48 protein-coding genes and 2 pseudogenes (1 of these 50 running past the window's edge) are annotated in these 56453 nt (G+C 73.2%); 22 read left to right on the forward strand and 28 right to left on the reverse strand.

Annotated features, from left to right (window positions below):
* Positions 1-174: 174 nt before the first annotated feature.
* From ACFW6B_RS35210 to ACFW6B_RS35235, 6 genes are all read right to left on the reverse strand, one after another.
* The gene (locus ACFW6B_RS35210; RefSeq protein WP_386602759.1) at positions 175-1284 is read right to left on the reverse strand and encodes an LCP family protein; all 1110 of its coding nucleotides are present in this window, start codon (positions 1282-1284) and stop codon (positions 175-177) included.
* Between the two features lie 277 nt (positions 1285-1561).
* Positions 1562-3688 carry a 3-hydroxyacyl-CoA dehydrogenase NAD-binding domain-containing protein gene (locus ACFW6B_RS35215; protein ID WP_386602761.1) on the reverse strand — a complete coding sequence of 709 codons (2127 nt, stop codon included), beginning with the start codon at positions 3686-3688 and terminating at the stop codon, positions 1562-1564.
* Entirely contained in the window at positions 3685-4911 is a 1227-nt protein-coding gene (locus ACFW6B_RS35220) for a thiolase family protein (protein ID WP_386602763.1), read from the reverse strand. The genes ACFW6B_RS35215 and ACFW6B_RS35220 overlap by 4 nt, the downstream gene beginning before the upstream one ends.
* A 708-nt stretch (positions 4912-5619) precedes the next feature.
* Positions 5620-6897: an HRDC domain-containing protein gene (locus ACFW6B_RS35225; protein WP_386602765.1), complete on the reverse strand. Its 1278-nt coding sequence runs from the start codon at positions 6895-6897 to the stop codon at positions 5620-5622.
* A 204-nt stretch (positions 6898-7101) separates the two neighbouring features.
* A complete protein-coding gene (locus tag ACFW6B_RS35230; RefSeq protein ID WP_019073943.1) occupies positions 7102-7764 on the reverse strand; it encodes a response regulator transcription factor in 663 nt (220 codons plus the stop codon).
* A gap of 312 nt (positions 7765-8076) precedes the next feature.
* Entirely contained in the window at positions 8077-8754 is a 678-nt protein-coding gene (locus ACFW6B_RS35235) for a DUF3000 domain-containing protein (RefSeq protein WP_386602767.1), read from the reverse strand.
* Positions 8755-8939: 185 nt separating this feature from the next.
* Between ACFW6B_RS35235 and hemE the strand changes: the two genes are divergently transcribed.
* Complete coding sequence (gene hemE / locus ACFW6B_RS35240) at positions 8940-10007, forward strand: uroporphyrinogen decarboxylase (protein ID WP_386602769.1); 1068 nt, start codon at positions 8940-8942, stop codon at positions 10005-10007.
* A gap of 15 nt (positions 10008-10022) precedes the next feature.
* Here hemE and ACFW6B_RS35245 read toward each other — a convergent pair.
* Positions 10023-10748, reverse strand: a pseudogene (locus ACFW6B_RS35245) (rhomboid family intramembrane serine protease); the annotation flags it as partial.
* Between the two features lie 188 nt (positions 10749-10936).
* On the opposite strand from ACFW6B_RS35245, the gene ACFW6B_RS35250 reads away from it, so the two are divergent.
* On the forward strand, positions 10937-12565 hold the full coding sequence (locus tag ACFW6B_RS35250; protein ID WP_386602771.1) for an IS200/IS605 family accessory protein TnpB-related protein: 1629 nt from the start codon (positions 10937-10939) through the stop codon (positions 12563-12565).
* A gap of 4 nt (positions 12566-12569) precedes the next feature.
* Here the strand turns inward: ACFW6B_RS35250 and ACFW6B_RS35255 are convergent.
* Positions 12570-12665 (reverse strand): annotated as a pseudogene (locus ACFW6B_RS35255) (rhomboid family intramembrane serine protease); the annotation flags it as partial.
* 201 nt (positions 12666-12866) lie between these two features.
* Between ACFW6B_RS35255 and ACFW6B_RS35260 the strand changes: the two are divergent.
* Entirely contained in the window at positions 12867-13202 is a 336-nt protein-coding gene (locus ACFW6B_RS35260; RefSeq protein WP_386602773.1) for a hypothetical protein, read from the forward strand.
* 344 nt (positions 13203-13546) lie between these two features.
* Here the strand turns inward: ACFW6B_RS35260 and ACFW6B_RS35265 are convergent, their stop codons facing one another.
* The gene (locus ACFW6B_RS35265) at positions 13547-14965 is read right to left on the reverse strand and encodes an FAD-dependent oxidoreductase (protein ID WP_386602774.1); all 1419 of its coding nucleotides are present in this window, start codon (positions 14963-14965) and stop codon (positions 13547-13549) included.
* A 27-nt stretch (positions 14966-14992) separates the two neighbouring features.
* A complete protein-coding gene (locus ACFW6B_RS35270; protein ID WP_386602855.1) occupies positions 14993-16024 on the reverse strand; it encodes a DUF4349 domain-containing protein in 1032 nt (343 codons plus the stop codon).
* Positions 16025-16297: 273 nt separating this feature from the next.
* On the opposite strand from ACFW6B_RS35270, the gene hemG reads away from it, so the two are divergent.
* Both hemG and hemQ read left to right on the forward strand, forming a co-directional pair.
* Positions 16298-17782, forward strand: a complete 1485-nt coding sequence (gene hemG, locus ACFW6B_RS35275) for a protoporphyrinogen oxidase (RefSeq protein ID WP_386602776.1) — start codon at positions 16298-16300, stop codon at positions 17780-17782.
* A 4-nt stretch (positions 17783-17786) separates the two neighbouring features.
* Complete coding sequence (gene hemQ / locus ACFW6B_RS35280) at positions 17787-18518, forward strand: hydrogen peroxide-dependent heme synthase (protein ID WP_386602778.1); 732 nt, start codon at positions 17787-17789, stop codon at positions 18516-18518.
* 84 nt (positions 18519-18602) lie between these two features.
* Here hemQ and ACFW6B_RS35285 read toward each other — a convergent pair whose 3' ends face one another.
* The 3 genes from ACFW6B_RS35285 to ACFW6B_RS35295 all read right to left on the reverse strand — a co-directional run bounded on the left by ACFW6B_RS35285 (position 18603) and on the right by ACFW6B_RS35295 (position 22634).
* A complete protein-coding gene (locus ACFW6B_RS35285) occupies positions 18603-20192 on the reverse strand; it encodes an alpha/beta hydrolase (RefSeq protein WP_386602780.1) in 1590 nt (529 codons plus the stop codon).
* A 163-nt stretch (positions 20193-20355) separates the two neighbouring features.
* Positions 20356-21147: a TIGR04222 domain-containing membrane protein gene (locus tag ACFW6B_RS35290; protein WP_386602782.1), complete on the reverse strand. Its 792-nt coding sequence runs from the start codon at positions 21145-21147 to the stop codon at positions 20356-20358.
* Positions 21148-21308: 161 nt separating this feature from the next.
* Complete coding sequence (locus tag ACFW6B_RS35295; RefSeq protein WP_386602784.1) at positions 21309-22634, reverse strand: DUF692 domain-containing protein; 1326 nt, start codon at positions 22632-22634, stop codon at positions 21309-21311.
* Positions 22635-22914: 280 nt separating this feature from the next.
* On the opposite strand from ACFW6B_RS35295, the gene ACFW6B_RS35300 reads away from it, so the two are divergent.
* Positions 22915-23748: an SAM-dependent methyltransferase gene (locus ACFW6B_RS35300; RefSeq protein ID WP_386602786.1), complete on the forward strand. Its 834-nt coding sequence runs from the start codon at positions 22915-22917 to the stop codon at positions 23746-23748.
* Between the two features lie 15 nt (positions 23749-23763).
* On the opposite strand, the gene ACFW6B_RS35305 is transcribed toward ACFW6B_RS35300, so the two are convergent.
* The gene (locus ACFW6B_RS35305; RefSeq protein WP_386602788.1) at positions 23764-24684 is read right to left on the reverse strand and encodes a helix-turn-helix domain-containing protein; all 921 of its coding nucleotides are present in this window, start codon (positions 24682-24684) and stop codon (positions 23764-23766) included.
* Positions 24685-24813: 129 nt separating this feature from the next.
* Entirely contained in the window at positions 24814-25044 is a 231-nt protein-coding gene (locus ACFW6B_RS35310; RefSeq protein WP_355767705.1) for a DUF397 domain-containing protein, read from the reverse strand.
* A gap of 289 nt (positions 25045-25333) precedes the next feature.
* On the opposite strand from ACFW6B_RS35310, the gene ACFW6B_RS35315 reads away from it, so the two are divergent.
* On the forward strand, positions 25334-25807 hold the full coding sequence (locus ACFW6B_RS35315) for a hypothetical protein (protein ID WP_386602791.1): 474 nt from the start codon (positions 25334-25336) through the stop codon (positions 25805-25807).
* 9 nt (positions 25808-25816) lie between these two features.
* Here the strand turns inward: ACFW6B_RS35315 and ACFW6B_RS35320 are convergent, their stop codons facing one another.
* From ACFW6B_RS35320 to ACFW6B_RS35335, 4 genes are all read right to left on the reverse strand, one after another.
* A complete protein-coding gene (locus ACFW6B_RS35320; RefSeq protein WP_386602792.1) occupies positions 25817-26569 on the reverse strand; it encodes a peptidyl-tRNA hydrolase in 753 nt (250 codons plus the stop codon).
* A 141-nt stretch (positions 26570-26710) separates the two neighbouring features.
* Entirely contained in the window at positions 26711-26950 is a 240-nt protein-coding gene (locus ACFW6B_RS35325) for a hypothetical protein (protein ID WP_386602795.1), read from the reverse strand.
* A gap of 147 nt (positions 26951-27097) precedes the next feature.
* Positions 27098-28207: an SPFH domain-containing protein gene (locus ACFW6B_RS35330; RefSeq protein WP_386602797.1), complete on the reverse strand. Its 1110-nt coding sequence runs from the start codon at positions 28205-28207 to the stop codon at positions 27098-27100.
* Between the two features lie 113 nt (positions 28208-28320).
* Positions 28321-29442: a hemin ABC transporter substrate-binding protein gene (locus ACFW6B_RS35335; RefSeq protein ID WP_386602799.1), complete on the reverse strand. Its 1122-nt coding sequence runs from the start codon at positions 29440-29442 to the stop codon at positions 28321-28323.
* 145 nt (positions 29443-29587) lie between these two features.
* Here ACFW6B_RS35335 and ACFW6B_RS35340 point away from each other — a divergent pair, with 145 nt between their 5' ends.
* The 4 genes from ACFW6B_RS35340 (at position 29588) to ACFW6B_RS35355 (ending at position 34752) form a co-directional block, all read left to right on the forward strand.
* A complete protein-coding gene (locus ACFW6B_RS35340; RefSeq protein WP_386602800.1) occupies positions 29588-30307 on the forward strand; it encodes a hypothetical protein in 720 nt (239 codons plus the stop codon).
* Positions 30308-30338: 31 nt separating this feature from the next.
* Positions 30339-31328, forward strand: coding sequence for a hypothetical protein (locus ACFW6B_RS35345; protein WP_386602801.1), 990 nt, complete (start codon positions 30339-30341; stop codon positions 31326-31328).
* 185 nt (positions 31329-31513) lie between these two features.
* Entirely contained in the window at positions 31514-32050 is a 537-nt protein-coding gene (locus ACFW6B_RS35350) for a hypothetical protein (protein WP_386602804.1), read from the forward strand.
* An 89-nt stretch (positions 32051-32139) separates the two neighbouring features.
* Positions 32140-34752, forward strand: a complete 2613-nt coding sequence (locus tag ACFW6B_RS35355) for an immunoglobulin I-set domain protein (RefSeq protein WP_386602806.1) — start codon at positions 32140-32142, stop codon at positions 34750-34752.
* Positions 34753-34860: 108 nt separating this feature from the next.
* On the opposite strand, the gene zapE is transcribed toward ACFW6B_RS35355, so the two are convergent.
* Entirely contained in the window at positions 34861-36006 is a 1146-nt protein-coding gene (gene zapE / locus ACFW6B_RS35360) for a cell division protein ZapE (RefSeq protein WP_386602808.1), read from the reverse strand.
* On the opposite strand from zapE, the gene ACFW6B_RS35365 reads away from it, so the two are divergent.
* From ACFW6B_RS35365 to msrB, 4 genes are all read left to right on the forward strand, one after another.
* A complete protein-coding gene (locus ACFW6B_RS35365) occupies positions 36005-36814 on the forward strand; it encodes a pyrimidine reductase family protein (RefSeq protein WP_386602810.1) in 810 nt (269 codons plus the stop codon). The two genes, zapE and ACFW6B_RS35365, sit on opposite strands and share 2 nt — an antisense overlap.
* 116 nt (positions 36815-36930) lie before the next feature.
* Positions 36931-37404, forward strand: coding sequence for an indole-3-glycerol phosphate synthase (locus ACFW6B_RS35370; protein WP_386602812.1), 474 nt, complete (start codon positions 36931-36933; stop codon positions 37402-37404).
* A gap of 152 nt (positions 37405-37556) precedes the next feature.
* The gene (murC, locus tag ACFW6B_RS35375) at positions 37557-38945 is read left to right on the forward strand and encodes a UDP-N-acetylmuramate--L-alanine ligase (protein ID WP_386602815.1); all 1389 of its coding nucleotides are present in this window, start codon (positions 37557-37559) and stop codon (positions 38943-38945) included.
* Positions 38946-38991: 46 nt separating this feature from the next.
* Positions 38992-39399: a peptide-methionine (R)-S-oxide reductase MsrB gene (msrB, locus tag ACFW6B_RS35380; RefSeq protein ID WP_386602817.1), complete on the forward strand. Its 408-nt coding sequence runs from the start codon at positions 38992-38994 to the stop codon at positions 39397-39399.
* A gap of 45 nt (positions 39400-39444) precedes the next feature.
* Here the strand turns inward: msrB and ACFW6B_RS35385 are convergent, their stop codons facing one another.
* From ACFW6B_RS35385 to ACFW6B_RS35410, 6 genes are all read right to left on the reverse strand, one after another.
* Entirely contained in the window at positions 39445-40476 is a 1032-nt protein-coding gene (locus ACFW6B_RS35385) for a YbhN family protein (protein ID WP_386602857.1), read from the reverse strand.
* Positions 40477-40892: 416 nt separating this feature from the next.
* Positions 40893-41762 (reverse strand): LysR family transcriptional regulator, encoded by an 870-nt coding sequence (locus ACFW6B_RS35390; RefSeq protein ID WP_386602818.1) that lies wholly within the window; start codon positions 41760-41762, stop codon positions 40893-40895.
* 162 nt (positions 41763-41924) lie between these two features.
* Positions 41925-42896, reverse strand: coding sequence for a helix-turn-helix domain-containing protein (locus ACFW6B_RS35395; protein WP_386602820.1), 972 nt, complete (start codon positions 42894-42896; stop codon positions 41925-41927).
* A 109-nt stretch (positions 42897-43005) separates the two neighbouring features.
* Positions 43006-44250, reverse strand: coding sequence for a cytochrome P450 (locus ACFW6B_RS35400; RefSeq protein ID WP_386602823.1), 1245 nt, complete (start codon positions 44248-44250; stop codon positions 43006-43008).
* Between the two features lie 128 nt (positions 44251-44378).
* The gene (locus ACFW6B_RS35405) at positions 44379-44855 is read right to left on the reverse strand and encodes a DUF6114 domain-containing protein (protein WP_386602825.1); all 477 of its coding nucleotides are present in this window, start codon (positions 44853-44855) and stop codon (positions 44379-44381) included.
* A complete protein-coding gene (locus ACFW6B_RS35410) occupies positions 44855-45526 on the reverse strand; it encodes a DUF6230 family protein (protein WP_386602827.1) in 672 nt (223 codons plus the stop codon). The genes ACFW6B_RS35405 and ACFW6B_RS35410 overlap by 1 nt, the downstream gene beginning before the upstream one ends.
* Positions 45527-46271: 745 nt before the next feature.
* Between ACFW6B_RS35410 and ACFW6B_RS35415 the strand changes: the two genes are divergently transcribed.
* Complete coding sequence (locus ACFW6B_RS35415) at positions 46272-46937, forward strand: Tat pathway signal sequence domain protein (protein WP_386602829.1); 666 nt, start codon at positions 46272-46274, stop codon at positions 46935-46937.
* Between the two features lie 18 nt (positions 46938-46955).
* Here the strand turns inward: ACFW6B_RS35415 and ACFW6B_RS35420 are convergent, their stop codons facing one another.
* Positions 46956-47915 (reverse strand): lytic polysaccharide monooxygenase, encoded by a 960-nt coding sequence (locus ACFW6B_RS35420; RefSeq protein WP_386602832.1) that lies wholly within the window; start codon positions 47913-47915, stop codon positions 46956-46958.
* Between the two features lie 404 nt (positions 47916-48319).
* Between ACFW6B_RS35420 and ACFW6B_RS35425 the strand changes: the two genes are divergently transcribed.
* A complete protein-coding gene (locus tag ACFW6B_RS35425; RefSeq protein ID WP_386602834.1) occupies positions 48320-49519 on the forward strand; it encodes a damage-control phosphatase ARMT1 family protein in 1200 nt (399 codons plus the stop codon).
* A 167-nt stretch (positions 49520-49686) separates the two neighbouring features.
* Positions 49687-51864, forward strand: coding sequence for a germacradienol/geosmin synthase Cyc2 (cyc2, locus tag ACFW6B_RS35430; RefSeq protein WP_386602837.1), 2178 nt, complete (start codon positions 49687-49689; stop codon positions 51862-51864).
* A gap of 62 nt (positions 51865-51926) precedes the next feature.
* Here cyc2 and ACFW6B_RS35435 read toward each other — a convergent pair whose 3' ends face one another.
* Positions 51927-53423: a hypothetical protein gene (locus ACFW6B_RS35435; RefSeq protein WP_386602839.1), complete on the reverse strand. Its 1497-nt coding sequence runs from the start codon at positions 53421-53423 to the stop codon at positions 51927-51929.
* 235 nt (positions 53424-53658) lie between these two features.
* On the opposite strand from ACFW6B_RS35435, the gene ACFW6B_RS35440 reads away from it, so the two are divergent.
* The 4 genes from ACFW6B_RS35440 to ACFW6B_RS35455 all read left to right on the forward strand — a co-directional run.
* On the forward strand, positions 53659-54423 hold the full coding sequence (locus ACFW6B_RS35440; protein ID WP_386602842.1) for a PDZ domain-containing protein: 765 nt from the start codon (positions 53659-53661) through the stop codon (positions 54421-54423).
* Positions 54424-54522: 99 nt separating this feature from the next.
* A complete protein-coding gene (locus tag ACFW6B_RS35445) occupies positions 54523-55143 on the forward strand; it encodes a LysE family translocator (protein WP_386602844.1) in 621 nt (206 codons plus the stop codon).
* 94 nt (positions 55144-55237) lie between these two features.
* Positions 55238-56362 carry an aminopeptidase P family protein gene (locus ACFW6B_RS35450; protein WP_386602846.1) on the forward strand — a complete coding sequence of 375 codons (1125 nt, stop codon included), beginning with the start codon at positions 55238-55240 and terminating at the stop codon, positions 56360-56362.
* A 63-nt stretch (positions 56363-56425) separates the two neighbouring features.
* Positions 56426-56453, forward strand: partial view of an aminoglycoside phosphotransferase family protein gene (locus ACFW6B_RS35455; RefSeq protein WP_386602848.1) — the beginning only. 935 nt of this gene lie beyond the right edge of the window; the window shows 28 of its 963 coding nt (coding positions 1-28); it begins with the start codon at positions 56426-56428; its stop codon lies beyond the right edge, outside the window.

Consider the following 56453-nt stretch of genomic DNA (forward strand, 5'->3'; position numbering starts at 1 on the left):
GCAACCCCCCGCCCCCCCGCCCTCTCGGTCGGGGGGCTCCCGGGGTTGGGGCGGGGGGGGGGGTTGCGCCCCGGGTGGGGGGGGGGGGGGCGCGCCGGCCCCCCGGGGGCGCCCCGGCCGGGCCCTCGACGCTGGAGGAAAGCCCCCGGGCACGGCCGCCCGGCGTCCGGCGGGTCAGGAACTCCCGCCGGTGGCGGGCGACTTCTTCGCCGACTCGGGGACCTCGGAGTCGGTGCGCAGCGCCTTCCACAGGGCCGAGGCCTGCGGTTCGGCCGCCACCACCCGGTTCGGGTCGGCCTTGTCGTACGCCACCGGGAGCATGATCGTCTCCATGGTGGCGGGGTCGACGCCGTTCATGCTCCGGCCGAACTCGGCCAGCGCCGTGAGCGAGGCGAGTTCGGAGTCGGTGGTGAGCGCCTGGGTCAGGCTGTCGGCGATCCCGTACGTCTTCGCGGGGCTGCCCAGCAGGTCCTGCTGCTTGATCTCGGAGAGCAGCGCGGTCATGAACTGCTGCTGCAGACCGATGCGTCCGAGGTCGCTGCCGTCACCGACACCGTGCCGGGTCCGTACGAACTGGAGGGACTGCGTGCCGTCCAGCCGGTGCGTTCCGGCGGTCAGGTCGAGGCCGCTGGAGTTGTCGCGGATGTCCTTGTCCACGGTGACGGTCACGCCGCCTATCGCGTCCACCAGGTCCTTGAAGCCGGCGAAGTCGATCTCCATGTAGTGGTCCATGCGGATTCCGGAGATCTGCTCCACGGTCTTCACCACGCAGGCCGAACCGACCTGGGAGTAGACGGAGTTGAACATGACCCGCTTCGCGGACGGGACCTTCGTGCCGTCGTCCTCGGTGCACTCGGGGCGGGTCACCAGGGTGTCGCGCGGGATGCTGACCGCGACGGCCTTCTGACGGCCCTCGGGTATGTGCATCACCAGCGCGGTGTCGGAACGCGCCCCGGAGACGTCGCCCGTCTTGAGCGCGGCGTTGGCTCCGGCGCGCGAGTCGGAGCCGAGGACCAGGATGTTCTGCCCGGAGGTGGGCAGCTTCGCCGGCCGGTCGTCCCCGATGGCCTTGTCGAGGTCGACACCCTTGATGTTGCCGTCGAGGCCGCTGTAGAGCCAGTAGCCGGTGCCTCCGGCCGCGAGGACGAGGACGGTCAGACCCAGCAGGATCTTCCTGCCGATCCGACGGCCGCCGGTGCGCTCGGGTCCGGCTCTCCGCCTCCCGCCACCGTCCCCGGGCGGAACGTCGGACGTGGTGGGCTGGGGCGTCGGGACATGGTTCATCCTGGTCCGGGTCCTAGCTGGTCGTGCCCTGGTACGGGCGATGTCGATGGCCTGAGGACTCGGGCGGGGGAGTGGCCGGTCCGTGCATTGCCGGGCTGACCTGCACTATAGACATGCGTTCGGGCGCGTGTGCGTCCCGGGTCGGCGACATCGGCCGGGCGTTGCCTGGCGGACCGTCACACGGCCCGGGTGATCCGGGGCCCGGCGCGCCGGCGCGCAACGGGAAGAGGGCCCCCGCCGGGTGGCGGAGGCCCTCTTCCCTTGAGCTACAAGGCCGTTACGCCGGAACCGACGCCACGCCCGCGTCCAGGAAACGCTTCCCGGTCACGCGCTCCGAGACGCCCTCGCGGTCCAGGTACGGCGTGATGCCGCCCAGGTGGAAGGGCCAGCCCGCGCCGGTGATCAGGCAGAGGTCGATGTCCTGGGCCTCGGCGACGACGCCCTCGTCGAGCATGAGCCCGATCTCCTGGGCGACCGCGTCGAGGACCCGGTCCCGCACCTGCTCCTCGGTCAGGACGACGTCGCCCTGCTGGAGGAGAGCGGCGACCTCGGGGTCCAGCTCCGGCTTGCCGGAGTCGTAGACGTAGAAGCCGCGCTTGCCCGCCTTGACGACGGCCGCGAGGTTCGGGGAGACCGTGAAGCGGTCCGGGAAGGCCCGGTTGAGGGTCTCCGAGACGTGCAGACCGATCGCGGGACCGACCAGCTCCAGGAGGACGAGGGGAGACATCGGCAGGCCGAGCGGCTCCACCGCCTTCTCGGCGACCTCGACCGGGGTGCCCTCGTCGATGACGTTCTGGATCTCGCCCATGAAGCGGGTCAGGATGCGGTTCACGACGAACGCCGGGGCGTCCTTGGTGAGGACCGCGGTCTTCTTCAGCTTCTTGGCGACGGCGAACGCCGTGGCCAGCGAGGCGTCGTCCGTCTTCTCGCCGCGCACGATCTCCAGGAGCGGGAGGATCGCGACCGGGTTGAAGAAGTGGAAGCCGACGACCCGCTCGGGGTTCTTCAGCTTCGACGCCATCTCCGACACGGAAAGGGACGAGGTGTTGGTCGCGAGGATCGCGTGCGCCGGGGCGACAGCCTCGACCTCCGCGAACACCTGCTGCTTGACACCGATCTCCTCGAACACGGCCTCGATGATGAAGTCCGCGTCGGAGAAGCCCTCCGCCTTGTCCAGGACACCGGAGACCAGGGCCTTGAGGCGGTTGGCCTTGTCCTGGTTGACGCGGCCCTTGAGCAGCAGCTTGTCGATCTCGGAGTGGACGTAGCCCACACCCTTGTCGACGCGCTCCTGGTCGATGTCCGTGAGGACGACCGGGACCTCGAGGCGGCGCAGGAAGAGCAGGGCGAGCTGGCTGGCCATCAGGCCCGCGCCCACGACGCCGACCTTGGTGACCGGGCGCGCGAGGGACTTGTCCGGCGCGCCCGCCGGACGCTTGCCGCGCTTCTGGACCAGGTTGAAGGCGTAGATGCCCGCGCGCAGTTCGCCGCCCATGATCAGGTCGGCGAGCGCCACGTCCTCGGCGTCGTAGCCCTTCTGCAGGTCGCCGTCCTTGGCCGCGGCGATGATGTCCAGCGCGCGGTAGGCGGCCGGGGCGGCCCCGTGCACCTTGCTGTCGGCGATGAACCGGCCACGGGCGACGGCCTGGTCCCAGGCCTCGCCGCGGTCGATCTCCGGACGCTCGATCGCGATCTCGCCCTTGAGGACGGAGGCCGTCCACAGCAGCGACTGCTCCAGGAAGTCCGCACCCTCGAAGAGCGCGTCGGCGATGCCGAGGTCGTAGACCTGACCGCCCTTGAGCTGCTTGTTCTGGTTCAGCGAGTTCTCGATGATCACCGAGACGGCCTTGTCCGCGCCGATCAGGTTCGGCAGGATCGTGCAGCCGCCCCAGCCGGGGACCAGACCGAGGAAGACCTCGGGCAGCGAGAAGGCCGGCAGGGCCGCGGAGACGGTCCGGTAGGTGCAGTGCAGACCGACCTCGACGCCACCGCCCATCGCCGCGCCGTTGTAGTACGCGAAGGTCGGGACCGCGAGGCCCGCGAGGCGCTTGAAGACCTCGTGGCCGCCCTTGCCGATGGCGAGCGCGTCCTCGTGGCGCTTCAGCAGCTCGACGCCCTTGAGGTCGGCGCCGACCGCGAAGATGAACGGCTTGCCGGTGACGCCGACACCGACGATCTCGCCGGCCGCGGCCTCCCGCTCGACCTGGTCGATGGCGGTGTTCAGGTTCGCCAGCGACGCCGGGCCGAAGGTGGTCGGCTTGGTGTGGTCGAAGCCGTTGTCGAGGGTGATGAGCGCGAAGCGCCCGGCACCGAACGGCAGGTCGAGGTGGCGTACGTTCGCCGAGGTCACGACCTCGTCGGGGAACAGCTCGGCTGCTCCCTTGAGGAGTTCAGCGGTGCTCACTTGTCGCCTCCGGCGTCCTTGTGGTGCGGGTTCTCCCAGATCACCGTGGCGCCCATGCCGAAGCCGACGCACATGGTGGTGAGGCCGTAACGGACCTCAGGCTGCTCCTCGAACTGGCGGGCCAGCTGCGTCATCAGACGGACGCCGGAGGAGGCGAGGGGGTGGCCGTAGGCGATGGCGCCGCCGTACTGGTTGACGCGCGCGTCGTCGTCGGCGATGCCGTAGTGCTCCAGGAAGGCGAGCACCTGGACGGCGAAGGCCTCGTTGATCTCGAAGAGGTTGATGTCCTCGATCGACAGACCGGCCTGGGCGAGGGCCTTCTCGGTGGCCGGGATCGGGCCGTAGCCCATGACCTCCGGCTCGACGCCCGCGAAGGCGTACGAGACCAGGCGCATCTTGACGGGCAGGCCGTTCTCGCGGGCGAAGTCCTCGCTGGCGATGATCGACGCGGTGGCGCCGTCGTTCAGACCAGCCGCGTTTCCGGCGGTGACCCGGCCGTGCACACGGAACGGGGTCTTGAGGCCGGACAGGTTCTCCAGCGTGGTGCCCGGGCGCATCGGCTCGTCGGCGGTGACCAGGCCCCAGCCCGTCTCACCGGCGTCCGGGTTGGTGTTGCGCACCGAGATCGGCACCAGGTCCTGCTGGATCTTGCCGTCGGCGTACGCCTTGGCGGCCTTCTCCTGCGAGCGCACGGCGTACTCGTCGGCGCGCTGCTTGGTGATGGTGGGGTAGCGGTCGTGCAGGTTCTCGGCGGTCATGCCCATGAACAGGGCGGACTCGTCGACCAGCTTCTCGCTGACGAAGCGCGGGTTCGGGTCCACGCCCTCGCCCATGGGGTGACGGCCCATGTGCTCGACACCGCCGGCGATGACGACGTCGTACGCGCCGAAGCCGATGGAGCCCGCGACGGAGGTGACGGCGGTCAGCGCGCCCGCGCACATGCGGTCGATGGAGTAGCCCGGGACCGACTGCGGCAGTCCGGCGAGGAGGCCGGCCGTGCGGCCCAGGGTCAGACCCTGGTCGCCGATCTGCGTGGTCGCGGCGATGGCGACCTCGTCGATCTTCTTGGGGTCAAGACCGGGGTTGCGGCGCAGCAGCTCCCGGATGGCCTTCACGACGAGGTCGTCGGCGCGGGTCTCGTGGTAGATGCCCTTCGGGCCCGCCTTGCCGAACGGGGTGCGGACGCCGTCGACGAAGACGACGTCCCTGACGGTACGAGGCACGATGGCTCTCCTCCAGATGCGGGATGGCACTGCTGCGCGACACACGCCTGAGCGCGCGCTCAGCACCATGCTACTTACGAGTAACCAGCCTGCCCAGTCCCGCGGCCCGGAGCGGCGAAGGTCACATCCGGAAGGCCCGTGAGTTCCGGCCCGGCCTCTCGCGCCCGGCCGTCCCGGCACCGGCCCGTCACCCGGTGTCAGCCGTGCCGCGCCCCGCGGCCGGCGCTCCGCCCGCGGCCCCGCGGCCTGCCGCGACGCCGCTTCGCGCGAGCCCGGGGCCGGGGAAGCGGAGCGTGCTCGGGAGCCCCGGGATCTTGGCGTGATCTCGTCGCCCGTTCGACGCGCCGACCCCGCCGCGAGAACCCGTTCGGCGTAGTGCCGACGGCGCGGGGTGCCGGGGCCGGCGCGCGGGTGGGGCGGCCCGGGTCCGGCGCGCGACCGGAGGGCGTCGGCGCACCCGACCGGGCCGGTACGTCCGATCGGGTGCGCGCGGTGCGTACGGAGTGCTCGGCGCACGCCGGTGCGCCGGGCGCGGCGACGCGGGACCGGCGCGCGGGGGCGCGCCGCGCGGTCGTGGCCCGGGCGCGGCGGTACGCGGGGGAGACCGCGGACAGGGAAAGGCCCTCCTGAGGAAAGGCCCTCCTGAGCCGGGGCGGATCAGGAGGCCCTCCGTACGGCGTCGCGCGACCGGCGCGACTAGGGCCTGTCCTAGACGGTCTTCAGCGCCAGCGCGGTCACCAGTGCCGGGGTGACCAGCTCGATCTGCCAGGGCCGCGCACCGCAGGCGGCGAGCGCCGCGCCGACGGACTGCGTGTCCGGCACCGTGGGCGGCTCCCAGCACACGCGCCGCACGGTGTCCGGCGTGATCAGGTTCTCCTGCGGCATGTTCAGCCGCTCGGCCAGCGCCGAGACCGCGGCCCGCGCGGCGGAGAGCCGGGCGGCGGCGGCCGGGTCCTTGTCGGCCCAGGCCCGCGGCGGGGGAGGCCCGGTCACCGGCTGTCCGGGCTGCGGCAGTTCGGAGTCCGGAAGCGCCTTCGCGCGGTCGACCGCGGCCTGCCACTGTTCGAGCTGGCGCCGGCCCATGCGGTGCCCGAAGCCGTTCAGGGCGGCCAGGGCGTGCAGGTTGGCGGGCACGGCGAGCGCCGCCTCGACGATCGCCGCGTCCCCGAGGACCTTGCCCGGTGAGATGTCACGGCGCTGCGCGATCCGGTCCCGGGTCTCCCACAGCTCGCGCACGACGGCCATCTGCCGGCGGCGGCGCACCTTGTGCATCCCGGACGTGCGGCGCCAGGGGTCCTTGCGCGGCGGCGCGGGCTCGGCCTGGGCGATGGCGTCGAACTCCTGCCGGGCCCATTCCAGCTTGCCCTGCCGGTCGAGCTCCTTCTCCAGGGCGTCGCGCAGGTCGACCAGCAGCTCCACGTCGAGCGCGGCGTAGCGCAGCCACGGCTCGGGCAGCGGGCGCGTCGACCAGTCGACGGCGGAGTGCCCCTTCTCCAGGACGAAGCCGAGGACGCTCTCGACCATGGCGCCGAGGCCCACCCGGGGGAACCCGGCCAGGCGTCCGGCCAGCTCGGTGTCGAAGAGGCTGGTGGGGACCATGCCTATGCCGCGCAGGCAGGGCAGGTCCTGGGTGGCGGCGTGCAGGACCCACTCGGCTCCGGAGACGGCGTCGCCGAGAGCGGACAGGTCGGGGCAGGCGACGGGGTCGATGAGCGCGCTTCCGGCGCCCTCGCGGCGCAGCTGCACCAGGTAGGCGCGCTGGCCGTACCGGTACCCGGACGCGCGCTCGGCGTCGACGGCCACCGGGCCGGAGCCGGCGGCGAAGGCGGCGATCACCTCGGCGAGCGCGGCGTCGTCGGCGATCACCGGCGGGATGCCTTCTCGGGGCTCGAGCAAAGGGGTCGGCGCCGATTCGACGTCGTCCGGAGGGCCGCCTCCGGTGGTTCGCAGTGAGCTGTCTGCTGCGGTCTCTTGGGCGTCGGTCACCTGTCAAGAGTATCCGTGGATGGACGACGCCCGTCGACGGAACGTTCCGTCGACGGGCGTCGGATGGTCGTAAACCAGTCAGGTGAACGCAAGGCGCGGTTCACGCGCCGGGAGGCGGCCGGGGGAGGGGAGGCCGCTCGGTGCCGGGGGGCGGGGCACCGGGAGGAGGGGGCGTGGGCAGGGACGCAGGAGGCGGAGGAGGGGTCAGTGGATGATTCCGGTCCGCAGGGCCACCGCGACCATTCCGGCGCGGTCGCCCGTGCCGAGCTTGCGGGCGATCCGCGCGAGGTGGCTCTTGACGGTCAGCGCGGACAGGCCCATGGAGACGCCGATGGCCTTGTTCGACTGGCCCTCCGCGACCAGTCGCAGGACCTCGACCTCACGTCCGGACAGTTCGCGGTAGCCGCCCGGGTGGCTCGGGGCACCCGGGGGGCGGCGGTGCATGCGGGCGGCGGCCGAGCCGATGGGCGCGGCGCCGGGCCGGGTGGGGAGCCCGACGTTCGTACGGGTGCCGGTGACGACGTAGCCCTTGACGCCGCCCGCGAGGGCGTTGCGCACGGCGCCGATGTCGTCGGCGGCGGAGAGGGCGAGGCCGTTGGGCCAGCCCGCGGCTCGGGTTTCGGAGAGGAGGGTGAGGCCGGAACCGTCCGGCAGGTGGACGTCGGCGACGCAGATGTCGCGCGGGTTGCCGATTCGGGGACGGGCCTCCGCGACGGACGACGCCTCGATGACGTCGCGCACTCCGAGCGCCCACAGGTGGCGGGTGACGGTGGAACGGACCCGGGGGTCGGCCACGACCACCATGGCGGTCGGCTTGTTCGGGCGGTAGGCGACCAGGCTTGCGGGCTGCTCGAGGAGAACGGACACCAGGCCTCCTGGGGTGCGGGACGGGACCGGCTCTGGGGGGCGAGCCAGGACGAACCGTGCTTTCAAGGTCACAGACGTCTTCGGCACTAAACCTGTCGACCTTTAGAGAATGATCACGATGGGGTGAGTAAAAATCCGCGCAATTCGGACGCGCGATCGATCATCCGAAGATCGAACCGATTCGTTCCGTATCGTTCCGCGTCGATACGCGGCCGAAAGTGGTCGTATCGACATGCGGACGTGAGGGAACGGGCGGCGGGAAAACGGAAAGGGCGCGCGTCGGCGCGCCCCTCTCGGTGGTCCGGCGGTGGTCTAGCGGGACTGCGGTCCCCGGCGCTGCGGCAGGGTGACCACCGAGGCGTCGCCCGGGGTCACCGGCGGAAGCCCGGCGACCTGGCAGAGCAGGTCGCACCAGCCGGCGAGGTGCGCGGCGGTGTCCGGTACGCCGCCGAGCCCCTCCCGGGGCGTCCAGGACGCGCGGATCTCGATCTGCGAGGCGGCCGGGCGCTCCGCGAGCCCGCCGAAGTAGTGCGAGCTCGCGCGGGTCACGGTGCCGCTCGGCTCGCCGTACGAGAGGCCGCGGGCCTGGAGCGCGCCGGTCAGCCACGACCAGCAGACCTCGGGGAGCAGCGGGTCGGCGGCCATCTCCGGCTCCAGCTCCGCGCGGACCAGGGTCACCAGGCGGAAGGAGCCCTGCCAGGCGTCGTGCCCGGCCGGGTCGTGCAGCAGGACGAGGCGGCCGTCCGCCAGGTCCTCGTCGTCGGCGACGACCGCGGCCTCCAGCGCGTACGCGTACGGAGCCAGGCGCTGCGGTGGTCGTGTCGGGTCGATCTCGATGTCCGGCCGAGGCCGGGCGGCCCGCAGTGCCTCGACGGCCGCCCGGAAGGGCAACGGGGCCGTCTCCGCCGCATTCCTGTCCCCCTCCTTCTTCCCCCTCGCCTCGTCCATTCCGCCAGCGCCGTCCGACAGTCGTCCCTGAGCCGCAGCCATGCCGGGAAGATTAAGGGGAACGGAGCCCGCGCGCAGGGAGAGACACCCGTGCGTGGGACCCCTGTCCGGATCACGCCGCGCGGGCACCGTCCCGTCGGCGGGACGTCCGGAGGCCCGGAGCGGGGACGGCGGGCGTGCCGGAACCCGGGGCGGGGGCGTCCGTGAACCGTGGGAGACTTTCCGTCGTGAGCGCCAACCACAGCCCCGCCGGGCAGCAGCCGACAGCCACGTACGAGTCCGCCTTCCTCAAGGCGTGCAGGCGCGAGCCCGTGCCGCACACGCCGGTGTGGTTCATGCGGCAGGCCGGGCGCTCACTGCCCGAGTACCTCAAGGTGCGCGAGGGCGTCCCCATGCTGGAGTCCTGCATGCGGCCCGACCTGGTCGCCGAGATCACGCTCCAGCCGGTCCGCCGGCACCACGTGGACGCCGCGATCTACTTCAGCGACATCGTGGTCCCGCTGAAGGCCATCGGCGTCGACCTGGACATCAAGCCGGGCGTCGGCCCGGTCGTCCAGAACCCGATCCGCACCCGTGCCGACCTGGCCCAGCTGCGCGATCTGAGCCCCGAGGACGTCTGGTACGTCACCGAGGCGATCGGGCTCCTGACGGCCGAACTCGGCGAGACCCCCCTCATCGGTTTCGCGGGCGCGCCCTTCACCCTCGCGAGTTACCTCGTGGAGGGCGGCCCGTCCAAGAACCACGAGCACACCAAGGCGCTGATGTACAGCGACCCGCAGCTGTGGGCCGATCTGCTCGACCGTCTCGCCGAGATCACCTCCGCCTTCCTGAAGGTGCAGATCGAGGCCGGGGCGAGCGCCGTCCAGCTCTTCGACTCCTGGGTCGGCGCCCTGGCCCCCGCCGACTACCGCCGCTCGGTGATGCCCGCCTCGTCGAAGGTTTTCGACGCCGTCGCCTCCTACGGCGTGCCGCGCATCCACTTCGGCGTCGGCACCGGTGAGCTGCTCGGCCTCATGGGCGAGGCCGGCGCGGACGTCGTCGGCGTCGACTGGCGCGTCCCGCTGGACGAGGCCGCCCGCCGCGTCGGCCCCGGCAAGGCGCTCCAGGGCAACCTCGACCCCGCGGTCCTGTTCGCCTCCACCGAGGCCGTCGAGGCGAAGACCCGTGAGGTCCTCGACGCCGCCGCCGGTCTGGAGGGCCACGTCTTCAACCTCGGGCACGGTGTCATGCCGAGCATGGACCCGGACGCGCTGACCCGTCTCGTGGAGTACGTCCACACGCAGACGGCCCGCTAGGCCCCCTCCGCCCCTTCACCAGCCGTGCCGTGCCTGTCTGCCCCACAGCAGGCGGCGCGGTTCGGGCGGTGGCGGGGTGCCCGGCCGCAGCGGCCAGGCCAGGAGCATGCCGACCAGGAAGCCGACGACGTGCGCCGCGTACGCCACGGTGCCCGCGGAGGGCACGGCGGCGCCGGACGAGTACGCGGCCTGGAGCACGAACCAGAAGCCCAGCACGAGCCAGGCGGGCAGCCGCAGCGGCAGGAACACCAGGAACGGCACCAGGACCCAGACCCTGGCTCTCGGATACAGCACCAGATACGCGCCGAGGACCCCGGCGACCGCCCCCGAGGCGCCGATCAGGGGATCGCCCGAGTCCTCGTTGACCAGGGCGAAGCCGTACGTCGCAGCGAAACCGCACGCCCCGTAGAACAGCGTGAAGCGCACGTGTCCGAGCCGGTCCTCGACGTTGTTGCCGAAGATCAGCAGGAAGAGCATGTTGCCCAGCAGGTGCAGCCAGCTCCCGTGCAGGAACATGGCCGTGAGCACCGACAGCGGCGGCGACTTGCCGTAGTCCCGCGGTCCCAGCACACAGCCCGGGCCGTGCGGCCCGCCGCCGACCTCGCCGGTGGGCACCGGGCCGGGCGTCCGATGGTGGATCAGTTCCTGCGGCACGGCGGCGTAGTGGTCCATGAACGCCTGCAGATGACACAGCCGCGACAGGGCGCTGTCGCCCGCCGCCGATCCGGCCAGACCGGGGGTTGGCAGCTGTTGCCTGTCGACTGTGCGTAAGCGTGTTCTGGCGCGTGTGAGTGAGTGTCGATGGCCTCTGCTCGTGCGAGGTGCGGGAGGGAACGGGGGTTCCTTCCTCGAATGCGTGACCTCTGTGGGTGGTGGTCGTTGGGTGGGGTGAGGGGTTGTTCGGGCTGGATGGGGCTGGGGGTGGCGGTGTGGGTGGTCTGCGGTCGGTGGGGGCGTCGTTCGTGGTGCCCGGTCCGTCGGGGGTGGCGGTCCGGGACCGACTCAAGGGCCTGAGCGCTCAAGACGAGAGGGTGCTGCGGCTGGTCGGTGATCATCTGGGTTCGCTGGCGTCGGGTGATCTGAAGGCGCGGTGTGCGGCCGGCCTGGAGCACGACAGCGAGTCGTGGGCGGCGCGTAAGCGGGAGCTGACGGGGTTGTCGTCGTCGCGGTGGGCGGGGTCGTTGACGAAGGCGACGCATGATGTGTGGGAGCTGGCCCGGCGCGGTCAGCAGGCGCATATCCGGCAGTTGGAGGCCGGGGTGGACGCGATCCGGCACCGGCTGTCCCTCCCTCTGGGCGAGAAGGGCAGCAAGCGGGCTGCGGGTGGTTATCGGAGTCGGCGGGAGTGGCATGCCAAGGCGCGTCGGCTGGGGGTGCTGGAGGACCGGCTGGCCGCTGCCAGGGCCGACTGGGCGGCCGGTCGGGTGCGGGTGGTACGGGGCGGGAAACGGCTGCTCAACACCCGCCACCATCTTCAAGAGGCCCGGCTCGGCGAGGAGGAGTGGCGTGGGCGGTGGGAGGCGTCGCGCCGGTTTTTGCAGGCGGACGGCGAGTCCGGGAAGCGGTACGGCAACGAGACGATCCGCGTCAGCCCCGACGGGCAGGTCAGTATCCGGCTCCCGGCCCCGCTCGCCCGCCTGGCCAACGCTCCGCACGGCCGCTACGTCCTCACCGCGAGGGTGTCCTTCGCCCACCGGGGCGATACCTGGCGCGACCGCATCGGGGCGAACCGGGCGGTGGCCTACCGTATCCGCGAAGACGTCCAGCGCCAGCGCTGGTATTTGACCGCCTCCTGGACCCTCCCACCCGCCCCCGCCGTGCCCCTGACCACCATCCGGACAGGCGGCCTGGTCGGCGTCGACACCAACGCCGACCACCTCGCCGCCTGGCGACTGGACCGGCATGGCAACCCGGTCGGCGCCCCACGCCGCTTCGACTACACCCTCACCGGCACCACCGACCACCGCGACGCCCAGGTACGCCACGCCCTGACCCGCCTGCTGCACTGGGCCCGCCGCCACCATTTGGCGATCGCGGTGGAGGACCTCGACTTCACTGCCGAGACCACCCGGGAGAAACACGGCCGCCGCAAGAAGTTCCGTCGGCTGATCTCCGGGATGCCCGTGGCCCGGCTGCGCGCCCGCCTGGTGTCCATGGCCACCGAGCTCGGCATCCCGCTGGTGGCGGTCGACCCCGCCTATACCTCGAAGTGGGGTGCCCGGCACTGGCAGAAACCCCTCACCAGCACCACCAGGAGAACGACCCGCCACGACGCGGCCGCCGTGGCGATCGGAAGGCGCGCCCTGGGGCACCCGATCAGGCGTCGGACGGCACCGCCCCGTACCCACCAGAGCGATGGATACGGGCATCGGACCGTCCAGGCCCGACCGGACACCCCAGGGCGTGAGGGACCCCGCCCCCGCATCCCCGGACCACGGACACGATCCGTGCCGCCTGGACGCGGAGCGAACGCGGGCGACCAGCACGCCCAACACCGTCCGGGGCGTGCGGCTGAGCGTGAGTCCCGGCAACAGGACTCACTCCCGCTCAGTCCCTAGGAACGGTGTAGAGGAAGACGAGCACGTTGGCGGCGATCAGCGCGTACGTCACGTAGGGCGTGCGCCGCACCGGGTTCAAGTCATGGACGGGAATGACCACGAGGAACTACTGCCCTCGAAGCGCGGGGTGAATCCGCGCCGCACAGGGCCCGGTCGGGTACCCGGCCGCCGGAGCGGTTCCCGCCGGACGCACTGAACACATGTGCCCCCGAGGCCGTATGTCTTCTCAGCCCCCCCGCGCCGCGCCACGACGCGACGGGGCACGACGACGCGACGACGTGAAGACGTGAGGACACAGGCCATGAGCGACCGAGTTACTCCTCCGACCATGCACGCCCTGCCCGACGGCGAGGCGGAGATCGCCCTGGTGCTGCACCTCCCGTGGGAGGACGTCGCCGCGCTCGGCCAGGAGGCCGGACGGCTCGCGGCCCGGCTGCAGCGGCCCGTGACCCTGGACGAGGCCGTCAGCCATCGCCTGCGCTCCTCCCGGTCGGCGGCGCACGCCAAGTCGGCGCAGACCCCGCCCGCGGCCACCGCCGCCGGCTCGGTCTCCTCGCTGCCGCCCCGCCAGCCGGCGGAACAGGCCCGCCAGGCGATAGACCGGATCAACGGGACGGCCGGGAACGAGTCCGCCTAGCCGGTACGCGGGCGACCGGCCCGTCCGACGCGGGCCGGTCGCCGGTCGTCTCGTCCGGCACCCCGGACACCGCCCCGGAGTCGGCCGTCCCGTTCCGGCCTGTCGCGCTGCCCCGGAGCGTCTCGTCCGGAACGGTCGGGCGCCGACCCGGAGCCGACGGTCTCGCCGGGCCTGTCGGGCGCGGTCCCGCCGATCGGTCCTGTCCGACGCGGACCGGGCCCGTTCGATGCCGGGCGACGGCCCCGCTGTTCGGCCGCCGGCCCGCCCGGCGCGGTGGCCGGGGCGCTCCGCCCGTCACCGGAACGGCCGGCCCGCCCGGTGGGGTCGCCCGAGCGCCGCGACCGTCACCGGGCCCCCTGCCGTACCTTCGCCACCGCCTTGCGGGCCGCCACCAGGACGGGGTCCCAGACCGGGGAGAACGGCGGCGCGTAACCGAGGTCCAGCATCGTCATCTGCTCCACCGTCATGCCCGCGGTCAGCGCCACCGCCGCGATGTCCACCCGCTTCGCCGCGCCCTCACGGCCGACGATCTGCACGCCGAGCAGCCGCCCCGTCCGGTGCTCCGCGAGCATCTTCACCGTCATGAGGGCGGCGTTCGGGTAGTAGCCCGCGCGGCTCGTCGACTCGATGGTGACGGTCTCGAACTTCAGGCCCGCCCGGCGGGCGTCCTTCTCGCGCAGTCCGGTGCGGGCGATCTCCAGGTCACAGACCTTGCTCACCGCCGTGCCGACGACACCCGGGAACGTGGCGTACCCGCCGGCCACGTTGGAGCCGATCACCTGCCCGTGCTTGTTCGCGTGGGTGCCCAGCGCGATGTGCCGTTCGCGCCCCGAGACCAGATCGAGCACCTCGACGCAGTCGCCGCCCGCCCAGATGTCCTCGTGCCCGCGCACCCGCATCGACAGATCGGTGAGCAGCCCTCCGTGCTCGCCGAGCGGCAGCCCGGCCGCGCGGGCGAGCGACGTCTCGGGGCGCACGCCGATGCCGAGCACCACCACGTCCGCCGGATAGGTGGCGTCGTCCGTGACGACCGCGCGGACCCGCCCCCCGTCGCCGGTGAGGAACCCGGTGACCTCGGTGCCGCCGACCATGGTGACGCCGAGACCCTCCATGGCGGTGTGCACCAGGCGGCCCATGTCCGGGTCGAGGGTGGCCATGGGTTCGCTGCCCTTGTTGACGACGGTCACCTCGTAGCCGCGGTTGATGAGCGCCTCGGCCATCTCGACGCCGATGTAGCCGGCACCGACGACCACGGCGCGCCGGCCCCCGGTCCCCGTGAGCGTGTCGAGCAGCGCCTGCCCGTCGTCCAGGGTCTGCACGCCGTGCACGCCCGGCGCGTCGGCGCCCGGCAGGTCGGGGCGTACCGGACGCGCGCCGGTCGCGACGACGAGCCTGTCGTACGACGTCCACGCCTCGGCCCCGGTGGCGAGGTCCCGGGAACGCACCCGGGCGCCCGCGACGTCGATCTCGGTGACCTCCGTGCGCATCCGCAGGTCGATGGAGCGCTCGCGGTGCTCCTCGGGGGTCCGCGCGATCAGCCGGTCGCGGTCGGGGACGTCACCGCCCACCCAGTACGGGATGCCGCACGCCGAGTACGACGTGAAGTGGCCCCGCTCGAAGGCGACGATCTCCAGCTCGTCCGGACCGCGCAGCCGGCGCGCCTGTGACGCGGCGGACATGCCCGCCGCGTCACCCCCGATCACGACCAGCCGTTCCCGGGCGCCACGTCCGCCGCCCGCACCGTTCGTATCGCTCATGCTCATACGAACACGCTACGGGGGCCCGGCACTTCAGTCCTCCTCACCGCCTTCCCCGGCTCCGCCGCGGGCGGGCGGCGCGGCCTCGCCCGCGGGAGCCGGGTCGGGAGCCGGGTCGGGAGCCGGGCGGGAAGCCGGGACCGGAACCGGGACCGCCGACGCCCGCGCGGCGGCACTCGGGGCCGGACCCGGAGCCACCGCCGGGGCCGGGCGACGGGGCAGACGGGGACGCACGAAACGCATCCACACCAGGGTGATCAGGCCGAGGAGCACCACGAAGGGGAGCAGCGCCCCGATGGCCAGGGCCAGCCAGCGCACCATGGTGACCAGCACGTCCCAGCCGCCCTGGAGCGCGTCCAGGAAGCCCGGGTCCTCGTCCTTCTTCTCGGCCTTCTTCACCGGGGTCTCGGACAGCGAGAGGGTGATCGTGGCCAGGCTCGTGCGGTCCTTCAGCGACGCCTGCTGGGCGAGCAGCGATTCCAGGTCGGCCTGCCGGCTGCTCAACTCCCCTTCCAGGGCCACCACATCACTGAGCTTGGTCGCCTTGTCCATCAGTTCGCGGACCCGGGCCACGCTGGCGCGCTGCGACTTCACGCGGCTCTCCACGTCCACGACCTGATCGGTGACGTCCTGTGCCTCGGCCGTCCGCTCGACGACCTTGCCGGCGCCCTCCAGGTCGGCGAGCACCTGGTCGTAACGCTCGGTGGGCACCCGCAGGACGACGCGGGTGCGCTCGTGGCCCCTGCCGTCACGGGTGGTGGTCTCGTTGCCGACGTAGCCGCCGGCGTTCTCGGCCGTGGCCCGGGCGTCGTCCAGGGCCTTGGTCACCTCCTTGACCTCGACGGTCAGGGAAGCGGTGCGGATGATGTGGTTCACCGTCACCTTGGGCGGGGCGGCCTTGCGCCCGCCCGAGCTGCCGCTGCCGGCCGCACCCGAGTCCGCCTGCTCCGCGGGGCCGGCCTTCGCGTCCCCGGCGTCCTGCGCGTACCCCTTGTCGCTGCTGGTGGTGGCCGCGTCATCGACGGCGCTGCACCCCGACAGCGCGAGCGTGGTGACGAGGAACATCCCGGCGAGGACCCGGGCCGGGCGGGCGGTGCGTCCGGGTGGGACGGGTGAGGCGGACAGGACGGACGGGACGGGTGGCACGGGTCGGTCCGGACGTCCGGAACTGCGTGTGAGCATGCGGTCTACCCCCAGGGTGGTGACGACTGACGCTTCTTCGACGCCGCAGCGGCCCGGGACGTTGGACGAATCCGGTTCCGATGCGGTCACGGTCCGGGCTCGTGCCGGACACCGGGTGCCGCCGGAGGTGCCGGGGGCATCTGAGAAGGTGGGGTCATGCGCGAAAAGGACACCCCAGCGGGTTCGGGACACGTCGTGGTCGTCGGCGGAGGGATCGCGGGCCTGGCCGCGGCCCACCGCCTGCTCGGACGGGGCGCGCGCGTCACCGTCCTGGAGGCGTCCGACCGCGTCGGAGGCAAGCTGCTGGCCGGCGAGATCGCGGGCGCGCGCGTGGACCTCGGCGCCGAGTCGATGCTGGCGCGCCGCCCGGAGGCCGTGGACCTTGCCCGGGAGGCGGGACTTGGCGACCACCTCCAGCCGCCCGCCACCGCGGCGGCCTCCCTGTGGACCCGCGGAACCCTGCGCCCCATGCCCAGGGGCCACGTCATGGGCGTACCCGGCACCGCGTCCGCCGTCGCGGGCGTCCTCTCCGACGAGGGCCTGCGCCGCATCGAGCGCGACGCCGACCTGCCCCGCACCGAGGTCGGCGAGGACATCGCCGTCGGCGAGTACGTGGCGGCGCGCCTCGGCCGCGAGGTCGTCGACCGCCTCGTGGAACCCCTCCTCGGCGGTGTGTACGCGGGCGACGCCTACCGCATCTCGCTGCGCCTCGCCGTCCCCCAGCTCTACGCCGCCGCCCGCACCCACACCTCCCTGACCGAGGCGGTCCGCGAGATCCAGGAGAAGGCGGCCTCGGCCGGGCAGAGCGGCCCGGTGTTCATGGGCGTCGACGGCGGAGTGGGCCGGCTGCCGCTCGCCGTCGCCGAGTCGGTGACGGCACGCGGCGGCGAGATCCTGACCGGAGCGCCGGTGACCGAGCTGCGCAGGACCACGGCGGCCGGCGACGGCGAGGCGGCCCGCGCGGCGTGGCGCGTCGTCGCGGGAGACCGCGTCCTGCACGCCGACGCGGTCGTCCTCGCGCTGCCCGCCCCGGCCGCCGCCGCGCTGCTGCGGGCGGACGCCCCCGCCGCGGCCGCGGAGCTGGCCGCCGTGGAGTACGCGTCGATGGCCCTGGTGACCCTCGCCTACCGCAGCGGGGACGTCAGCCTCCCCGAGGGAAGCGGCTTCCTGGTGCCGCCGGTCGACGGGCACACCATCAAGGCGTCCACCTTCGCCTCCCGCAAGTGGGGCTGGATCGCCGATCAGGATCCCGGCCTGGTGGTCGTGCGCACCTCCCTCGGGCGGTACGGCGAGACGGAGGTGCTCGGCAGGCCCGACGCCGACCTCGTCGAGGTGTCCCGGCACGACCTGCGGGAGGCGACCGGGCTCGACGCCGAGCCGGTGGAGACCCGGGTCACCCGCTGGGACGACGGCCTGCCCCAGTACCCGGTCGGCCACCACGCGCGCGTGGCCCGCGTCCGCGAGCACGTCGGGAAGCTGCCGGGCCTCGTGGTGTGCGGCGCGGCGTACGACGGGGTCGGCATCCCGGCCTGCATCGCGTCCGCGTACGCCGCCGTCGACGGGCTCGGCGGTGACGGCGCCGGACTGGAGGCGCTGCGGGCCGACCCGGTGCAGAGCCTGCACGGCGGCGCGGGAGAATAGCCCCATGAGTGACGACGCCCCCACCACCGAGTCCGCCAGGATCCCGAACAAGGGCAAGCTGGCCAAGGACCTGAACGAGGTCATCCGCTACACCCTGTGGTCGGTCTTCAAGCTGAAAGACGCGCTCCCCGAGGACCGTGCCGGTTACGCCGACGAGGTCCAGGAGCTGTTCGACCAGCTCGCCGCGAAGGACGTCACCGTCCGTGGCACCTACGACGTCTCGGGGCTGCGCGCCGACGCCGACGTCATGATCTGGTGGCACGCCGAGACGAGCGACCAGCTCCAGGAGGCGTACAACCTCTTCCGCCGCACGAAGCTGGGCCGCGCGCTGGAGCCGGTCTGGTCGAACATGGCGCTGCACCGGCCGGCCGAGTTCAACCGCTCGCACATCCCGGCGTTCCTCGCCGACGAGACGCCCCGCGACTACGTCAGCGTCTACCCCTTCGTGCGCTCCTACGACTGGTACCTGCTGCCCGACGAGGACCGCCGCCGGATGCTCGCCGACCACGGCAAGATGGCCCGCGGCTTCCCGGACGTGCGCGCCAACACGGTCGCCTCGTTCTCCCTCGGCGACTACGAGTGGCTGCTGGCCTTCGAGGCCGACGAGCTGTACCGCATCGTCGACCTCATGCGTCACCTGCGCGCCTCCGAGGCCCGGATGCACGTCCGTGAAGAGGTCCCCTTCTACACCGGCCGCCGCAAGGACGTCGCCGACCTGGTCGCGGGTCTCGCCTGACCGCCCCGGCACCTCACCGGCCGTCCCGGTGAAGAGGCGGGCGTCCCTTCGCGGGACGCCCGCCTTCCGGCTCTCCGGAGCCGGTCAGCGCGACCGCGGCACCGGCTCCCGGTGGGGGGCGCAGCCCGCGTTCCGCCCGGGGAGCCGGCCCTCCAGCAGGTAGGCGTCCAGATGGCCGTTGACGCACTTGTTGGGGCCGCCCCCGATCCCGTGGGTCCCGGCGCCCCGCTCGGTCACCAGCACCGAGCCCCCCAGCCGTCGCTGCAGCTCCTTGGCACCCTCGTACGGCGTCGCCGCGTCCCGCTCGGCGGCCAGGATCAGCGTCGGCGGCAGCTTCCCGGGCGGCGTCCGCACGTCGAGCGGCTTCTGCCGGGGCGCGGACCAGTACGCGCACGGCAGGTTCATCCACACGTTGTCCCAGGTCTCGAACGGGGCGACCCGCGCGAGACGGGTGTTGTCGCGGTCCCAGACGCGCCAGTCGGTCGGCCAGGGCGCGTCGTTGCACTCCACGGCCGTGTAGACGGCGTTGCCGTTCTCCCGCTCGGCGGCCGCCTCGGGATGCGGCCCCGCCACCTGGATCAGCGGCTTCGGGTCGCCCTTCAGATAGGCGGACAGCGCCAGCGCGCGCTGCGGCCAGTGGTCGTCGAAGTACCCGGCCTGCAGGAACGTGCCCTGAAGCTGGGCCGGCCCCACCTTCCCGCCCGCGGGCGAGGCGGCGAGCCTGGCCCGCGCCCTCTCGTAGGAACGCCGCACCTCCTCGGCGGTGCGGCCGAGCCCGTACACCTTGTCGTGCCGGGCGATCCACGCGCGGAAGTCCGCCCAGCGGACCTCGAACGCGACCGACTGGTCGAGGTTGTTGCCGTACCAGACCTTCTCGGGGTCGGGGTTCACCGCCGAGTCGAAGACCATGCGGCGTACGTGCGAGGGGAACAGCGCCGCGTACAGGGAACCGTAGTACGTGCCGTACGAGGCACCCATGAACGTCAGCTTCCGCTCGCCGAGCGCGGCCCGCAGCACGTCCAGGTCACGGGCGTTGTTGAGCGAGGTGTAGTGGCGCAGGGCGGAGCCCGTACGCCGGGCGCAGCCGCGGGCGTACGCCTTGGCCTCCGCGATCCGCGCCTTCTTGAACGACTCCGAGGGGACCGCCGGGGCCTGGAGGAGCGGCTTGGGAAGGTGCTCGGGGTCCCGGCAGGACAGCGGCGCCGAGCGGCCCACACCGCGCGGGGCGTAGCCGACGAGATCGTACGCGGCTCCGATCCGCTTCCATTCGGGCAGGAGGCCGATCAGCGGGAAGTGCATGCCGGAGGCGCCGGGGCCGCCGGGGTTGTAGACGAGGGCGCCCTGGCGCGGCACCTTGTGCTTCGCGTTGCGCGGGTCCTTGCCGGTGGCCTTCACCCGGCTGACGGTCAGTCTGATCCGCTTGCCGTCGGGGAGGGAGTAGTCGAGGGGCACCGTGACCGTGCCGCACTGGAGGCTCGACGGCAGGTGCTCCTCCTTGGGGCACCTGCCGAAGCGGATGCCCGCGGCGGCGGCGCGCTCGGCGGCGACGGCGGTGCCGAGCGTCCCGGCGGACAGGGCCGGGTCGGGCCGGGCCGGTGCGCCGCCCGCCGGAGCGGCGACGAGGCCGGTCAGGAGCAGGGACCCTGCGGTTCCGTGGAGGACGGCGGTTCTCATCGCGAATCCCTTCAGCGCGCGGCAGCGACAGAAGGGATGCTTCGTTCGGCGGCGGGCGAAGTAAAGCACCGCCCGCCGGTGTCGGCGCCAATGCCCCCGATGCGCCCCCGGGGGCTCCTTCCAGCCCCCCGGGCCGCGCGGGCCGAGGACGGGTTCCCCGCCGTCAGGAGGTGCCGTGGTCCCGGTGCGCCAGGGCCGCCCGCAGCTCCGGCTCGCCGATCGCGCGGATGCCGAGGACGGCGACGGACGTGAGGTACGTACGGTCGTCACCGGACGCGGCGGAGTGCCTTGCCAGGGTGCCGAGCAGCCGCTGTCCGGCCGGGGAGGCCCAGCGGCTGCCGGGGTTCACCTCGATCCGGGCTATGACGAGAGAGCTCACCGTCAGGATGAGCGGGAGCAGGAACCAGACGGCCACCGGGACGTCGCTGCCCGGGGTCTGACCCGGCAGCAGCAGAGCCGTGGCGCCCAGCGCGAGGACCGCGGCCGCGGCGGCCTGGACCTGGCGGACGCCGCCCGCGACGGTGGTGCGGGTCCCGTCGGGGACGGCGAGACCGGCCGCGACCAGGCGGTCCGCGAGACGGCGTACGGAGTCGGCAGCGGCGGTGGCCGTCCGCAGCGGTGCTATCCGGGACTGGCCCTCGGGGCCGATCGCGCCGATGACCGAGCGCTCCATGTCGTCGCGTCCGCGCGGGTCGACGACCGTGGCCCAGCCGGTGTGCGCGAGCAGCAGGCGGCGCTGGCGGGCCATCGACACCAGGGTCAGGTCGGCCACCCGGGCCGGTCCGCCGGACAGGAACGCGGCCTCGTACAGCGTGAGGTCGTGCCCGCGCGCCGCGTCGGCGTCGGGCGACGCGCCGGTGTCGAGCGACGCGGCGCGGAGCGCGGCCAGGCACAGCCGGGTGCAGGAGACACCGGTCGCCAGCCAGGCGAGGATCAGGAGAAGGACCCAGAACATGGCATTTTTCTATGCGACGATCCCGGGCGGGCGCCATGCTCCATTCACGATGTGGGACGGAGCCGTCACCGGTATGTGATGTTCCGTTCGTTGCGGTCGGGAAGCCGTGGACGGGGCGGGACGCGGTGGCACGTCTGCGGGAACCCGTCCGGCGCGCCCGCTCAGCGGCGGAGCAGTGCCCTGCGGGTGGCGCGGGCCAGCCGGGCCACGGGCCGCGCGGAGAGCGGGGCCGGACCCGACCGCTCCAGCCACCAGTCGCGCAGCCGCCGGGTTCCGGCGTCCTCCAGGAGGCCCGTGAGCAGCAGGTGTTCGGCGAAGTCCAGGGCGTCGCGGCGGTAGCCGCCGGTCATCGGACGGCGCTGCGCGTACGCGAGGAACGCCGGCCGGTAGCCGTCGGCCAGGATCTCCGGCAGCTCCGGTGCCACCTTCGCCACGACGTCCGCCCGCTTGGCGGCGAGGGCGCGCGCCTGCACCCCGAGGCGGACGCGGTCGAAGCCCTCGGGCGCGGGGGTCCCGGCGACGAGCGCGGACAGCAGGGCGGCCTGCGCCAGCGCCACCCGCTGCCGGGGGGCCTCCTCCCCGGCGTCCGCCCGGGCGTCGGAGCGGCGGTCCGCGGGGGCTGCCGCATCCCGCCCGGCCGGCCGGGGCGCGGCCTCCGCCTTCTCCAGCGTCCCCCGGATCGCGGTCAGTTCCCGCTCCAGTTCGGCCGGTTCGGGGAAGTTCTCGTCGCGTTCGAGGAGGACCCCCGGCGGGGTCACCCGGGAGGCGAGGTCGGCGAGGATGTCGAGCACGGGCCGCGGGACGGGGTGGGCGTGGCTGTCGTGCCACACGCCGTCGCGCTCGAAGCCTCCGGCGACGTGGACGTAGGCGATCGCCTCGACGGGCAGTTCGTCCAGCGCCCTGGCCGGGTCCTCGCCGCGGTTGACGTGGTTGGTGTGGAGGTTCGCCACGTCGATGAGCAGCCGGACGCCGGTGCGGTCGGCCAGGTCGTAGAGGAACTGCCCCTCGGTCATCTCCTCGCCGGGCCAGGAGATCAGCGCGGCGATGTTCTCCACGGCGAGCGGGACGGGCAGCGCGGCCTGAGCCGCGCGGATGTTCTCGCACAGGACGTCCAGCGCGTCCCGGGTGCGCGGAACGGGCAGCAGGTGTCCGGCCTCCAGCAGCGGTGACGCGGTGAGCGGGCCGCCCGCCCGCACGAACGCGATGTGTTCCGTGACGAGCGGTGAGCCCAGCGCCTCGGCGCGTTCCGCGAGCGCGGTGAGCCGCGCCTCGTCGGGCCGGTCGGCGCCGCCGAGACCCAGCGAGACGCCGTGCGGCACCACCGTGACCCCCCGCTCGCGCAGCCGCACCAGCGACTCGGGGAGGTGGCCGGGGCACAGGTTCTCCGCCACGACCTCGACCCAGTCGACGCCGGGCATCCCCTCCACGGTCCCGGCGATCTCCGGCCGCCATCCGATGCCCGTACCCAGCCGCCCCGGCTCCCTCATGTCCCCTCCTCCGTCACGGCCCCGGCCGCGCCCGCCCTGCGTCGCTCCCCACGACGGCCGGCACACCGGCGTGACCAGGTCATGGCCCCCGGGGTCGCGTCCGAACCCACAGGGGCAGACGTTCAGAGCAACATTTGAGGTTTCGCGCCGCCACGGCGAACGATGGGCGAGTTTCGGCCGGAAAGTCTTCCGGTGTCCCTCCTCCGGGGACCGGCAACGTCAACTTCTGCTTTCCTGGACGGACCGCCGGTCGGTCGGCCGGCACTGATCTGGGGGAACGATGCAGCCCGGCGAGCAGTTGTCCACGTCGATCGACGCCAAGGTGCCCACGGCCGCACGCATGTACGACCACTACCTCGGCGGCAAGGACAACTACGCCGCCGACCGGGCGGCCTGCGAAGAGCTGGACAAGGTCGTGCCCAGCACGCGCGCGCTCGCCCTGAACAACCGGCGCTTCCTCCAGCGGGTGGTCCGTACCCTGGCCGACGGGTACGGGATCAGGCAGTTCCTCGACCACGGATCCGGTCTGCCCACCCAGAACAACGTGCACCAGATCGCCCAGGCGGTCGACGGGACGTGCCGGGTGGTCTACGTCGACAGCGACCCGATGGTGCTGGTGCACGGCCGCGCCCTGCTCGACCAGAACGACCGGACCGCCGTCGTCCACGCCGACATGCGGCGGACGGAGGAGATCTTCTCCCACCCCGACACCCGGCGGCTGATCGACCTCTCGCAGCCGGTGGCCGTGCTGTTCAACTCGGTGTTCCACTGCATCCCGGACGGCGAGGCCGACGGGCCCGTCCCCGTGATCCGCCGGGTCGCCGAACGGCTGGCTCCCGGCAGCTTCATGGTCATGTGCCAACTGGTCAGTGAGGACGCCGGGGTCCGCGACTTCGTGACCGGCTTCATGGACACCGTGACGCAGGGGAACTGGGGCCGGGTCCGCCAGGAGAAGGACGTGAAGGAGTTCTTCGAGGGCATGGACGTCCTCGAACCCGGACTGGTCGAGGTGTCCACCTGGCGCCCGGACACCGACGTCGCGCCCCGCCAGCTCACGCAGGAGTGGATCGAGTTCGGCGGGGTCGGCCGGATCCCGCCGGCCCCTGCGGTCTGATCGACCGGACAGGTCCTAGCTCCGGGCGTAGCGCTGTTCCACCGTGCTGCGCAGCAGGGCCAGGGACTCGCGGGGGCTCAGGGCCTCGTCGGCGAGCCGGTCCAGTACCACGCGGTACTCCTCCGTCTCGTCGCGGTCCTCCAGGAAGTTGGCGCTCCGTATGTGCTCCAGGTAGACGATGTCGGGCAGTTCGACACCGCCGAAGCGCAGGTAGGTGACGGGGATGGCGGGGGCCGAGGCGTTGGTGACGTCCAACGGCACGATCTGCACGACCACATGGGGGCGCCGGGCCATCTCGATGAGGTGCTCGAGCTGGGCGCGCATCACCTCACGGCTGCCCAGGACGCGCAGCAGGACGGACTCGTCGACGACGGCCCACAGCTGGGGGGCGTCCGTCCGGTCCAGCAGCTCCCGCCGGCGCGTGCGCAGCTCCACCCGGCGCTGCACCTCGGCCGCGGGCGCCGTCGGCAGCCCGCGCTCCACCACGGCCCGGGTGTAGTCGGAAGTCTGCAACAGGCCCGGGACGTACTGGATCTCGAAGGTGCGGATGACGCTGGCCGCCTCCTGGAGTCCGACCAGCCGGTCGAACCACTCGGGCATCAGCCGCTTGTCGTAGCGCTGCCACCAGCCGGGCTCACCCGCGCGCTTGAGCAGTCTGAGCAGGACCGACACCTCGTAGTCCTCGGTCCCGTACAGCCTGAGCAGCGCGCGGACGTCGTCCTCCGTCGGTGGCCGACGGCCCTTGCCCGCCTCCATGCGCGACAGCTTCGCCGCGCTGAACCCCAGGGAGCGCGCCGCCTGTTCCTGGGACAGCCCCGCGTCCTCGCGGGCGCCGGCGAGCTGGACGCCGACCAGCATCTTCAGCAGAGTGGGGGCGGGCTCCTCCCGGCTCAGATACGGTTCGAGGCGGGAGACGCGGGGTGACTCGACGGACATCCTGACTCCCAGTCGACCGGCAGAAGACAGTCAAAATTATCGCACCGCGCCGGACTCTGCCGCACGGGGAGACGGAAGTGGACAACCATCCTTCTGTTTCAGCGGAGTTCGCAGCGCCGGGGCAGGGTTTCAGAGCAGGTGGTCGAACTCCCCGTCCTTCGCTCCGGCCAGGAACGCGGCCACTTCCGCCGGGGTGTAGACGAGGGCCGGACCGTCGGGGTCGCGGGAGTTGCGCACCGCGATGCGGCCGTCGCCCAGGGCGGCCACCTCGACACAGTTGCCCTCGGCATTGCTGTGCCTGCTCTTGATCCAGGAGGCGCCCAGCGAGCTGGCCCGCACTCCGTTCGGCACTGATGGCACCAACGCACTCTCCTTGCTGACGTTCCACCAGGTGTACGCCCGTCCGGCCGCCCGGGGCGCGGGCTCCGGTCGGACCTCACGCGGCCCACGTACCTCTTCGACTTCGTGCAATTTCTCGTGCAATTGCACGAAGACGCTGTCAGCGTGGATAATAGCCGTGGCGTCAACCTCGTTACCAGAGGCCCGTACTGACGTCGTTTCAGGCGCTCCCGGGGGAGCGTGATCGTCCGGGACGGCTTCGGCCCGCCCGCGCACCTGTCACTGTCCGACGCCTTCGGAGGGAGCGGAAATGGCAACACCACTCAGGAACCTGGAACGCGTGTCGTGGGACGAGATCAAGGACTCCAAGGGGTCGGCGGAAGCCATCCCCTTCCTGCTCAACACCGTCGCCTGGGGTGACGCGGCAACGGCCAGAGCGGCGCTGCAGGACCTGAGGGAACGAATCTGCCAGTTCGGGTTCGTCGTGGAGCAGGCGACGGCCGCCACCGTCCCCTTCCTCTGGGAACTCGCCGAACTCCCGCAGGTCACCTGCCGCGTTCAGATAATCCAGCTCCTGAGGGACATCGCCGAGGCCCGGCAGTGGGAGCGCACGGCCGCCGCCTATCCCAAGCTCCTCAACCGCCGTGAGAACTGGGTGGGCTGGGAGCGCGAGGCCCGCCAGGCCGTACGCGCCCACCACGGCACCCTCCAGCACCTGCTCGCCGAGCCGGACACCGAGATCGTCCGCGTCACCGCGGAACTCGCCACCACGCTGGCCGAGTAGGGGCCGCCGTCAGCCCGCCGGATCCGGGGCGAGCCCCGGCAGGGCGCCCACGCGGTCGTGCCCCTCGACGGCGACCGTCAGTCCGGGAGCGATCTCCGTGAACCCCGCGTCACGGACCAACGGCACGTCGGAGACGCTGAGTTCACGCCAGTGGGCCGGATCGGCGGTGCGCACCGAGAGGGCGAAGCCCGCCTCGCGCCAGGCGGTCCGCTCCTTCTCCGACAGCTCCCACCAGGCCAGTTGGGCCCCGTGACCCGTCTGCGCCATCGTCTTGCCGGCCGACATGTCGAGTTCCGGGTTGAGCCACAGCACGGGCGCCGCCGGATCGGCCGGTGCCGGCGGCCGCGGATCGTCGAGATCCGTACCGGACACCTGGAGCTTCGCCAGGTCCTTGGGCCAGCCGTCCAGCGGCACCGGCGGGAAGACCCGTACCTCCGCGGACCGCCCGGTCACGGTGATGCCGGGCAGCGCCTCGGCCTTCCGCCACTCGGATCCGCGCGCCCGCCGCACGACCTTGCGGATCCGGGCGTCCTGCCAGTCCCGCATCGCCTGCGCCCATTCGCCGTCCCCGAGCGAACGCTCGTCGCTGAGGATGGTCAGCACGGCCCGGGCGGCGGTCTCCAGCGCATCGGTGCGCGCCGGGGGCGCGGCCTTCTCGATGTGCACCACCAGCGGCAGCACGAACTGCCGCGCCGTGTCACGTGCGGTGGGCTCGTCGCGGAACGGGCCGTCGTCGGCGGGGGTCGGGTCGTCGCTGCTCACGCCTCCCAGTCTGCCAGGCGGAAGATCCGCCCCGGACGGACGGTCCGGACGGTCCCGGGGGACGGAGTGGTCCTGGCGGTCCGGACGGTCCCGGCGGACGGGTCCCGGAGCCGCCCGGGCCGGGGAGCGGACCCGTGCCCGTCAGCCCGAACACGCGGTGCGCTGTGCCTCCTGCCAGGCGCAGACGGGACACAGCGTGATCCCCTTGTGCGACTCCGGGTACTCGGTCGGCTCGCGGCACAGCACGCACTCCGCGTACGCGGTCCCGTCCCGCCCCGCCGCGTCGAGGGCGTCCAGGAACTGCCCGGCCGGCCCGTCCGCCCCGGTGGTGGCGCAGTGGTCGTCGCCCGTGCCTCCGGCTCCCGTGTCTCCAGCTCTCATGTCCCCAGCTTATGAGGAGTGGCGGACCGGACGGGGAGGGGCCGCCCGCCGCCCGCCGCCCGCCGCCCGCCGCCCGGCGTCGTGGACGTGCTCCTCCGGTGCGTGCCGCACGGCGCGGGCGTGCGGGTGTCGGGAGGTCGCCCCGGGTCACCCCGTGGGCGCCTCGGGCTCCGTGCTCTCCTGGGCGTTCCCGGACCGGTCCCCTCCGTCCTTCCCGAACTCCCCGGCACCCCCGAACCGTTCGGGGTTCCCGGGGTCCTCCGGTCCCTCCGGTTCCATCGGCACCCTGGGCTCACCCAGGATCCCGAACGTGTCCGGGGTCCCGAGCCCGTCCGTGTCCGCGAACGACTCCGGAAGGCCGAGTGCCCCAAGCGCCCTGCCGAGCCGCTCCTGCACGGGGGGAGGCTCGACGGGGTCGACGCCGGGCTGCCGTTCCGCCGGGGACGGTCCGCCCGGCCGCGGTTCCGGCCGCGCCGGGGTCGTCGCCGGCTGCTGTCCCGACTGGGCCCGTTCCAGGAAGCGCAGCAGTTCGACCGGGAAGGGCAGGACGAGGGTGGAGTTCTTCTCGGCCGCGACGGCCACCACCGTCTGGAGCAGGCGCAGTTGGAGCGCGGCCGGCTGTTCCGACATGACGCCGGCGGCTTCCGCGAGCTTCTTGGACGCCTGGAGTTCCGCGTCCGCGTTGATGACCCGGGCGCGCCGTTCACGGTCCGCCTCGGCCTGGCGGGCCATGGACCGCTTCATCGACTCGGGCAGCGACACGTCCTTGATCTCCACCCGGTCGATCTGCACGCCCCAGCCGATCGCCGGACTGTCGATCATCAACTCCAGCCCCTGGTTGAGCTTTTCGCGGTTGGAGAGCAGGTCGTCCAGATCGCTCTTGCCGATGATCGACCGGAGCGAGGTCTGTGCCATCTGGGAGACCGCGAAGCGGTAGTCCTCGACCTGGATGATGGCGTTCGCCGCGTCCACGACCCGGAAGTAGACGACCGCGTCGACGCGGACCGTCACGTTGTCCCGGGTGATGCCCTCCTGGGCCGGGATGGGCAGGGTCACGATCTGCATGTTGACCTTGTGGAGCCGGTCCACGAAGGGCACGACCATCGTGAACCCGGGGGAGCGGACCTCGGCCGTCAGCCGCCCGAGACGGAAGACGACCCCGCGTTCGTACTGCTTGACGACGCGGGCGGCGGCGGCGACGTAGATCACCGAGGCGGAACAGGCCGCCGTGACCGCCACGACGAGTTCCTGGACCATGACGACCCCCTTCCGAGTCGCCCGACGTGTCTGGTCATTCCACTCTACGTCGCGGGGGCCCGGTTGCCGCCGGACCTGCGGCGAGATCCCTCCGGACGGGAAGGCCGTCACCGTCACCCGGATCCTGCTCCGGATCCGGTCTCCGAGGACGAGCTCCGGGCGGCCCGGTGGACGCGGTCCACCAGGATGTCGATGACCAGTGGTGTGCGCGGGCCGAAGCCCAGGAGCACGCCGTCCTCCAGGTCGACGACCCGACGGTTCATGCCGGCCGGGGTCTGGGCGATGCCGGGGATCTGGAGGAGGCCGTCGAGGCCGCCGACCGACTCCAGGCCCTTGGTCATCATCAGGATGACGTCCGGTCGGGCCTGGGCGAGGGCCTCGGTGGTGATCGGGGTGAACGGCCTGTCCATGCCCGCCGCCGTGCCCGCGTCCACCGCGCCCGCCGCTGCCAGCAGCGAGTCGGCGCCGGAGCCCTTGCCGCCGATCAGATAGACGGCCGCGCTGCCGCGCATGTAGAGGAAGGCGACCTTGGGCCTGCTGCCCGGGGGCACGCCCGCGCGGGCCGCGGTCAGTTCGTCGCTCATGCGCCGGTTCAGCGCCCTGCCCGCCTCCGGGACCCCGAGGGCTTCGGCGATCCGGGTGGTGCGGGTGGTCACGTCGGACAGTTTCGTCGCCGGGTCGAGGACGACGACCGGGACCCCGGCGTCCCGGATCTGCTGGACGGCCTCCTTCGGCCCGGTGTCGGTGTCGGCGAGCACCACCGTCGGCCGCAGCGACAGCACGCCCTCCGCGCTCACGTCGTGCGCCTTGGTGACCTGGGGCAGCTTCCCCGCCTCCGCGAAGGTGGCCGTGACGTCCCGGCCGACGACCCGGTCGCCGAGCCCGAGCGTGAACACGATCTCCGCCACGCCCCCGTTGAGCGGCAGGATGCGGGAGGCGTCCCGCACGGTGACCTCGCGGCCGTCGGAGGAGTCGACGGTGACCGGCAGCTCCGGTGTCGGCGGCGCGCCGTCGAGCGGGACGACCGTGTTCCTCGCCAGCTGCTTCGCGGCCGCGGCGGCACGCGCGCTCGCGGGCTCCGGTGTCGCGCCCGACGCCCCGCCGGTCCCCGTGCCGCCGGTCCCCGTGCCGGTGGTCCCGCAGGCCCCCGTCAACAGGACGACAGCCAGACCCAGGGCGGCGAGACGCCCTCGCCGGGACCGTCCGCCGGACAGGCTCCTTCCGGATGCGCTCATGACCTCTTCCTCTCCTCTCGCCTGACACACCGTGAGAAATAGCTTAGGTTAGCCTTTCCTAAGTATCACGTGGTGGGGGTGTTCCATGTCTTCGGCAAGTGGTCCGCGGGGCCGCGGAGTCGGCTGTTCTCTTGCGATCGCCGCGGTGTCCGCCCTGTTGCTCCAGGCCCCGCCCGTGGCGGCCGCCGACGGGTCGGCCGTCGGACCGGAAGGGCAGCGGCTCGCCGTCTCCAGGTCGTCGGGGCTCGACCCGGCGGGCGAGACGGTCACCGTGACCGGCTCCGGCTACAACACCGAGAAGGGCGTCTACGTCGCCTTCTGCGTCGACAACGGCGCAGGGAAGACGCCCACGCCCTGCGTCGGCGGCGTCGACATGTCCGGCGAGTCGGGTGCCTCGGTGTGGGTCTCCTCCGATCCGCCCTCCTACGGCGAGGGACTGGCGAAGCCCTACGGCGGCAGCGGGCACGGGGGCACCTTCGAGGTGCGGATCAAGGTGCGCGCCAAGGACGCCAACACCGACTGCGCCGCCGCCGGGGTGACCTGCGCCGTCATCACGCGCAACGACCACACCCGGGGCGGGGACCAGAGCCAGACGGTCCGCGTCCCGGTGACGTTCGCGAACGCGGGCGGCTCGTCGAGCGGTTCCGGTTCCGCGAAGCCGAGCGCGAGCGCCACGGCCGGGGCGGACGCGACCGGCGGGTCCGGTGACGGTGGCGCCACCGAGACCGACGACGGCTCCATGGCGAGCACCGGATCGGGCCTCGTGCTGCCGCTCGGCCTCTGCGCGGCCGGACTCGTCGCGGTCGGCACCGGCGCGTGGCTCTGGGCGCGCCGACGGCGCACCGCCGCCCCGTCCTCCAGCTGACACACCTCATGTCCCGGGAAGGGGACCGAAGATGGCGAAGAGACCAGGCGCCGTCGTCCTGGCGGCCGGCGCCCTGTTGGCGCTGTGCTGCCCGGGCGCGGTGGCCGCGCAGACGGCAGACGAGGGGCGGCCGCCGGCCCGAGAGGTGTCCGGGGGGCACATGGAGTGGTCCTCGGCCGAAAGCGCCCTGGCCGGCCGGGGCGTCTCACTCGGGGTCGCCGCGCCCGCCGTGCGGGAGGCCGCCGACCGTGCGTGGTTCCCGGCCCTGGGCGGGAGCGCCGGGACCGGCTCCGCGGAGCCGGGGCTGGAACTGGAACTGGGCGGCGCGGCACGCCTCGGCGGACCGGCCGGCCGACCGCTGGTCCTCGGCGGGCTGCGCCTCGAACTGGACGACGGAGAAGGCACGTTGTACGTCCGTACGGTCGTCGACGGCCGGGCGGACGAGCTGGCGCTCGCCGAGATCGTGGTGCCCGGTGCCGGACCCGTCGTACGCGCGGACGGGGTGACCTGGACCGGGCTGCGGGCCCTGCTCACCGAGAAGGGGGCCGCGCTGCTGTCCGCCTGGGGCACGACCCGGTTCGAGGCCGGTGAGGAGCTGGGCGCGCTGGACGTGACCGCCTCCACGGCCTCCGCCGCACAGGACGGAAGGGATCCGGCGACCCCCGTCACCGGCCCGTCGCCGTCCGCCGTTCCCGCGCCCTCCGCCGGGCCGTCGGAGTCCGGACGGTTCCCGGAGTCCGGGAGGCGGGAGGGACCCGTCGCCGCGGTGGGGCGCCCCGCCCTCGCCGCGGGTGGTGAACAGACGGTCACCGGCGCCGGTTTCGCGCCCGGCGCCGTCGTGCTCGTCGCGATCGACGGCGACACGCGCTACCAGGCGGTTGCCGACGCCGAAGGACGTCTCGCGCGCGCCTTCCCCGTGTACGCGGGGGCCGTGGAAGGGAGTCACACGGTGGTGCTGACCGCCGTGGGCGGTGAACGGGGCGCGGTAGGCGTCGGGTTCGAGGTCGAGACCCCGAACTGAGCGGCATGGGAAGCCGCGTGAAGTCGTATCGAGGAGCGGGTCGCCCGGCCCGCTCCTCGGCATGCCCGAACTCCCCTTCTCCATCGGCCATTTGGGGCTTCCCGCAGCCTGTTGACAATCGGCCGGAGATCGTACTTAGGTTTGCCTTACCTAAGTTTGTGTTCATCGACAGGAAGGCCGTCCCCATGAGAGTCCCCACCTCCCGCACCGTTGTCCGCGCGGGCCTCGCCGTCGCCTCCTCCGCCGCCCTGACCCTGGGCCTGGCCGGCTCCGCCTCAGCCGCCACCTCGACCCGCTCGGTGGTCGACGGCTCCACCACCTACAACCTGTCGCTGACCGCGCCGGGCACCGCCTCCGCCGCCGGCCAGGTCATCATCGTCTCCGGCTCCGGTTACAACACCGCCCAGGGCGTCTACGTCGGCCTGTGCGCGGTCGAGGGCGGCCAGGGCGACAGCAAGCCGACCCCCTGCCTCGGTGGCCAGGACGAGACCGGCGCGACCGGCGCCTCGCACTGGGTGAACAACGTCTTCGGCGGGCTCTTCGCCAACAGCTCCAAGTTCGGCACCGGCGGCACCTTCGGCGTGCAGATCTACGTCAAGGCCACCCTCGACGACGGCAGCGTCTGCGGCCAGGACGTCGAGTGCGCCGTCGTCACGCGCGCCGACCACTTCGACAGCAGCGACCGCAAGTACGACGTCCACGTCCCGATCACCTTCCAGTGACGGCCGGTTGACCGATCGTCAGGCCGGGCCCCGTACACCGGGGTCCGGCCCGCGGCGTTCGGCGGCACCGACCAGTGAGGAACACTCCCATGCAGCACAGACGCCCGGCGGCGCTCCTCGGCGCCGCCGTGCTCGTGGCCGCCGCGGCGACCGCCGTCACCGCGGGCACGGCCGCACAGGCCTCCGGCACGCCGAAGACCGCCCTCGGCCAGAACGGACAGCGGCTCACCGTCTCCGCCTCCGCCGGCATCGACCCCGACGGCGAGACCCTCCGCGTCTCCGGCTCCGGCTACGACGCGTCCAAGGCCGTCTACGTCGCCCTGTGCAAGGACAACGGTGACGGCCTCATCCCCACCCCCTGCATCGGCGGCGCCGACCAGAACGGCACCGGCAGCTCCTCGCAGTGGATCGTCCCCGAGGGCGACACCTACGCGGGCGACCTCGCCGTCCACTGGGGCGCGGGCGGCACCTTCGACGTCGGGATCGACGTCAAGGCCAAGGACGCGAGCCTCGACTGCACCAAGGTCGCCTGCGCGGTCGTCACCCGCGTCGACCACCGCCACCCCGGCGACCGCTCCCAGGACGTCCGCGTCCCCGTCGCCTTCGAGGGCCAGGACCCGGGCGGGGACGACGGCGGCGACGGTGTGGAGGTGCCGCCCGGCACCGTGAGCTACGTGAAGGCGGACGACTTCACGACCGCGGGCAAGGTGCGCGACCTCCTGGTGCACCCCGGCTCCGGAAAGCTGTACGCCGGCTCCGACAACGTCGTCGACACCGGAACCGTCGACGAGCGCGGCCTGTACGCCCTCGACCCCGCGGACGGAAAGGTGCTCTCCCACCTCTCCCAGGCCCCCGGCGTGGGCGGGACGCTCGCCGACCGGGTGGTCACCATGATCGCCGGCCCGCTCGCCGGGGACGGCGTCGTCTTCCACTACCCGCTGCGGGGCCTCGGCACCGCGAAGGACGGCGACGACAAGGCGGCCGGCGTGTGGCTCACCGGCTCCTCGGTCACCGGCGCCGGTCCCGGCACCAAAACCGACACCACCCTGGTCGCCCAGGGCGCCACGCTCTCCGAGCTGGAGACCGCCACCGGTGCCGTGCGGCGCGCGATCACCCTGGAGGGCGGCTCCCAGCTCGGCGTCGACCCGGCCCACGGCGCCGCATGGTCGGCCGGCCCGTCCGGCGGACAGCTGCGCCGCGTCGACACGGCGTCCTCCGCCACAGCCTTCACCGTCACCGCCACCGCGCCGCTCCCCGCCGCGGGCGTCGGCTTCGTCGAGGCCGACCCGGCCACCGGCAACGTCTGGGTGGGCAGCGGGAACTCCGTCCTGGTCCTGGACCCGTCCGCCAAGGAGCTGACCACCATCGAGGGGCCGGACGAGGCGGTGGACGTCGCCTTCGACACCGCCACCTCACGGGCCTTCGTCGTCTGGCAGGACAGCGGTGACACCGCGAGCGGTGCCGACCTGGTCAGTTCCCTCGGGGTGTACGACACCGCCACCTTCGCCGAGGCGGCCCGGCCGGCCACGCTGCCCGGCAACCATTCCCAGCTCGGCGACGCGGCCGTGGCCGTCGCCCGCGGCGGTGCCTCCGTCTATGTGAGCAGCCCCGCCGAAGCCAGGATCACCAAGCTCGACCTGCGGATGTCCCCCAAGGTCGTCCAGGCCCCCACGGACCGTACGGTCGCCCCCGGCACCGAGGTCACCTTCGTCGCCGCGGCCGAGGGCACGCCGCGGCCCACGGTGAGCTGGAGCGTCAGCCCGGACGGCGGCCAGACCTGGTCGAAGATCGAGGGAGCGACGCGGAACACGTACACCTTCACGGCGAAGGCCGCCCACGACGGCTACCGCTACCGCGCCGAGTTCACCAACGAGGCCGGGACGACCCGTACCAGGCCGAACACCCTGACGGTGAAGGAGACCGGCACCGGCGACAGCGGCGGGAACGGTGGCAACGGCGGGAACGGTGACAGCGGAGGGAACGGCGGCGGCACTCCATCCGGCCCCTCCGGCACCAGGACCGTCACCGGCGCCGAGGGCCAGAAGCTCACCGTCACCCCGGTCAACGGCCTCGCCACCGAGAACCAGGTCCTGAAGGTCACCGGCTCCGGCTACGACACGAAGAAGGGCGTCTACGTCGCCCTCTGCGTCGACAACGGCGACGGCGAACTGCCCACCCCGTGCGTCGGCGGCGTCGACATGACCGGGGGCTCGCACAGCTCGGCGTGGATCTCCTCCGACCCGCCGGACTACGGCGAGGACCTGGCGGTCCCGTACGGCACCGGCGGCACCTTCTCGGTCGAGCTGACCGTCGACGCCGAGGACGAGTACACCGACTGCTTCGAGGCGAAGTGCGTCCTGGCCACCCGTGCCGACCACACCCTCTCCGGCGACCGCTCCCAGGACGTCAAGGTGCCGGTGAGCTTCGTCGGCCAGGACCCGGTGGACACCGACGGCGGCGGCACGTCCGGCACCGGCGGCTCGTCCGGCGGCACCGGCTCGACGGGCGGCTCGTCCGGCGCCTCCGGAGGCACGGGCACCGGCGGTACCACCACCGGCGGCACGTCCGCCGCGGGCGGCACGGGCGGCAGCCTCGCCTCGACCGGCGCCACCGTCGGCACGGCGGCCGGCGCGGCACTCCTGCTCACCGCGGCGGGCTGGTACGTCCGGCGCCGGGCGCAGGCGGTCCGCGCGGACCGGTGAGGGAACGGGGGAGGGCCCCGGCGCGGCGGATGCCGTGCCGGGGCCGTCCACGCCCGCGGGCCCGCCCGGTCCGGGATCTCCGTGATCCGGACGGCGGGCCCTGGACTTCTAGGCCCTGTCGTTCACGAGGCCCTTCGCGTCACGGGCGAGCGCGGTCAGCCGGGAGATCGCGCGGAAGTACTTCTTGCGGTAGCCGCCGTTCAGCATCTCCTCGCTGAACAGCCGGTCGAAGGGCATCCCGGAGGCGAGGACCGGCACCTCGCGGTCGTACAGCCGGTCGGCGAGCACGACGAGCCGCAGGGCCGTCGACTGGTCGGGGACGGGCTGGACGTCGGTGAGGCAGACCGCCTCGATCCCGTCGGTCAGGGCGCCGTACCGGCTGGGGTGGACGCGGGCGAGATGTCCGAGCAGGTGCGGGAAGTCGTCCAGGGACGCGCCGCCGGTGGCGTACGCGGCCTTGGTGACCTGCTCGTCGGAGAACGGGGCGGGTGCCTCGGGCAGTCCGCGGTGACGGTAGTCCTCACCGTCGATGCGCAGCGGGCGGAACCGCGCGGACAGGCCCTGGATCTCCCGGAGGAAGTCGGCGGCCGCGAACCGGCCCTCGCCGAGCTTGCCGGGAAGTGTGTTCGAGGTGGCGGCCAGCGCCACACCCGCGTCGACCAGCTTGCCGAGCAGGGTGGAGACGAGGACGGTGTCGCCCGGGTCGTCGAGTTCGAACTCGTCGATGCACAGGAGGCGGTGCTCGGAGAGGGTCTGCACGGTCTTCTGGAAGCCGAGCGCGCCGACCAGGTTCGTCAGCTCCACGAAGGTGCCGAACGCCTTGAGCGAGGGATCCGCCGGGGTCGCGTGCCACAGGGAGGCGAGGAGGTGGGTCTTGCCGACGCCGTAACCGCCGTCCAGGTAGACGCCCCGCGGGCCGGCCGGTGTCTTCGGGGCGGCCTTGCCGAAGCCGAACAGCCGCCGCTTGGGCGCGCCCACGGCGTGCGCCCCGCCGAGACCCGCGGCGAACGCCTCGAGGACGCCCACGGCCTCGGTCTGGCTGGGCTGGTTCGGGTCCGGGATGTACGTGGCGAAGCGGACCGAGTCGAAGCGCGGCGGCGGCACCATCTCGGCGACGAGCCGGTCGGCTGGGACGTGCGGCTCGCGGGCGCACAGGGACAGGGGGGCCGCTTCGGCTATCGGGTCGATCGCGGAGGCGGGGGAGATGGACGACACGGTCCCCCACTCTATGCGCCGTGCCACACTGCACGACATGCGACGCCTGTTCCCTGTGACCTATGAAACAGCAGCCCAGCCCTCCGGGGAGGCTTCCGGGACGGATGCGGCGGAACGCGAGTGGGAGCTCGGGGAGCTGGCGGAGGCGTACGCCTACCCGGAGGTCCGGTCGCCCTGGCTGCGGGCCAACATGGTGTCCACGCTCGACGGCGCCGCCCAGCACGAGGGGCGCTCGCAGCCCATCTCGAACGCCACCGACATGAGGATCTTCGGTGTCCTGCGGGGGCTCGCGGACGTCGTGGTCGTGGGAGCGGAGACGGTGCGGCAGGAGGGCTACCGGCCGGCCCGCGCGCGTGAGGCCTTCGCGGAGCCGCGGAAGGCCGCCGGGCAGGGCCCCGCGCCCGCGATCGCGGTGGTCACGGCGAGCCTCGACCTGGACTTCTCGCTGCCGCTGTTCACCTCGCCCCTGGTGCCCACGCTGGTGCTGACCGGTGCAGCCGCGGCCCCCGACCGGATCGCCGGGGCCGAGCGGGCGGGCGCGCGGGTGGTGATCGCCGGGGACGGCGCGGGCATCGACCCCGCCCGTGCCGTACGGGCCCTGGGCGACCTCGGGCACACCAGGCTGCTGACCGAGGGCGGCCCCAGGCTGCTGGGCCAGTTCGTCGCGGCCGGTGTCCTGGACGAGATGTGCCTGACGCTGTCCCCGATGCTCGCGGCGGGCGGGGCCCAGCGGATCGCGGGAGGGCCCTCGGTGCCGGTGCCCGAGCGGTTCGAACTGGCGTCCCTGCTGGAAGAGGCCGGATTCCTGTACAGCCGGTACCGTCGATCCGGCGGACGGTCGGAATAATAGGTTCCGATTCTCGTCGGACGGGCACACTGATTCGCGCAGTACCCGTGCTGTCACGGGGCAGGATGGTTTCCGCAGGGGGCCGGGACGGCCCACGGACGAGAAGGGCGCCTGTCGTGTTCACGAGCGTATTGATGATCGAGAAGGCCCTGACGTCCGCCGACGTGGAGTTCGTCACCACCTTGCACGGTGACGAGGCGGTCGCCTTCCACGTGCTGCTCCAGCCCCGGGGCGACCAGGCGGACCGGCTGCTGCGGGCCATCGACGACGTCGCGATGGGCGAGATCGACGAGGCGGCCCACGAGGGCGACACGCCGGAGGGCGAGGCGGCCGCCAGCCAGGGTGAACGGGCGCTGGAGGTGTCCCTGCTGGCGCTGAGCGGGTCCGGGAACACGGCCGAGGGCCGGCTCGTCGCGGACCACCCCCTCGACGCGCTGAAGAGCCTGGTCGACCAGGTGGGGGCCGACGAGGTCATCGTGCTGACCGACCCCCACTACGTGGAGGAGTTCTTCCACCGCGACTGGGCCTCCCGGGCCCGCCACAAGGTGGGCGTGCCGGTCCTGAAGCTGTTCTCGCACAGCAAGGCGTGAACCCGGGGCCCCGGTTCCCGCCCCGAGGCCGTCCGAGGTGACCCGGCCGGTGTCCCTCGTGAGGCGCCGTCCCCCGCACCCAATAGGCTGGGCCCGCGTTCCCCTCGGGAGAGCGCGCCCACCTTCGTACCGGATCTTGGGGAGAAACACGCATGGCACCCGGCCTTCCTACCGCGATGGACCGACCGCACTTCATCGGCATCGGCGGCGCCGGGATGTCGGGCATCGCGAAGATCCTCGCCCAGCGCGGAGCCGTGGTCGCGGGCAGCGACGCGAAGGAGTCCGCCACCGCCGAGGCGCTGCGCGCGCTGGGCGCCACGGTCCACATCGGCCACGCGGCCGGTCACCTCGCCCCGGACGCCACCTGCGTCGTGGTCTCCTCCGCGATCCGCGCGGACAACCCCGAGCTCGCCCGCGCGGCCGAGCTCGGCATCCCGGTCGTCCACCGCTCGGACGCCCTCGCCCGGCTGATGGACGGCCTGCGCCCGATCGCCGTCGCCGGCACCCACGGCAAGACGACCACCACCTCGATGCTGGCCGTCTCCCTGTCCTCGCTCGGCCTCGCCCCGTCGTACGCCATCGGCGGCGACCTCGACGCCCCCGGCTCGAACGCCCTGCACGGCGAGGGCGAGATCTTCGTCGCCGAGGCCGACGAATCGGACCGCAGCTTCCACAAGTACGCGCCCGAGGTCGCGATCATCCTCAACGTCGAACTCGACCACCACGCCAACTACGCGTCCATGGACGAGATCTACGAGTCCTTCGAGACGTTCGTGGACCGCGTCACCGAGGGCGGCACGCTGGTGATCTCGGCGGACCACGAGGGTGCCCGCGAGCTGACCCGCCGTGTCACGGGCCGTGACGTGCGCGTGGTGACGTACGGCGACGCCGCCGACGCGGACGTCCGGGTGCTCTCCGTGGTCCCGCACGGTCTGACGAGCGAGGTGACGGTCCTGCTGGACGGCGCCGAGCTGACCTTCACGGTCTCCGTCCCCGGCCGCCACTACGCCCACAACGCCGTGGCCGCGCTCGCCGCGGGCGCCGCCCTCGGCGTCCCGGCCGCCGAGCTGGCCCCCGCGCTCGCCTCCTACACCGGCGTGAAGCGCCGCCTCCAGCTCAAGGGCGAGGCGGCCGGCGTCCAGGTCGTCGACTCCTACGCGCACCACCCGACCGAGATGACCGCCGACCTGGAGGCCATGCGGTCCGGGGCCTCGGGCCGCATCCTCGTGGTCTTCCAGCCGCACCTGTTCTCCCGCACCCAGGAGCTGGGCACGGAGATGGGCGAGGCGCTGTCGCTGGCGGACGCCTCGGTCGTCCTGGACATCTACCCGGCCCGCGAGGACCCGATCCCCGGCGTCACCAGCGAGCTGATCATCCAGGCCGCGCGGACCGCGGGCGCGGAGGTCACACCGGTCCACGACAAGGCCGAGGTCCCGTCCGTCGTCGCGGGAATGGCGAAGCCCGGTGATCTCGTTCTCACCATGGGCGCGGGCGACGTGACGGATCTCGGACCGGAGATCCTCGCCCGCCTGGCCGAGTGACCGTGGCCCCCCAGCGGGCCTCCTTGAACGTGAGGGGTTGAGCTTCATGTCGTACGACATCGAAAAGCCGGACGAGCAGTGGCGCGCGGAGCTGACCCCGGCCGAGTACACGGTGCTGCGCCGGGCGGGCACCGAGCCCGCCTTCACCGGCGAGTACACCGACACCAAGACGAAGGGCGTCTACTCCTGCCGTGCGTGCGGCGCCGAACTCTTCACCTCCACGGAGAAGTTCGCGTCGCACTGCGGCTGGCCGTCCTTCTACGACCCGAAGGACTCGGACGCCGTCGAACTGCTCCAGGACTCCTCGCACGGGATGGTGCGGACGGAGGTGCGGTGCGCGCGCTGCGGGTCGCACCTCGGCCACGTCTTCGAGGGCGAGGGCTATCCGACGCCGACGGACCAGCGGTACTGCATCAACAGCATCTCGCTGCGGCTGACGCCGGACGAGGGCTGACCACGGCCGGCCGCTGAACGGGGGCCGGCCCGCGCCGGCCCCCGTTCAGAGCACCTTGCGGTGCACCAGGGCCGACAGGACGAGCGTGCCCGGGAGCAGCGGGATCCAGACCGTCAGGACGCGGTAGCCGATGATGGTGGCCGTCGACAGGCCCGCCGGGGCGCCCAGCGAGACCATGGCCGCGTCCACCGGGCCGATTCCGCCCGGTGCGGGGACGGCGCCGACGGCGGCACCGGCGATCAGCAGCGCGAACACGACCTGGGCCCAGGACAGCGGCAGCCCGAGCGAGAAGCCGACCGCCGCGACCGTGCTCCCCTGGATCACCGGGGCGGCGGCCGAGCCGCCCCAGAGGGCGAGCACACGGCTGGGCCGGGTGTGCAGGATCCGTACGTCGGTCAGCGCGGTACGGACGAAGTCGACGGCCGGGCGGCGCAGCGGACGGACCGTCGTCACCAGCACGCAGAAGGTCGTGAGACCGAGCACCGCGCTTCCGGCCGCCGGCAGCAGCGTCCAGCGGTCCGGGGCGAGCGCGCCGAACCGGACGGTGTCCCCGACGGCCGCCAGGAAGAGGACGAGCACCGGAATCCTCGCCACCGGTTTGACCAGCGAGTACAGGGCGAGCGAGGCGGTCCCGCGGGCCGGCGGTATGCCCTGGCCCCGCAGGAAGCGCAGGGTGACCGCGTGGGCGCCGATGCTCGCCGGCAGTACGTGGTTGGCGGCGCCGGCGGCCGGCTGCGACGCCAGCAGCAGGCCGGGCGGCAGCCGTTCCGGGAGGGCGCCCTGCCGGACGCACGCGGCGACCGCCCAGCCCAGCAGGGTGAAGAGGAGCCCGGCCGGCAGCCACCGGGGATCGGCGTCCCCCAGCCGGGCGACGCCGTCGAGCACGACGCTCCGGTCCAGTGCCGCCCAGGTCCCGATCAGCAGCACGGGGAGCAGCGTCACCACCAGGCGGGTGAGACGCGAGAGGGAGGCGCGACGGGCGGGGGAAGGCGTCGCGGGGGGATCGACGGCGCACGCCGAGTCACCGGGTGCGGGTGCGGATGGGGATGGGGATGGGGGCGCTGGTGTCGCGGTGATAGCCGCGGCGGGGAGGCCGTCGAGCGGGGGCGGGTACACGGCGCACGTCGTCCTTCCGCGTCACGCCCGGGTACGGACGGACGGATCCGAGGCGATGCAACGGGACGGGGAAAACGTTCCCCTCCGGTGTGACGCCACGGTGTCCGGAGGTGGAAGGGGGACCGGCGGGCGAGCGACACGGCCGGAGCCCCCCGGCGCCGCCCCCGGCGACGGTCGCCGGTCCGGCCCCGCGGCGTACACCCGGCCGATCCGGCGCCGGGGACTCGGCGAGTCGCCGTCCGTGACGCGCGCGCACCCCCGATGCTGGCCTGACGTGCGGCCCTGGACTCCCCGGCCGAGGGCCGCGCGCCCGATGGCCGTTCCCGTGGTGCTCCCGGACCGGCGGAGAACCCCGGACGTCGGCGTGGAGCCCGTCCTCAGGTCATGTGCCGCAGCAGGGCGGCGACCGCGGGAGGGGCGTCGCCCCGGGGGCGGACCATCATGATCTTCCAGTGCGGCGCGTGGCGTGCGAACGCGTGGGTGCTGAGGCCCGGGAACCGCTCCGCGACCGAGGCGGGCATGACGCAGACGCCCAGGTCGTTGCGGACGAGCTCGGCCGCGGCCGCGATGTCGTCGACCTCGAAGGCCGTCTCCCGTCCCACGCCGGCGGCACGGAAGGCCCGGTCCACGCAGAGGCGGATCGCCCAGCCCGGCGCGAAGTCCACCAGCGGCAGCCGGGCCGCCTCGGCGAGGGTGACCGTGCCGTCCGGGCCGGTTCCGGCGAGCGCGCGCGGCGGGGCGGACACCAGCACCATCTCCTCGTACGACAGCAGGCGGGTCACCAGTCCGCGCTGCCGCTGCCGGTCGAGCGCGACCACGGCCAGGTCCACGGCGCCCTCCCGCAGTCCGTCCCGGATGTCGGTCAGGGACGCCTGCCGCAGCCGTACCGCCACGCCCGGGTGCTCGGCCCGCAGTGCGGCCAGCGGCCGGTGGAGGTCGGCCCAGACGCCCTGCGTCGTGCCGATGGTGATCCGGCCCCGGAGCCGTCCCCGGACCAGGTCGACGGTCGCCCGCGCCTGTTCCGCCGCCCGCAGGGCGGCGCGCGCCGCGGGGACGAAGACCTCGCCCGCGGGGGTGAGGAGCACCCGGTGCGTGGTGCGGTCGAACAGCGAGGTGCCCAGTTCCCGTTCCAGCGCGAGGACGGAGCTTGACACGGCGGACTGCACGACGTGCAGTCGCTGGGCCGCCGCGGTGAACCCGCCCTCCTCGGCCACCGCGACCACGACCTCCATCTGCCGCAGATCCATCTCCACTCCCGAGGCAGCAGCCCGTCCCGGACCGGGATCCCGTCCGGGGAAGGGACCCCGTCCTGTCCCGATTGTCCCAGGACGTGATCGGCCGCGGGCGAGGCGGAAGGGGGCGGACGGCGGGGGCGGGTGGACGTACGGGGGAGAGGACCGGGCGTGCGGTCACGTCCCGCGGACGCCGTTGCGCATCTCGCGCGGGCTCACCCCGAAGCGCTGCCGGAAGGCGGTGCTCAGCGCGCTCGCCGACGAGAACCCCGACGCGTGGGCCAGATCGCCGATCGTCAGGTCCCCGTAGTCGCCGCACCGGAGCCGCTCGCGGACCAGCCGCAGCCGCTCCTCGCGGATCAGGTCCCGGGGGGTGGTGCCCGCGTGTTGGAGGGCGAGCTGGACCTGGCGCAGCGACCATCCGAGGGCACGGGCCACGGACGTGCCGGTGAGGCCGGGGTCGGCGGCGTTCTCGCGGACGTGGCGGCGTACCACCGCCTCCACGTCGGACAGGTGGTGGGACCCCTCGGGGCGGTCGTCGCCGGTGGTGAGCATGCACAGCAGCTCCACCACCCGGTCGGACACGGCGTCGAACTGGGCGTCGGTGAGGTCGTCGCGCTCGGCGTGCAGGCCGTCGAGCATCGAGCGGACGATCCGGCCGAGGCCCCTGCTCAGGTCGAGGCCGGTGGCCAGCGGCGACTTGCGGTTCAGCGGCCCGTCCAGCTCGCGGGCCGGGATCGTGAGGACGAACGCCTGGGTGGAGGCGTCCTGGAGACACCGGAACGGCGACCCGAACGAGACGAGCGCGCCCGTCCCCGGCGCCAGCCGGACCTCCCGGCCGTCCTGGCGCAGGACGATCTCCCCGGTCAGCGGCAGCAGTAACCGGTAGTCCCCGTCGGGGTCCTCGCGGATCTGGCGCGCGGTCCTGCTGTACTCGATCTCGTCCGACCGGAACCTGACGAGCTGGTACGCCTCGGTGCGCTGGCGGACCGTCTCGCCGCGGAAGTCGTCGCCACGGCCGTACCGGTAGCCCATCCGGGCCTGGTACGCCCCGATGTGCTCGCTCCAGAAGTCGGTCCGCTCGGCCGGATCCACCGAGCCCGTCGACCGGGCTTCCACCAGGTAGTTCCCCGTGGGCAACGCCACCATCGACTCCCGCGCGGGTGAGGCAAGTCACGCGGTGTCAGCCTAATGCACACAGCCCGTGCGCAGGACGGCGGCCCGGCCCGGGGGGCCAGGAGACCAGGGAGCCGGGGGCCTAGGAGACGCGGACCGGCAGTGAGCGGTGGCCGTTGGAGATGAAGGAGTCGACCTGCCCCAGTTCCTCCTCCGGGACGGCGAGCCTGAGGTCCGGGAAGCGCTCGAACAGGGCCGGGAGCGCGATCCGGGCCTCCAGCCGGCCGAGCGGTGCTCCCAGACAGCGGTGCACACCGTGGCCGAAGGCGAGGTGCTCCTTGTCGGGGCGGGTCACGTCGAACTGGTCGGCGTCCTTGCCGTGGCGCCCGGGATCGCGCCCGGCGGCGGCGTAGGCCGCGAGGATCGCATCGCCCGCGGCGATCACGGTCCCCTCGGGGCCGCCGAGTTCGGACAGGACGATGTCCTCGACGGCGTACCGCAGCGGCAGGCTCGCGACCGGCGCGTCCGCCCGCAGGGTCTCCTCGACCACGTCGTCCCAGTCGGCGCGGCCCTCCCGGACGTGCGCGAGCTGGGCGGGACGGGTGAGCAGGGCGTGCACGGCGTTGTCGATGAGGTTGACCGTCGTCTCGTGGCCGGCGCTGACCATGAGGCTCAGGGTGTCCAGCAGTTCCTGCTCGTCGAGCGCGGTGCCGTTCTGGTCGTCCCGGGCGGCGATGAGCCCGGACGTCAGGTCGTCGCCGGGCGACTCCCGCTTGGCGGCGACGAGTTCGGCGAGGACGGTGAGCAACCGGCCGTGGGCTGCCGTCATCTCGCCGGGGTCGGCGGAGGTGTCGAACAGCCGGTCCACCAGTTCGCGCAGCTCGGGGCCCCGTTCCTCGGGCAGTCCGAACAGCTCGCTGATCACCTGGATCGGCAGCGGGTAGCAGAACTCCTCGCGCAGGTCGACGACCCGGGAGTCGCGTCCGGCCTCCTCCACGCGGTCCAGGAGCTGCCGGGTGATCTCCTCGATGCGCGGCTGGAGCGCGGCCGTGCGACGGGCGGTGAACGCCTTGGAGACCAGGGTGCGCAGACGCCGGTGCTCACCGCCGTACGCCGTGAACATGTTCCGCACGGTCACCCAGGTGAACAGCGGCCACTCGGGCGTGATCGCGCCGTTCGCCAGCAGGGGCCAGTGCTGCCGCGCGTCCTTCGACACCCGGGGGTCGGTGAGCAGCCGCTTCAGCAGCTCGGGGCCGCTCACCGCCCAGGCCTCGACGCCCCCGGGGAGCTCCACCCGGGCCAGCGGTCCTCTCTCGCGGATCCGGGCGGCCTCCCCGTGGATGTCGCGTCCGGTCGCGTCGATCACCAAAGGACGCGGATCACCCATGAGGAACCTCCCGGCAGTCGAACCCGATTCGGCATACGGCGCGTCACGCTACGCGACCGCGCCGGACCGCCGGGATACGTGCGGTGCCGCCTGCGTACGACGTCAACTTCCCTGCGCGTGGAGGAAATTCACTGCTTCTCCAGGTGTGCCGGCAAGCCGGTGGGGGGCTGGATCCCGCCGCCCCGCCCTTCTCGGGCGCGCTCGCGGCGCGGCCGCCGCCTGCGCGGCTCCTGGTCGGGGAGCCAGCCGAAGGCGAGGCAGCTTCCGACGGCTCCGAGGAGCAGGCCGACGAAGAAGCCGCCGAGGTTGGAGGTGACCCAGCTGCCGAGCGACACCAGGATGCCCAGCAGGGAGTAGAACAGGCGCTGGGCCGGGTTGAAGAGGATCAGCAGGCCGCACAGCAGCATCACGGCGGGCAGCAGGTAGCCCGCCAGGCCCTGCATCCCGATGTGCAGGACGACCTTCAGCGACGCCTTCTCGGTGAGCAGGATCTCCGCTCCCCCCAGGGCGAGCAGCAGCCCGCCCCAGAAGGGGCGGAGCGCGCGCCACCGGCGGAAGGCGTCCCGCAGGTCCCGGGAGTCGTGCGTCCGTGTCCCGGAACCCATCAGCAGCCTTGTTCGCTGAAGCGGAGCTTGAGGCCCGGGAGCTTGAACACCCCGGCCGTGGTGGCGTAGTTGGTCTGGCGCAGGTTCGCGATGCGCACGGTGTCGGCCTGCTGGCTGAACACGCCTATGGGGCCCTGGACCCCGGCCTTGGTGAGCGTGCTGGCGTCGTTGCCGATCTCGATGTTGTTGAAGGAGGCGTTGCCGGACAGTTCCGTGGAGTCGGTGGTCAGGTTGGTCGCCTGGACCTTGTCCGCCCCGCTGCCGGCCGTGATGAGCAGGTTCGTGCCTCCCAGGTCGACGCTCTGGCACAGGTGGTCGAGGGTGGCGTTCCTGATTGCCGAGGTGACGACGAGGACCTGGCCGCCGGTGTCGCCGGCGTTCGGGCTGCCCTCCGCCATGTTGTCGAGGCCGCCGAACTGCTCGAAGCCGGTGCCGTTCAGCTCGGTCGCGGTGACCGTGAACGGCATGCCGGAGATGGCGAACTGGACACCGAGGGCGCCCTGGGCCGTCGCGATCATCAGCCCCGCGGCGACCGCGGTGGCGGGTACCGCCATCACGGCGGCGCGGCGCAGCCTGACCCGCCCGCGTCTGCCCTGTCCGGCGGCCGAACCGCTTTCCGGGGTCTCGGGCGAGGAACCGTTGGACGCCGTGGCGTCCGGGGACGAGGCCATGTCTGCTCCCTGGGCACGTTCGATGCGGGTGTCGATGCGGGTGGGGCTCCAGTGGCGCGTTGTCCTGGCGCGGACAGCAGCTGCCGCGTACGCCTCCTCGCGCCTCCCGGCGGTTGCAAGGGCTTTCTCGTTACGCGGCAGTAGCCTTCGAGGAAGTTACCGGGGGTTACAGGCGCCGGTCAAGGAGCGTGTGGGAAAACCGTGCCCGATGTGCCCCACCTGTGAACACGTCCCGGCCGGAGGGTCGTTCTGACCTCCAACTTCCTTACTGCGTATTGACGTTGACTGCCCATCAGGTCTACAACTTCCCCTGTTTCCCGGATCCGTGGCGCCGGATCCGTCGGCCGACGCGCCCGTCACCTCCCGGACCCCGCTCCGCGGGGCGGTCACGGCGTGTTCCGGAGCGGCCCCGGCGCGTACGCCGAAACGGCGCGCCGCCCGGTCGCTCCCCTCTCCCGTGGCACCGGCGCGGTCACCTTCCCCCGAGGTCCCCGCCGGTCGCCCGGCTGTCGCCGTCGGTCCGTGACGTACGGAGAAGGCGTCACGGACCGGCGGCGGTCTCTCCTCGCACCGCACACCGCTCCCGCGGGCGGGCTCCGGCGTCCTGCCCGCCGTCACGCGCGGCCCGTTCCACCCCGCACGTCCACCCCGCACATCCGCGCCGGTTTCTCGACCCGCACCCCGCACCCCCGCGCCCCGGCGCGGTCAGGCACCCGCACCCCCATCGGAGAAGAGGCACCCCCACATGCGTACTCGATCCCTGCTCGCCCTCGCCGGCGCCGTCGTGGCCCTCTCGGCGTCCGCGGTCGCCCCCGCCTCCGCGGACGACATCGCGGTGCTCACCACCGGCAGTGCCGGAGGAACCCCCGTCGCCGTCGGCGACGTCCTCACCGCCTCGCTGGCGAGCGGCACCAGCGCCACGCTCTACTCCAGCGCCACCGGTACGAGCGGCGTCTCCTGTTCCGCGTCGACGTTCACCGCGACCGTCACCGACAACCCGGCGTCCCCCGGCACGGCCACCGAGTCCCTCACCGGCCACACCTTCAACGCCTCCTCGTGCAGCAGCAACGTCGTCGGCGTCCTCGGCGTCACCAGCATCACGGTCGACAACCTGCCCTACAGCACCGCGGTGAACTCCGACGGAAGCCTCACGGTCACCCCGGCCGCCGGCTCCACCATCCAGACCACGGTCAAGCTGCGCTCGCTGCTCGGCACGCTGACCTGCGTCTACCGGGCGGCGAGCCTCACCGGCACGACCGACAACTCGGACAACAGCCTCAGCTTCACCAGCCAGCAGTTCACCAAGTTCTCCGGCTCGTCCCTCTGCTTCAGCAACGGCTACTTCACCGCGAAGTACGCCCCCGTGACCGACACCAGCCAGGCGGGCAGCCCGGCGGTGTTCGTCAACTAGCCCCCGCGGGAAACCGGTTCACTGCCGGCGTCGCAGCACGACCGCGACGCCGGCAGTCAGCAGCAGTGCCGCCCCGGCTCCAGCGGCGACCACGGGGAGCGCGGGGCCGCCGCCCGAGGTGCTCTCGGCGGCGGGCGTCAGATCGTCGGGGCCCGCCGCCTGCACGGCCGCCTGGCTCCCCTCGGGGGACGGCGTTCCGGCGGACGGGGAGGCGGCCGTCGGGCTGGGTGTCGCGCTCGCCGGACGCTTCGCCTCGGGGGACTTCTTGGCGCTCTTGCCGGCGGAAGCGCTCCCGGTGGTCCCCGGAGCCGTGGTCTTCCGGTCCGGCTCGGCTGCCGCGCTCCCGCCGGAGAACACCACGTCCGAGCACGAGTAGTAGGTGTCCGGCGTGCTGGAGTTCTGCCAGATCGTGAACAGCATCTGGCGGCCGGTGCGGTCGGACGGCAGCGTCGCGTTGATGCGGTAGGCGCCGCCGACCAGCGCGGGGTCGGTGACCGTGGCGAACGGCTTCTCCGGCAGGTCGGACCACTTCAGCGGCCGCGTCGGGCTGTAGCCCTGCTTGGTCAGGTAGAGCTTGAAGGTCCCCGTGTGCGGGATCGTGGAGCTGTACCTCATGGTCAGGGACGCGCCGGGCGTCATGCGCGTCGCCGGGAAGTCGGCGCGGGCCAGGTCGAGCCCCTTGTAGGCCGCCAGGCCGCCGCTGCACAGCTTCCCGTCCGGGATCACCGAACGGTCCCGGCCGCCCACACCGCCCACCCGCAGGTTGTCCCACGCCGCGAACGACGAGCCGTTCGCCGCGATCGCCGCCCGGCAGGCCGCCGTGCCCTGGCTGCCGCCCTCGGGCGAGCACGCGTACGCCCGGCTGACCGGAGAGGTCGGCGCGCCGTGCGCCGACGCGGTCCCCGCCGCCCACGTCGTGAGCAGCAGCGGCGCCGCCAGGGCGACGGCGGCCGCGGTGGCGGTGCGGTAGGCGGTCATCCGGAGCTCTCCTCGATGCGTGGGCGAAGCGGGGCGCCACCGCGCGTAGTTGGGACGCACTCTTCGCACGGGACACCGGGGGATACGGATCCGGGGCGCCGTCCGTTCAGATCCGCGGTCCGTACGGACCGGAACCACCGTGCCGCGTCAGGTCCTAGGGCCCGGCACCGGTCGGATCGAGGGTTTTCCCGCTATCCCTCCTCTCCCCGGCCCGCCTATCGTTCAGCGCGACCGCCGTGGGCAGCCGCGCACCCGGATCCAGGACAGTGCCGCGCGGTACCCGCGACGGTCGACAGCTCGAAGCCGACCGACCTAGGCCGAACGCTGGGCTCCACGGGGGGAGGGGCCGCTCGGCGCGCACCGCGTCGGACGGCCCCTTCTGCACAGCCGGTACGGTGGGCCGCATGCGCGATCCCGCAGCCCCCGCCCCCTTCGCCGCCGGTCCCGACGAGGCCCCGGTGGTGGTGGGCTCGGTACGCGGTTCGTTCCCCCGGAGCGTGCTGGCCGAGCGGCATCCGGCGCTCATCCGGAAGGTGCGGGACGCCTTCCCGTACGGTCCCGAACAGCGCCACGCGCTCGACGCCCTGCTCGAGAGCTGCGCCGAGGGGGTCGTCGAACCGCTCGCGGAGTCGGCGGCGGACCGCGGCCGGTGGGACGCCTGGGGCGGCCCGGAGCACTACGGCCGGTCCTGGTTCGACCTGCCGTTCCTGTGGTCCGAGAGTTACTTCTACCGCAAACTCCTCGAAGCCGTCGGCTACTTCGAGCCCGGCCCCTGGCAGGGCATCGACCCCTTCCGCCCGTTCAAACTCGCCGAGCTCGACACCCCGGAGGCCGACGAGGAACTCGCCGCGCTGGACGACCTCGCGCTCCGGCCGGCCGGGGAACAGGAGGCGGCGCTGCTGCACGGCTCCCTGTGGGGCAACCGCGCCGACCTCGGGTTCAGGCTGGACGGCACCCGGGGCGGGACGGCGGCCGGGTCCCCCCTCGTGGCGGACGACTCGGACGTGCTGCGGTCCCTGTTCGACGGCGGCACCCTCGCCCTGGTCACGGACAACGCGGGCCGGGAACTCGTCCCCGACCTCCTCCTCGTCGACCATCTGCTCCGGCACGGCCGGATCGGGCGGGCCGTCCTGCACGTGAAGCCGTATCCGTACTACGTGTCCGACGCCACGGCGGCGGACGTGCTGGACGCCCTGCGCCGGCTGACCGCCGCGAAGGGCGCGGCCGGCGAGGCCGGGAACCGGCTCTGGGCGGCACTGTCCGAGGGCCGACTCACCGTCCGCACGCACCCCTTCGCCTGCGGCCCGCTGCCGTACGCCGGACTCCCCGACGACCTGCGACGGGAGTTCGCCGCGGCCGACGTGACGTTGTTGAAAGGCGACCTGAACTACCGCCGGCTCATCGGCGACCGGCTCCACCCCGCCACCACCCCGTTCGCCGACGCCACCGCACACTTCCCCGGCGCGGTGGCCGCGCTGCGGACCCTCAAGTCCGATGTCGTCGTCGGACTGGCCCCCGCCGTCGAATCGGCCCTCGACGCCGCCGAGGGCCACGGCTGGCGCACCGGCGGAACCCACGCGCTGATCCAGGCGAGACGCGGCTGACCACCGGCCGGCGGGGCCGCGGGACGGTTTCGGGCGGACGGCTTCGAGTGGCCGGCTCCGAGCGGACGAGGAGCCCTTCGCGGGCGGTTTTCGGCCCGGTTCACGCGATGGTGTGATCATGCCCTGGCCTGCGGATGTGCGCGCGGAGCCCTGGGTAGGGCCCGGCCATGACGCAGCCGTTCCGCCTCCCGCACTTCTACATGCCGTACACCGCCCGGCTGAACCCGCACCTGGACGAGGCGCGGGCGCACTCGGTCGGATGGGCCCGCGACATGGGCATGCTCGAAGGCTCGGGCATCTGGGAGCAGTCCGACCTCGACGCCCACGACTACGGCCTGCTGTGCGCCTACACCCACCCCGACTGCGACGGACCGGCCCTCTCCCTCATCACCGACTGGTACGTGTGGGTGTTCTTCTTCGACGACCACTTCCTGGAGACCTTCAAGCGCACCCAGGACCGCGCCGGCGGCAAGGCCTACCTGGACCGGCTCCCGCTCTTCATGCCGCTCGACCTGTCCACCCCCGTCCCCGAACCGGAGAACCCCGTCGAGGCGGGACTCGCCGACCTGTGGGCCCGCACGGTGCCCTCGATGTCCACGGGGTGGCGCAGACGGTTCGCCGTGTCCACCGAGCACCTGCTCAACGAGTCGATGTGGGAGCTGTCCAACATCGACGAGGGGCGGATCGCCAACCCCGTCGAGTACATCGAGATGCGCCGCAAGGTGGGCGGGGCCCCCTGGTCGGCGGGGCTCGTCGAGTACGCGACCTGCGAAGTGCCCGCGTCCGTCGCGGAGTCGAGGCCGCTGCGCGTCCTGATGGAGACGTTCTCCGACGGGGTCCACCTGCGCAACGACCTCTTCTCCTACCAGCGCGAGGTCGAGGACGAGGGCGAGCTCAGCAACGGCGTCCTCGTCCTGGAGACGTTCTTCGGCTGCACGACCCAGCAGGCCGCCGAGACCGTCAACGACGTGCTCACCTCACGGCTCCACCAGTTCGAGCACACGTCGCTCACCGAAGTGCCCGCCCTGGCCGTGGAGAAGGGACTGACCGCGGCGGAGACCGGCGCCGTCGCCGCGTACACGCGGGGCCTCCAGGACTGGCAGTCCGGCGGACACGAATGGCACATGCGCTCCAGCCGCTACATGAACGAGGGAGCCGTCGAGAAGGCGCGGCCCTTCGGCACGGGCGGGTTCGGGACGTCCGCCGCGGACGTCGGGGCGCTGCTCTCCGCGGCCGGGGCGGAGCGGCTGCGCGCGTACACCCACGTGCCGTTCCAGAAGGTCGGTCCCTCCAGGCTCCCCGACTTCCACATGCCCTTCGAGGTCACCCTCAGCCCGCACCTCGCGGGCGCCCGCGACCGCCTCGGCACCTGGATGCACACCATGGGCATGCTCCAGGAGGGCGTCTGGGACGAGGACAAGCTCACCGCCTACGACCTGCCGCTCTGCGCCGCCGGCATCCACCCCGACGCGACACCCGGCGCCCTCGACCTCAGCTCGCAGTGGCTGGCCTGGGGCACCTACGGCGACGACTACTACCCGCTGTACTTCGGCAACCGCCGCGACCTGGCGGCCGCCAGGTCGGCCACCGCGCGGCTGTCCGCCTGCATGCCCGTCGACGGCGAGGAGACGCCCGTCCCGGTCAACGGCATGGAGCGGGGACTGACCGACCTGTGGCGGCGCACCACCGCGGAGATGACCCCGGGGGCCCGGAGCACCCTGCGCGCGGCGGTGGACGTGATGACGGAGAGCTGGCTGTGGGAGCTGTCCAACCAGACGCAGAACCGCATCCCGGACCCGGTCGACTACCTGGAGATGCGCCGGGCCACGTTCGGCTCCGAGCTCACCATGAGCCTGTGCCGCCTCGGACACGGCCGGACGGTCCCGCCCGAGGTCTACCGCAGCGGCCCCGTCCGGTCCCTGGAGAACGCGGCCATGGACTACGCGATGCTCCTGAACGACGTCTTCTCGTACCAGAAGGAGATCGAGTACGAGGGGGAGATCCACAACGGCATCCTCGTCGTGCAGAACTTCTTCGGCTGCGACTACCCGACCGCGCTCGGCGTCGTCCATGACCTGATGACCCGTCGCATGGAGCAGTTCCAGCACGTCGCCGCCCACGAACTGCCCATCCTGTACGACGACTTCGAGCTCTCGGAGGAAGCGCGGGAGGTCATGCGGGGCTATGTGGCGGAGCTGGAGAACTGGCTGGCCGGAATCCTGAAGTGGCACCAGGACTGCCGCCGCTACGGCGCGGCGGACCTGGCCCGGCGCACCCACGGCTTCGTGCCGGACCGGGTGCCCGTGGTGCCCGTGGCCAGAAGGGCGCAGCCCGTCCCGCTCTGACGGGAGCGGAGGGCGCGGCCCGTCCCGTTCTTCCGCGGTCCCGGGTCCGGCGGGTGCGGGAATCAGCGCCGGACGCTGCGGCGGGCCGCCTCGGAGAGCTCCGCCAGGAGGGCCGCCGCGGCCTCGGTGACCTCGCGGACCTCCTCCGCGAGAGCCGGGTCCGCGGCGGCCGCGCGGGCGACCTCGTGGTGCTCGTCGACGATGAACACGCCGAGGTTCGTGCCGCGCCAGTGCTCCAGCGAGTCGCTGGGCACCCGCCGCGTTCCCCCGGACCCCGGTTCCGCCATGAGCGCCTTCCTGAGCCGCGCCAGGGTCCGGGCGGCCTCGCGGGGCCGCCCGGACTCCCGCTCCAACTGGGAGAGCCTCAGGAGCGCCGAGACCCCGTGCCTGCCGGTGCCCTGGAGCGAGGTGTGCAGCCGCTGGGCGCGCAGCGCCTGTGCCGTGTCGCCCAGATCCATGAACTCCCGTGCCAGTCCCGACAGTTCGGAGATGCCCGACCTGGCCGACTCCCGGGCCTGGGCCCGCAGGTCGACGTCGTCGAGCCGCCGGATCAGCGCCGCGCGCGCCACCTCGTCCATACCCTGCTCGCGGGCGAGACCGGTCCAGGTGAACTCCGGTTCGTCACGCGGATCGGTCCCGTGGAGCGAGTCGTCGAGACCGCGCGCCCACTCCCGCAGCTCCTCGCCGCTCGCGCCCGCCTCCGGTATGCCGCCGAGCCCGCACCAGGTGTCGTACGTCGTCCCGCGGACCGCGTGCAGCAGCGGGAGGTCCTCGGGCAGGCCGTGCAGTCCCACGAGGACGGCGGCGAGCCGCAGTTCGTCGGTCATCGAGGCCTCCGCCTCGTGCGCGAGGAGGTGGCGCAGCAGGGGCAGGTCGGTGCCCTGCCGGTCGTACTGGGCGGCGCGCAGCGCGAGTGCCCGGCGGACCCGGTCGCGGGCCACCTCGTCCCAGGCGGTGCCCTGCCGCAGCAGGGCGAGGTCGGCCCTGCCCTGCCCGAGGACGGTCTCCCACAGGGGTGCGCGGGGGTGGTCGTCCAGCAGTCCGTAGGCCCCGCCCTCCTCCGCGTCGATCAGCAGGAAGTCCGGCTCGGTGCGCATCAGGGCCGCGTGCAGCATGCCGACCAGTTCCACCGGGGAACGCCCGGGCAGTCCCAGCGCCGCACGGAGTTCGGCGCGCTCGTCGTCGATCCCGTAGTTCTCGCGGATCTCCTCCTCGGTCCCGGCGACCGCGGCGAGGATCGCCTCCGGGCCGTCGGCGGGAGTCAGGTGCAGGAGGTCGTGCCAGCCGGGCAGTCCGATCATCATCTCCAGCGCCCCGTCCACGCTGTCGCCGATGATCCCGGCCGAGCCCTCGGAGTCGGCGTACAGCACCGAACCGTCCGCGCCCACGAAGTACGTGCCCCCGGTGTCGTCGCCCGCCACCGGCTCCAGCGGGCCTCCCGAGGCGAGCCGGACGTCCTCGCAGTGGTCGGCGCGGTCCAGGTCGAAGCCGAAGGGGAAGGCCGCCAGCCGGGCCAGGCGCGGGGTCGCGCGGAGGAGCCGCAGGGCGTGATCGCTCATGCCGCAGAACGTAACAGCCGCCACCGACACGGGGCCCGGCCCTCGTCAGGCCCTCGTCCGGCCCTCCTCCAGGACGGGGAGGGAGGACGCGCCCGTCCGGGGAACGGGCGCGCCGGTCTCACCCGTCCGGGGAACGGGCGCGTCAGTCTCACTCGTTCGGGGATCGTCGCGCGCCGGGGCGAGGGGTAGGGCAAGAGTCGAAGGCGGTCCGTAGAACATCTGCCGGAGGCGACTCATGGAACAGACCGCGTTGCGCCCCAAGCCGATGCCCGGCCGGGATCCGGGCGGCGGCTCCCGTCCGCCCGACGGCCCCCGTCCGCCCGGCGGGGACCGGCGCCCGCGCCCGGCGCGGCGGCGCGGGAGGCGGCTGCTCACCGTGTCGGCCGTGCTGTCGGCCGGAGCCGTCCTCGTCCTGTCCGGCGTGGGGCTCGGCGCGGTGGGCGCGAGCGTGATCGGCACGAGCGTGATCGGTGCGGGCGGACCGGCGTACCCACGGGGGCAGGCCGACATGGACGGGCGGTCACGGCAGCCGTCCGCCGTCTCCGAGGCACCCGGGCCGGGCGGTTCCCGAGAGCCTGCCGGAGGGGCGCGGGACGGTGGGGCCGAAGCCCGGAGGACCGGTGGTTCCGGGGCGCCGCGGGCCGACGGGTCCGACGCGCCGCGGGCCGCCACGGCCACGGCGGAGCCGGGCGACGGCCCGGTCCCGCCGGGGGAGGCCGGGCGGCAGTCCGTGCGGGGGACCCTCGGGGTCGAGGCGGTCGACGCCCCCGGCGGCGGGGGCGCGCTGATCGTGGGGGTGCACCTGCCCGGTCCCGGCTACACGGCGGGCCTGGTGCGCGGCGACGTCCTGCTCGCCCTCGACGGCACCGGGATCACCTCGGCCGCCGGCCTCGCCCGGGCGGTGGCGGACGCGACACCGGGCAGGGAGGTCACCCTGCGCGTGCGCCACGTCGACGGCGGCCGCGCACACCTGTCCGCCGTCCCGGGCACCGCGACCTGAGCCGCCCCGGCCCGGCCCCGGCGCGGATGCGCGGTCCGGCCCACCGGATCCCGGGAAAAGGGGCTGGTCAACGGAGCCGCGGCCCGTCACGATGGCCGCATGCTGAGCACCCTCGTCGCCTTCCTCGGCGCCTGCACCCTGATCGCCGCCTCGCCCGGACCGAGCACCGTCCTGATCATCAAGCGGTCGCTGGGCAGCAGGCGCTCGGGCTTCATGACCGTGCTCGGCAACGAGACGGGCGTCTTCCTGTGGGGCGCCGTCGCCGCGTTCGGCCTCACCGCCCTGCTCGCCGCCTCCGAGATGGCGTACGGCGTCATGCGCGTCGTCGGCGCCGTCGTGCTCGTCGGCTTCGGCGTCCAGACGCTGTGGCAGGCACGCCGCTCCGGGGGGACCGCCGACGGCGGTTGGGAGGGCGCGGAGAAGAGCGCCTGGGCGTCCTACCGGGGCGGCCTGCTGCTCAACCTCGCCAATCCGAAGGCGGCCGTCTTCGCGATGTCGTTCCTGCCGCAGTTCGTGCCCGAGGGCGTCCCGCACCTGCCCGCCATGCTCGGCCTCGCCGCGCTCTGGGCGGTCTACGAGGTGGGGTACTACGGCGTGTACGTGTGGTTCGTCGGCCGGATGAGGACCGTCCTGTCCCGGGCGGGCGTGCGCCGGCGCCTGGAACAGGTCTCCGGAGGCGTCCTGCTGCTCCTGGGAGCCCGCCTCGCCCTGGAGGGCTGACCGGGGCCGGGCGCCACCGGCTCGCGCACACCCCACCGGAGGGGCAGGATGCTGCCGTAGCCCCCCGGGGAACTCCGCACACACGGAGGCATGGATGACCGCCGCCACACCCGCGCCCTTCACCGCCGCCGACTACGAGGCCCGTATGCGGCGCGCCGCCGAGGCCGCGTCCGACGCCGGGCTCGACGGCGTCCTGGTCGCGCCGGGGCCCGACCTGGTGTGGCTGACCGGGTACCGCCCGGTGGAGACCGAGCGGCTCACCCTGCTGGTGCTGCGCGCGGGACAGGACCCCGCCCTCGTCGTGCCCGTCCTGGAGGCGCCCGACGCGGCCAAGTCGGCCGGCGCGCCCGCGCTGACCCTGCACGACTGGGCCGACGGCACGGACCCCTACGCGGCCGCCGAACCCCTCATGGGCCGCGCCGGCCGCTTCGGCATCAGCGACAACGGCTGGGCCCTGCACCTGCTGGGTCTTCAGAAGCGGCTCCCCGCGACCCGCTACTCGGCCCTGACCGAGGTCCTGCCGATGCTCAGGGCGGTCAAGGACGCGGCCGAGCTGGAGAGGCTCGCCTCCGCCGGGGCCGCCGCGGACGAGGCGTTCGAGGAGATCCGCAAGGTCCGGTTCGCGGACCGCAGGGAGTCGGAGGTGTCGAAGGACCTCGCCGACCTGCTGCGCCGGTTCGGACACTCCCAGGTGGACTTCACCATCGTCGCCTCGGGCCCCAACGGCGCCAACCCGCACCACGAGGCCGACGAGCGCGTGATCGAGGCCGGCGACATGGTGGTCCTGGACTTCGGCGGCCTCAAGGACGGCTACGGCTCCGACACCTCCCGCACGGTCCACGTCGGCGAACCGGACGACGAGGAGCGCAAGGTCCACGACATCGTGCGCGAGGCCCAGGAGGCCGGCTTCCGCGCCGTGCGGCCCGGGGCCGCCTGCCAGGACATCGACCGCGCCGCGCGCGCCGTCATCGAGGACGCCGGGTACGGCGAGTACTTCATCCACCGCACCGGGCACGGCATCGGCGTCACCACCCACGAACCGCCCTACATGGTGGAGGGTGAGGAACAGCCCCTGGTTCCCGGCATGTGCTTCTCGGTGGAGCCGGGCATCTATCTGCCGGGCCGCTTCGGCGTCCGGATCGAGGACATCGTCACGGTGACCGAGGACGGCGGACGCCGGCTCAACGACACCTCCCGCGAGATGGTGATCGTCGACTGACGTGCGCGCACCGACCGAGCGGCCGCCGCGCCGCACCCGCACCCGGACGACAAGGGCGCGACCATGAACCGGACACCGGAACCCGCACCGG

Origin of the sequence: Streptomyces sp. NPDC058751 (assembly GCF_042746485.1) — a bacterium.
Taxonomy (GTDB): domain Bacteria; phylum Actinomycetota; class Actinomycetes; order Streptomycetales; family Streptomycetaceae; genus Streptomyces.

Coding starts and splice junctions, on each gene's coding strand:
- ACFW6B_RS35235 (WP_386602767.1), bottom strand. CDS start 8,754: ATGGCTGCGGCTCAGGGACGACTGTCGGACGGCGCTGGCGGAATGGAC.
- ACFW6B_RS35435 (WP_386602839.1), bottom strand. CDS start 53,423: ATGAGCGATCACGCCCTGCGGCTCCTCCGCGCGACCCCGCGCCTGGCC.
- ACFW6B_RS35355 (WP_386602806.1), top strand. CDS start 32,140: ATGCAGCACAGACGCCCGGCGGCGCTCCTCGGCGCCGCCGTGCTCGTG.
- ACFW6B_RS35440 (WP_386602842.1), top strand. CDS start 53,659: ATGGAACAGACCGCGTTGCGCCCCAAGCCGATGCCCGGCCGGGATCCG.
- ACFW6B_RS35260 (WP_386602773.1), top strand. CDS start 12,867: ATGAGCGACCGAGTTACTCCTCCGACCATGCACGCCCTGCCCGACGGC.
- cyc2 (WP_386602837.1), top strand. CDS start 49,687: ATGACGCAGCCGTTCCGCCTCCCGCACTTCTACATGCCGTACACCGCC.
- ACFW6B_RS35450 (WP_386602846.1), top strand. CDS start 55,238: ATGACCGCCGCCACACCCGCGCCCTTCACCGCCGCCGACTACGAGGCC.
- ACFW6B_RS35345 (WP_386602801.1), top strand. CDS start 30,339: ATGGCGAAGAGACCAGGCGCCGTCGTCCTGGCGGCCGGCGCCCTGTTG.
- ACFW6B_RS35330 (WP_386602797.1), bottom strand. CDS start 28,207: ATGGTCCAGGAACTCGTCGTGGCGGTCACGGCGGCCTGTTCCGCCTCG.
- ACFW6B_RS35365 (WP_386602810.1), top strand. CDS start 36,005: ATGCGACGCCTGTTCCCTGTGACCTATGAAACAGCAGCCCAGCCCTCC.
- ACFW6B_RS35425 (WP_386602834.1), top strand. CDS start 48,320: ATGCGCGATCCCGCAGCCCCCGCCCCCTTCGCCGCCGGTCCCGACGAG.
- ACFW6B_RS35305 (WP_386602788.1), bottom strand. CDS start 24,684: ATGTCCGTCGAGTCACCCCGCGTCTCCCGCCTCGAACCGTATCTGAGC.
- ACFW6B_RS35395 (WP_386602820.1), bottom strand. CDS start 42,896: ATGGTGGCGTTGCCCACGGGGAACTACCTGGTGGAAGCCCGGTCGACG.
- ACFW6B_RS35420 (WP_386602832.1), bottom strand. CDS start 47,915: ATGACCGCCTACCGCACCGCCACCGCGGCCGCCGTCGCCCTGGCGGCG.
- ACFW6B_RS35415 (WP_386602829.1), top strand. CDS start 46,272: ATGCGTACTCGATCCCTGCTCGCCCTCGCCGGCGCCGTCGTGGCCCTC.
- ACFW6B_RS35400 (WP_386602823.1), bottom strand. CDS start 44,250: ATGGGTGATCCGCGTCCTTTGGTGATCGACGCGACCGGACGCGACATC.
- ACFW6B_RS35300 (WP_386602786.1), top strand. CDS start 22,915: ATGCAGCCCGGCGAGCAGTTGTCCACGTCGATCGACGCCAAGGTGCCC.
- ACFW6B_RS35315 (WP_386602791.1), top strand. CDS start 25,334: ATGGCAACACCACTCAGGAACCTGGAACGCGTGTCGTGGGACGAGATC.
- ACFW6B_RS35295 (WP_386602784.1), bottom strand. CDS start 22,634: ATGAGGGAGCCGGGGCGGCTGGGTACGGGCATCGGATGGCGGCCGGAG.
- ACFW6B_RS35270 (WP_386602855.1), bottom strand. CDS start 16,024: ATGTTCCTCGTCACCACGCTCGCGCTGTCGGGGTGCAGCGCCGTCGAT.
- hemG (WP_386602776.1), top strand. CDS start 16,298: ATGCGCGAAAAGGACACCCCAGCGGGTTCGGGACACGTCGTGGTCGTC.
- ACFW6B_RS35335 (WP_386602799.1), bottom strand. CDS start 29,442: ATGAGCGCATCCGGAAGGAGCCTGTCCGGCGGACGGTCCCGGCGAGGG.
- murC (WP_386602815.1), top strand. CDS start 37,557: ATGGCACCCGGCCTTCCTACCGCGATGGACCGACCGCACTTCATCGGC.
- ACFW6B_RS35390 (WP_386602818.1), bottom strand. CDS start 41,762: ATGGATCTGCGGCAGATGGAGGTCGTGGTCGCGGTGGCCGAGGAGGGC.
- ACFW6B_RS35410 (WP_386602827.1), bottom strand. CDS start 45,526: ATGGCCTCGTCCCCGGACGCCACGGCGTCCAACGGTTCCTCGCCCGAG.
- ACFW6B_RS35210 (WP_386602759.1), bottom strand. CDS start 1,284: ATGAACCATGTCCCGACGCCCCAGCCCACCACGTCCGACGTTCCGCCC.
- ACFW6B_RS35285 (WP_386602780.1), bottom strand. CDS start 20,192: ATGAGAACCGCCGTCCTCCACGGAACCGCAGGGTCCCTGCTCCTGACC.
- ACFW6B_RS35290 (WP_386602782.1), bottom strand. CDS start 21,147: ATGTTCTGGGTCCTTCTCCTGATCCTCGCCTGGCTGGCGACCGGTGTC.
- ACFW6B_RS35445 (WP_386602844.1), top strand. CDS start 54,523: ATGCTGAGCACCCTCGTCGCCTTCCTCGGCGCCTGCACCCTGATCGCC.
- ACFW6B_RS35405 (WP_386602825.1), bottom strand. CDS start 44,855: ATGGGTTCCGGGACACGGACGCACGACTCCCGGGACCTGCGGGACGCC.
- ACFW6B_RS35265 (WP_386602774.1), bottom strand. CDS start 14,965: ATGAGCATGAGCGATACGAACGGTGCGGGCGGCGGACGTGGCGCCCGG.
- ACFW6B_RS35350 (WP_386602804.1), top strand. CDS start 31,514: ATGAGAGTCCCCACCTCCCGCACCGTTGTCCGCGCGGGCCTCGCCGTC.
- zapE (WP_386602808.1), bottom strand. CDS start 36,006: ATGTCGTGCAGTGTGGCACGGCGCATAGAGTGGGGGACCGTGTCGTCC.
- hemQ (WP_386602778.1), top strand. CDS start 17,787: ATGAGTGACGACGCCCCCACCACCGAGTCCGCCAGGATCCCGAACAAG.
- ACFW6B_RS35325 (WP_386602795.1), bottom strand. CDS start 26,950: ATGAGAGCTGGAGACACGGGAGCCGGAGGCACGGGCGACGACCACTGC.
- msrB (WP_386602817.1), top strand. CDS start 38,992: ATGTCGTACGACATCGAAAAGCCGGACGAGCAGTGGCGCGCGGAGCTG.